Genomic DNA, 54,700 nt, shown 5'->3' with positions numbered 1-54,700 from the left:
ATCATCCGACCAATACCATCGGCAGCAGACAGAACTTCGATTTGAGGGCGGTTGATAAAGTCGGACATAAGGTCCGACTTACCATCGGAGCGAACCCAAGATCACACGGCCGCCACCGGAAGCTTACGATTCAATTCTGCCAATTGGGGATGATGCGACCAGGCAGGAGGCGTAACCAGCGATATTCTAAGAGTTTTCCCGTTAAGACGGTCAGACGTCGCGCGACCTATAACTGCTGCGCTCAATTAACCTTCTATGATGCTGGTTGGCCAAGTGATGGCCGTGTTACCTGTGCTGTTCTGCCTTAACGTCGAAAGCTTCAGCGTAGCCTCCAGAATTGTCTCCCACAGCATAGCCATTTACATTGGATTTCTGTGGGAATGGATCAGGCCAAGTATCACAAAAAAACCATTTCGTGAGAATTTAAAATTCGCCGGCAGAAATACCGTGCGAGTTCGAGTCTCGCCTTGGCCGCCATCCAAATTTTTAACGTCAGCGACAGGGCGGCTGTATCCACAGCTCCGATCAGGCGACGAAGTCAAACGTATCTGCGCGGGCGCGCTCCCAATACTTGGTAAACGCCGGATGCGCGACCGTGCCGGACAACAGCTCTCCCGGCTCAAGCCAGAGATACTGGCTGGCTGCAGAGCGCACTTCGCGGCTGTTCACCCGGATCATCAGGTGGTGTGGTGTGAAATCCTGGGGCGCTTTTAGCCCGGACGACTCTACCGCCTCCTTGAGGGCGATCATGGTATTTCGATGAAAATTGGCGACACGCTGATATTTATCCGCGACGACGAGCGCGCGATATCGGCCGGGGTCCTGTGTCGTAACACCCGTCGGACATTTGCCGGAGTGGCAGACCTGCGCCTGAATACATCCCACGGCAAACATGAAGCCGCGTGCCATGTTGCATCCATCGGCGCCGAGCGCAAACATCCGGCAGAGATCAAAAGCGCTAATCAGCTTGCCCGAGACGATCAGCTTGATCCGGTCACGCAGGCCCATGCCGATGAGTGTATTATGAACAAGCATGAGCCCCTCGCGAATGGGGGCGCCCTTGTGATCGGCAAATTCGGCTGGGGCGGCGCCTGTGCCGCCTTCGGCCCCGTCGATCGTGATGAAATCGGGGGTGACGCCTGTTTCGTGAAACGCCTTGGCCATGGCGAAGAATTCCCATGGGTGGCCAACGCAGAGCTTGATGCCGATCGGCTTGCCGCCCGAGAGTGAGCGCAGCCGCGCAATGAAGGCGCAGAGCCCTTCGGGAGTCGAAAACTCGGAATGACCCGGCGGGCTGATGCAATCTTGACCCACCTTGACGCCCCGCGCCTCGGCGATGGCCTCGGTCACCTTGGCCCCCGGCAGGATGCCGCCATGGCCGGGCTTGGCGCCCTGGCTGAGCTTTATTTCGATCATTTTCACCTGATCGTCAGCAGCGGTTTCGGCGAATATCTCTGGGCTGAATGCGCCTTCGGGGGTGCGGCAGCCGAAATAACCGGACCCCACCTGCCAGATCAGATCGCCGCCATGTTTGCGGTGAAAGCGCGAAATCGAGCCCTCGCCCGTGGTATGGGCAAAGCGGCCCAGCTTGGCACCCCAATTGAGCGACTCGATCGCATTGGGTGACAGCGCACCATAGGACATGCCCGAGATATTGAGCGGCGAGCTGTCATAGGGCTTGGTGCAATCGGGACCGCCGACGCGCAGCCGAAAGTCATGGCTGTCGAGATGGGTAGGGGCCATGGAGTGATTGATCCATTCATGCCCGACTGCGTTCACGTTGCGCAGCGTGCCGAAAGGGCGCAGCCCCTCGATCCCCTTGGCGCGGCGGTAGACCAGCGCGCGCTGCTCGCGGGAATAGGGCGTCTCTTCGTGGTCGCTTTCGAGGAAATACTGGCGGATCTCAGGGCGGAAATGCTCGAACAGGAACCGCAGCCTTGCCGAGATCGGATAGTTCTTGAGCACCGCGCGTTTGGTTTGGAAGATGTCGTACAGGCCAATCAGGGCGATGATCCCGGCCAGCCCCGCAAGCAGCCCGCCCCAGAACGGAAGCCACAGCGCGAGAAAAATGCCCGCCGGTACAAGCAGCAGGCTGACGAACAACGGAATATAACGCAAGATATCCTCCATGATCCCTGGCAACAAAAATCACTGTGGCAGATAGCGGTATTGAGAAGCGAGTCTTTTTCTGCCTCTTTTTCGAGCAGGGTTGCGTCAATAGTCCTTTTCGAAGAACACCCCGACGCCGGTATCTCCATCGTTGGACGTGCTGCCTTTGACGGTAAAACTGTTGGTCAGGTCCAGATTGAGATTGATCTTTTGCTTGCCCTCGCTGTCGGCGCTGACCTCGGTGTATACGTTGTCAGAGATATACGCGCCCGCGCTCACTTCGGTTCCGCCGTCCTCTGTCTGGGACACGTCGAGGTCTGCAAGGCCAACAGCACTACGCAGCTTGCCTACGACGTCGCCATTGCTGTTGCCGGCCAGCGTCGAGACGGCAGACGCCATCTGCGCGGCCTGAAAGGCCGAGATACTGTCGAGGCCGCGTCCGAAAATGAGCCGTGATACGACTTCTTCCTGTGGCAGGTCGGGATCGGACGCGAATGTTACCTCGGGTGCGCTGGCCAGGCCGTCAACGATCACCTGAACAGACACATCTTCAGCGTCTGTCTCGGCCACAAAGCGGAGATATGGATCGAGCGAGCCTTGCATGGTCACGCGCCCTTCGGTGAGGGTGAGCCGTTTTCCAAGGATGTCGATGCGACCACGGATCAATTCGAAAAATCCGTCCGGCGCAACGGCGGCAGTGGTACCAGCGATGCGCAGTCGCCCGCCGAGTTCAGCATCGAGGCCACGCCCGCGCACAAAGATGCGATTTGGAGCGTTGATTGTAATATCGAGGCCGTAGGGCCGCGCGGGAGTGCCCTCTTCGGTCTTGATGAGGCCCGCGTGTTCCCGGGTCTGGCGCGATAAGGCGCTCTCGTTCACGTGTTTTAAATCCGGAAGTGAAACCGAAGCCGGTCCGAGGCCCGACGGGATACGGATGTTGGTTTCTTCCAGCGTGATCGCGCCGCCGATGCGGGCGCCGCCTGTTAACGGCCCGTTGAGAGACACGTCTCCATTCGCGGTTGTCGTGTAAATCAGCTGATCGCTGAGCACGAGCCCGGCGAGCTCGACCGCGAGATCGCCGTTGAACCCTTGGGTAAGCGAGACCGGCCCCGTAACCGTGACACGCCCACCGTCCCGCATGCGTGCTGAGAAATCAGTTTGTACGCGGCTCTGGCCGAGGGTCGCCGTTCCGCTCAGATCATCCACTGCGAGCCCGGTGGCGGGCAGGGCAACGCGGGTGCCTTGCGTGCTCACCGTGCCCGAGACCGAGCCAAGGGCCGGTGTGCCACGGACCCGGAGATCATATTGGGCGGTGCCGTTGATCGCATTGGGTTGAATGAAGCCGTTGATCAGCGCCAGAGGCAGAGTACCGGACGCGGACAGGTCAAGCTGCTGTGCATGGTCTAACACGTCACCTGAAAGCGCGGCAGTGGTGCCACCGGGGCCGCTGGCGTCGAGGTCTAGGCCAACGCGCCGCGCCTCGGGCCCTTGCAATGTTACCGTGCCTTTGGCCGAGACGGGTCCGGAAAACTCGGGTGCGAAGAGGCCGAGATTGGCAAGCCGTGCATCAATCGCCACTGGTCCGCCCGCGCCGTCACCGTTTGCCGTCAGGCTCAGTTGTGGTGTTTCAAGGTTGATGGTGCTGATCTCGATCCGTTCGGGCGTGCGACCCGCCTCGGCCGCGAGCGAGAGGCGCCCGGCGATGAGTTGGTCGAGCTGGGCAATCCCGGTCGCCAGATTACGGCCTTCCAATGTGGTTGTCAGAGATAGGGCGTCGCCGCTTTCGCTGGCCTCGCCCTCCGCCGATAGATCAAGGCTACCGCGGAGGGGCTGCCCGGCCAGGGCGGCAAAGCGTGCGAGGTCGTCCACTTCGGCCGCAACCGTGCCTGTCGCCGCGAAGGTGTCAGGGTCCGGTTGCACGGTGCCGGTCGCGTTAAGTGTCGCGCCCATGAGACGTGCGGCAAGCCCCGTGGCGGTGATCGCACCATCTGAATCGCGCGCGATCATGCCGCGTGCCTCGGCAGGGCCGTTCAGGCGAGCGTCGATCAGCGCCAGATCGGACAATTCGGCGTCAAACACCAGCTCTCCGCTTTGTTCGGCGATGATGCCCGAGCCCGAGGCGTTGATTCGCGCGGCGTCATAGGCAAGGCGCAGGTCGCGCAGCGTGACTTCGCCGTTCTCCTGGCTGGCCTCGATCAGAAGACTGCCGTCGCTGGCCACCAAGCCGTCAAGTTGTGAGAGGCCTGTGGCGAGCCCGGATGTTGTCGCATTGAGCATGAGGTCAAAGCTCTGTGTCTCGATCATTCCCTTACCGTCAAGCGTGGCGTTGATCCGTCCCTCGAGGGGCTGGCCGGTGATGGCGGCAAAACGCGCGAGATCGGCGACCTCCGCCCTGATCTTGCCTGAGACGGGCAAACCAGGGGCCTCGGGAGAGAGCGTGGCGTCGCCGGTCACCCGTGCGCCCATCGCCTCAAGGCTCAGATCGCGCAGGACGACATCCCCTCCCGCGCTCCAGCCGACGCGGGCCTGCGTCTCTGCCGGACCAGAGAGCCGCCGGTCGGACAAACCGAGATCGTCGAGACGGGCGGAGACGGTCAGCACGCCGCTCTTGCTGTTGATCTGCCCTTGCGCCGTTCCGAGGAAATATTCGTTCTCGATGCGCAACTGCTCAAGAGCGGTGCCCGCCGTGTCGCGCGTGGCCTTGAGTGACATGGTGCCCGGTGGGCCAATCAGCGGGTCTAGCTGAGCGATGCCTAGCGCGAAATCGTTTGTGTCGGCCTCGAGCGTCAGGTCAAAATCGCCCCCGAGTAGACTGCCCGAGCCTGAGAGTGTGGCGTTGGCTGCGCCTGCGAGGTTCTGACCCGAGAGCGCGGCGAAACGGGCGAGATTGGGGGCCTCGATCCTGGCCGTACCTGAGACGGGGAAGCCATCTGCCAAGGCCTCTATGCGGCCGTTTGCGGCGAGCGTGGCAGATCCCGATGCGATGCGGAGGGCCCGCAAAAGGAGAGGGGCGCCATCGTTCCAGTCAAGGCTTGCATGTCCCGCGATCGCGTCACCGGCGGCCTCGGCAAGGGCTGGATCGGAAAGATCGAGACCGCTCAGGTCGAATTCAGCAAGTGCTGTCACCCCGCGCGGGGCCGTGCGCCGCAATGTGCCCCGTCCCGAAAGCGTTGCCTTGTCAAGCCTGACCTCTGGTTGCGTGAAGTCGGTCATCTCCAGCTGCGCGCGCCAGCGGTCGCCACGCGCAGCGTCGTAACGCGCGTCGAAGGCGGCCCGTTCAAGCGTCACGGGAGGGCCCGCCACAGGCAGTCGCACCGGTGTTGTCCCATCGCCAATATTGCCTTTGAGGTCAAAGCGCGTGGGCCAGCCCGCCGCATCGAGTGCCAGAGTGCCGTCAAGGGCAAGCTGCGCCGCCGACAGGCTGAGTTGGTCGATTTCAAGAGCACCATCGGGGGCACGAGTGCCATTGAGCGCGAGGGCGCTCTGCCCACCAAAGAAGGCACGGAAATCTTGTGCCATCAGCGGCGTCAGATCACCGTCGAGCGTTGCGTTGAAATTGGTGTTGCCCGAGTCGTCGCTTTTCAGCGTCAAGCGTCCGGTGAGGCGCTCGCTGTCGTCGGTTGCAAGCCGCAGATCGGCGGCGTAATCGCTGAGAGGGGCCTCGCCTTTGAGCGTGAGGGCGATGGCCGGGCTGTCTGGCAATTGCAACAAGCTGGCGGCAATGCCGCCCGGTGCCTCGTCCAGTGTCAGGTCAAGCGCCAAGACCCGGCTCTCGTTGTCAAACCCTGCATTAAGAGCAATCTCTCCACGACCGTCGAGCCGCGTGACGTTGATCTCGGCACGGCCCTCGCCGCCGCCCAATGACAGGCTGCCGAACAGTTCGAGCCTGATTTCCTCACCCAGAACAGGCCCGCCGAGTGTCAGGGTTTCTGCGGAAATCTCACCGATATTGACCGACACGGGCAGATCCGGGAGCGCGAAGGGCGTGGCCTCGGCATCTTCCGGGGTCACCGGCGCTTCGCCCTCCGGCAGACGTGACAGGGTGATTTCGGCGGCGGTCAGACGGTTGACTTCGACCCGACCGGCAAGCAGCGCAGAACGTGTCCAGTCGAGCGTGACATCGCCCAGCCGGAGCCAGACGCCCTCATTGTCGGCGATGGTGAGAGTCTCCAGACTGGCCTGCGATGACAATGCGCCAGCGAATCCGGTGATCCTCACCTTGCGCCCTGCGCCGGATAGATTGTCCTCGATCAGCGATTGGAGAAAGCCCCTGTCGTCTTCTCCGGATTGCGCCAGAAGCGGGCCCGCAAGACAGCTCAGGACAAACGAACATAAAATCAACAGACGTGTCATCAAAAGGCCTGCCCAATACCGATATAGATTTCAAAATCTTCCCCGGCGCGATCCCCGAGCGGCATACCGATATCGACTCGAATCGGCCCCACCGGAGTGAAATAACGCGCACCAATGCCAGCCCCGCTGTGCCATTCGCCCTCGCCGGACCCCAACGCATCCTGACCGATAAAGCCGGTATCCGCAAAGGCGACCGCTTGTATCTTGTCGTTTATATCGCCGCGCAGTTCCCCGGAAAAGCCGACAAAGCTTCGCCCGCCAACCGTGACCGTGGGAGAGAGATCAACACCGAGCGATTGGTATTCTTGCCCGCGCACGGTGCCAGCGCCCCCGGAGTAGAAAAGCATATCAGCGGGCACCTCATCGACAGCCGCGCCGGCGACCGATCCGATCTGCGCGCGACCGGCAAGCGTGATCCGGTCTCCGTCCCCAAAGCTCAGATATTTGCGGGCATCCGCAAACAGCCGGACACCGTCGCCGCTGTTCTCGTCAAGCCCGACAAAAGGTGTGAGGCTCAGATCGATGAAGAAGCCGGACTTGGCATTGAGCTGATCATCGCGCCGGTCCCACGTTGCGCGCGCCGGTAACAGCAGGTGTTGCAACTCGCGTTTGCCAAGATCGTCGTTGATCTCGGAGTAGCGATAGCTGATCCCGGCCTCTGCGGTTAACTCGTCCGAAAAGATGCGGGTAAAGCCGCCGCCGATCTGAATATTGCGTTCGCTGTAATCGGGCTCGTTGTTCTCTTCGATGCGCGCCTCAAGGAAAAGACCTGTGTCGGGGTGAAAGGTCGCCGGACGGTCAAGGCGCGCACCGAGTTGAAAATCCTCGCCCCCTGAATTTCCACCGATCCCGCCGATCATCCCCTCAATGCGGAGCCGCTCCGCGCCGCCCAGCAGATTGCGGTGCAGCCAAAACCCCGATAGCGTCACCCCTTCGAGCGAGGAAAGCTCGGCCCCCGCGCCGACGCGGCGGCGCTTGGCGTCTACAACGCGCGTTGTAATGTCGAGCGAGCCATCGGCGTTCGGCTGCTCGGCCTCGGTCATCACCACCGAACGGAATGCACCAGCGCGGCGCAGGCGATTGGCCGCCATCTCAAGCTCGTCGGGCGAAAAGACCCTGCCCGTAGGGAGCCCGGCAATCTCGCGGATGCGTGCCGCGCGTACCCGGCTCGGGCGTCCGTTCTCGGCGATCTTGAGATCACCAAACCGCAGGCGCGGACCAGGGTCGAGCGTGATGTCTGCCTTGAGCGTGCTCCGCGCGTGATCTGCAACCACGTCCTGTTCCGCGACAAGCGCCTTGGCGTGGCCCGACGCTCGCCATGCGGCGATACCTGCGCGCGTGGATTCGCCAATCAACTGTCCCTTTGCCAACTGGCCCGCCTCGAATTTTGGCGGCAGTTGCGTGCCCGGTGGGATCGGTGCCACGCGAGCGGTGGAAAAGGTAAAACCGTCGCGACGTTCGACGCTGATATCTATGCGCTCGATTGCGCTTGGTGCACGAAGTGGCGGAATGCTTGCCGCCTCCTGACCGTTGACACGAATCCGGATGACGCCGCCGTAATAGCCCTCGGCATAAAGGACCCCGATGAGCCGACCGTAATCGGCCTGTGCTGCTGCAACAAGATCCTGCGCCGTGGTCTCTTCCTGCTTGATCGTGCTGACCACGAGCGAGGCTTCGCGCAACCGATCCGCGAATTTCTCCGGCGATCCAGGTGTGTCAAAGCTCAGTTCGGTGGCGTGTGCAAAGGTGCTTGACAGCCACATGAAGACCAAGGCGACACAGGGCCGTATGGTTCGACTTAGATGTGATGGTCTCACTTGGCAAACACTCCCGTCACGCCCTCCGTTTATCGCATTGCAGAGCTCGGATTGCCAGACTCGAGCCGCTGCAATCAAACCGCGGGCGCATAGAACGGCGGATCGTCACTCAGCCGGTTGCTGTCCGTCTGCAAGCGCAGTTTCAAGCGCCTTTTCGACCGCACCGCGCGGCCGCGTGAACCGCGCCATGAGGTCATATAGTACGGGCGTGACGAAAAGCATCAGAATAGTTGCCATGCCGAGACCTGCAATGATCACGGTGCCAACGGCGATGCGGCTTTCGGCACCTGCGCCGCTGGCCAACACGAGTGGAACCGCGCCAAGAACGGTTGATATGGCTGTCATCATGATCGGACGCAAACGCAGCACGGAGGCGTCGATCACGGCGTCGCGCACGCTATAGCCTTCGTCGCGCAACTGGTTTGCGAACTCGACGATCAGGATGCCGTTTTTGGAAATGAGACCAATAAGCAGGATGATGCCGATTTGGCTGTAGACATTCAGCGAAAGCCCGCCAGCCGCCATCGCATAGATCGCTCCCGCAACGCCTATGGGCACGGTCAGCATGATTACCAAAGGGTGCACGAAACTCTCAAATTGCGCGGCGAGGACCAGATAGACGATCAATAGTGCCAACAGGAACACCACGCCGACGCCGCCGGATGTGTCCTGATAGGTGCGCGATTGGCCGTCATAACCGAGCTTGGCCTCGGGTGGCAGGATGTCCCGCGCGATCTCTTCCAACTCCGTCAGAACATCGCCAAGCTGCGCCGTCGGTGCCAAGGCACCAGACAGCTGGATCGAGGGCAGCCGGTCGAAGCGCCGCAGCGACGGCGCTGCTGCATTCTCCTTGAGCGTCACGAGCGCACCCAGAGGCACCAGTGTTTCGCCATCTGCGGCCCGGACAAAGATGTTCTCGATATCGGTGGGAGAGCGGCGGTCTTCATCCTCGGCCTGCACCAGCACGGGATATTCCCGGCCTCGGCTGACAAAGGTCGTGACCTCGCGCGAGGCCAGCATGGTTTGCAGGGTGGCGGCTATGACGTCCGCCGAGATGCCGAGATCATCGGCGCGCGCGCGGTCGATCTCGATGTCGAGCTGCGGCAGATTCTGCTCGAAATTTATCTCGGGATTGACCAGCCCCTCGACAGCCTCGGCGCGCGCGAGAAAGGCCGTCGACCAGTCCTTGACACTGTCAAAATCCGGGCCGCCAATGACGACCCGGACCGGCGTCGAACTGCCGCGCAGCCCAAGCCCTGATGGGGTGACGGGAAATCCGCGCGCGATTGTCACCTCATCCATGCGCGGCGCGATTTCTGCCACCAGAGCAGAAACAGGGCGATCCCGGTCCTCCCATGGGGCAAGACGGAACACCACGAAAGAGCGCCAGGCCCGTCCGCCCCAACCCGTGAAGGTAAACACGGTCTCGATTTCGCCGGATTGAACCATTGGTTCGAGAATGGCCTCGACCTGGGTCGCGGCCATGTCCGAGTGCGCTACCGTTGATCCCTGCGGCGCGGTCAGCGGAACGAACCCTACGCCGCGATCCTCGCGCGGGGCCAACTCGCGCGGCAGGCTGTCATAAAAGAGAGCCGCCCCGCCCGTCACGGCCAGGGCAAGGGGCAGGACCACGAGCGGCATGCCGATGGCACGCACCAGCATGGCGCGATAGGCGCGCTGTATCCATGGGGCAGGGCGCGGACCCGGGTCAGCAGAGGCACGACGCTTGCGCGCGCTCAGCACTTTGGAGGCCAGAGCCGGACAGGCGGTGAGAGCGACGAAGGTCGAGATGGCAACGGTTCCGGCCATCACCCAGCCGAATTCCACGAACAGACGGCCGACCTGTCCCGGCATGAACGACAGCGGTACAAAAACCGCGATCAATGTCAGCGATGTGGCAATAACTGCAAAAGTCACCTGCCGCGCGCCCAGCAGGCTGGCGACGAGCGGAGATTCGCCGCTCTCGATGCGGCGTTGGATGTTCTCCAGCACGACAATGGCGTCGTCCACGACCAACCCGATCGCCAGCAACAGCGCCAGCAAGGTAAGGGTGTTGAGCGAAAACCCCCAAAGCCCGATCAGCAGAAAGCACCCGATAAGCGAAACCGGGATGGTGATGAACGGCACCATCGTGGCACGAATGCTGCGCAGAAAGAGCAGGATCACAATGATCACAAGCGCAAGCGATATGAAAAGCGCCGTGACTACCTCGCGGATCGAGGCCCCGACAAAGAGCGCGTCGTCCGAGCCGACGATGATCTCCATGCCCTCGGGCAATGTGGGGTCAAGCGCCGCGATCTCCTCACGTACGGCTCTTGATATCTCAAGTGTATTCGACTGGCTCTGGCGCAGCACCCAGACACCCACGGCATCGGTGCCATTGGTGCGCACAACGGTCGAGTCGTCCGCCTCGCCGGGCACGATGCGCGCCACGTCGCCAAGGCGCACCGAATAACCTGCCACCCGGTCAATCACGACCTGACGAAAATCCTCGATTGTACGCAACCGGCTATTCAACCGTACGGAAAGCTGCCGATTGTAGGATTCCACTTCGCCCGCCGGCAATTCGAGATTGCTGCGGCGCAGGGCGGCCTCGACATCGGCCACCGTCAGGTTGCGCGCGGCGAGCGCGCGTCGGTCGAGCCATATGCGCACCGCAAAGGGCCGGTCGCCCACGATATCGACATTCGCCACCCCGTCGAGCGTGGCGATCCTGTCCACGACAAAACGGTCGATATAGTCGGTGATTTCGGCCGTGGTCATCCGGTCCGAGGTGATCGCAAGGCGCATCACAGGATCGGCATCGGCATCGCTCTTTACGACCTGCGGCTCGTCGGCCTCTTCCGGCAGGTCACCGCGCACACGCCCCACCGCGTCACGCACATCGTTGGCCGCCACGTCGATATCGACGCTGGTCTCGAATTCGATCGTCACGCGCGAGCGTCCCTGACGGCTCTCCGAACTGATCGTGCGAATGCCCGAAATCGAGGCGATGGCGCCCTCGACCGTTTCGGTGATGTCGGTGTCTATGACCTCGGGCGCAGCACCGCGATAGGTGGTTGTGACGGTAACGACTGCATTATCGACATCGGGTAATTCGCGCACCGGCACCGAGCGCAGCGCCGCAACCCCAAAGATGACGATCAGCAGGCTCGCGACCGCCGCCAGAACCGGGCGGCGGATCGAGATGTCCGAAAGCGTCATGTCGCGCTTTCCGGCTTGGCATCATCCGTGGCGGCGGTGGCATCGCGGTCGCTTCCGATGATGTTGAGCGGCGTGCCATCGCGCACCCTTTGCAGGCCACGAATGAGGACTTCCTCGCCGCTCTCGAGACCCGAAATGATCGAGACCTGTCCGTCCTTTCGCTGACCCGCGATCACGACACGCCGGCTGGCCTTGCCGTCTTCCGGGACAAAGACATAGGTTTCCGCAGCCTGAAAGATCAGTGCCTCCTCGGGCACCGTGATCTGCTCGCTTTCCTCCAGCACGAGAGTCAGCGACAGGAACATGCCTGCGGGCAGGGCGCTATCGGGGTTTGGGATGAGCGCGCGCGCGCGGAAAGACCGGCTCAACGGATCTATGCGGCTATCGACCACATCGACCGTGCCGGTAAAACTGCGGTCAGCGAAGGCGGCACTGTGCGCTATGATGGCCTGGCCTTGCCGCACACGCGCGAATACCGTTTCGGGCAACGAGAATTCCACCTCGACCTGATTGAGATCATCGAGCCGTGTCAGGACCTGGCCTTCTGTGACGCGCGCACCAATGGTATAGTTCGTCAGCCCCACGACGCCCGAGAAGGGCGCGGTTATCACGCGGTCCGAAAGCCTGCGACGAGCGCGTTCAACCTCGGCTTCGGCCTCTGCCAAACGGGCAACGGCCTCTTCTTCTGAGGCTTGCGAAACCGCATTGGTCTGGCGCAGCAGCCGGGTGCGGTCGAGGGTCTGTCGTTGTTCCACAAGCACCGCCTCGGCCTCGGCCAGATCAGCGCGCTGGATGGTGTCGTCGAGTTGGGCGAGGATGTCGCCCTTTGTCACCTCGGTTCCCGGCCTGATGGCCAGATCTACCAGGCGACCGTCTGTCTCGGGCACGATGTCTATGGACTGCATCGCGCGGGTGGTCCCGACCGCCTCGATCGTTTTCTGCATCAGGCGGCGCTCTGCTCGCGCAACCTCGACCGAGACCGGACGCGCACCACGTTGGGGTTTGTCAACCTCGGCTTGCGGCGCCAGATAGACCTGATAGGCCTCATAACCGCCATACGCGGCTCCAGCCAACATGCAAAGGACCAGCAGTTGTTTCCAGATCGGCATGGTCTGAGGGATCCTGTTCGCTCGTCTCGACCGCGTTCAAGCCCGCGGTGGCACCAGTGTAGACCGTTGCATAGTTATAGTAAGCCTAAAGAAAGGCAACTTTTAGTGAACCGCGTCATGCGATCGGGGTGCTTTGCGCCAGTTGGCTCAGCGTCCGTTGCCAGAGATCCGGCAGTTCCGCGAGGGTAACCCTCGCGCGTGACGTCAGCCCTGACCGGATATGGGTCTCAGCGCGCACCAGAAGCCCCTGCAGCGCCAACGCCCCTATGGTCGCGGCTGTTCCGGCGAGCTGGTGCATGCGATCAGCCAGGCCATCCGGCTCCTGCAAACTGTTCCCCGCGATATCGGCCAGAAGAGCATCGCCCTCCGCCTTGAAGCGGCTCAGCAGATGATCGATCCTTGCCGGTGGCAGGGTTTTGCGCAGCTCATCCAGATATCGCCTGTCAACCTGGGGCGGTGTCTGCGCCCGGAGTGTTCGCGAGGCCATTGTCCCCGAGAGGATCGTTCGCAAAGTGTCACGGCCCAATGGTTTGGACTTCAATCTGTCGAGACCGGCGGCGCGCAATTCATCCACGTCAGGTGCCGTCGCGTAGGCAGTGAGAACGACAATCGGCGTCTGCGCGTTCGGTCCTTTCCCCGCCCTTATGCTGTGGCTCGTCTTGATGCCGTCGATACCGGGCATGTTGATGTCCATGAGAATAAGGTCAAAGCGTTGGATTTGCGCCTGCGCCAGTGCCTCGACGCCGTCACAGGCAAGGGTCACGATATGACCGTCAGCCCTCAGCATGGCCTCGATCACGACCCGGTTGTTCGTGTTGTCCTCGACCACGAGGACTTGTAATCCGGCCGTTTGCGCCACGGTCTCTTCGCGTTGCGCCTTCTGGGTGCCGTCCTCCGCGACGCCGGTCCCGGTGCCACATGGCAACGGTAGGCGCACCCAAAATAGGCTGCCCTCTCCGATCTCGCTTTCTACTCCGATGCGGCCCTGCATGAGTTTGACCAGCTGGCGCGCGATGCCAAGTCCCAAGCCGGTGCCTTCGGCTTGCTCGCCGGTGATATCGGTTGCGCGCACAAAGTCCTCGAACACGTGCTCCAGATCGGCCTCGCGGATACCAATGCCCGTATCAGCGATTTGAAACTCGATCAGGTCCGCGTCATCTTCACCGTCTCCAGTCCGGATCGCTTCCAATGTGATCTCGCCATCGCTTGTGAACTTGATCGCATTCGACACGAGATTGAGAAGGACCTGATATATGCGCGCACGGTCGCCGTAGACCGTGCCAAGCCCCCCCCGAGGGCCCAGAAGCCGGAGCCGATTGCCCCGCGCCCATGCCGGCGCTTGCTGAGTCTCGACCAGCTCCACGAGCAACTGATCGAGATCGAAAACCGACGGTCGCAACACGATCTGTTTTGCGGCGGCCTGCGTCAGGTCGAGCGCATCCGTGATCTGGGTCAACAGCAATTGTCCCGACGACTGCATGATGCGGGTATATTTCAGTTGATCCCGGGTCAGATCGGTATCGTTCAGCAATTCGAGGGCACCAAGGATGCCGTTCAGCGGCGTCCGCATCTCGTGGCTGATCATCGCCAGAAAACGCGCCTTGGCGCGTTCTCCGGCCAGGGCCCGGTCTCTGGCGCTGGCAATCTGGCGTTCCGCTTCGACACGCTCGGAGATGTCGCGAATGAAACAAATGCAGATCGTGTCATTGCCCCGTGCTGCAAGATCGGCCGACAGCTCGGCGGGAGAGACGCTCCCGTTGATCTGCCGCACGACGAGATCGTCACGCTGATGCGGACCGTCGCGGCAGGCGTCCGGCATCTTGCGGCCGCAGACCGGCTCAAGGCTTCCATCCTCCTGTTTGCAAAACAGAAAATCGCCCGGTTCCATCGAAACCGCGGCATCGCGGGGCACTCCGAGCATTTCGCTTGCGCGCGCGTTGGTATCGATGATCCGGCCATCGGGTCCAAGGACCAGAACCGCATCGCGGGATGTGTTCAGGATTGTCTCCAGCCGGTTCGAATCGCTCTTGCTCTGCTCGGCTTGTGCCCTGTGGCTCAGGTAGAGGCGCCAGACCAGAACAAGCACGACAAAGAGCGCCGTAAGCTTCATCAGAATGAAAATCGTGAGAGTGATGATCTTTGACGTGAGAGCTGCGCGTTCTGCATCTGACCGCTTGGCGTCCGCGGTCAGACCCAGTGTCGCGATCTTGCGGATTGGCTCGGCCATCTGGTTGCCCAGTTCAGTTAGCCGCCGACGCGCCGCAAACAGGTTGGCCGGATCACTGTCGATGTCCGACACCATCCCTTCCATCAGCCCTGAAAGCCGATCAATGCCGCCACGACCCTCCTCGGTGCCGAGGATCTCGCGGTAGACAGGTGCGCTGCGAAGGGTCTCGACCCGACTGTAAAGCACGTCGTATCGTCTGCGCACACGTTCTACCTCGCCGCTGTCTGGTCCGCTCATGGCGCTGAGGGCGGCGAGAAACTTCAGTTGATCGACTTCCAGCCGCGAGGTCGTCCATTGCACGTTGTCCTGATTGGCGCTGGCGAACTCATCGAGGCGGACGAATACCTCGACGGTGAGCACAATGGCAGCCACCATGCAGCCGGCCGCAAGTACGCTCAACGCCACAAGCAGCTTGCGCCCCTGCGAATTGATCCAATGTGTTCTGGAAAGTGACATGGCGGGCCTTGACCGGACTAGTGTTCAAGAGACTGTCATTGAACACCGATCCAGTCCGATTGCCAGATGCTGTGTGTTTAGACAATGCATGCCCTAAAGGCCAACTTTGCATATACATTAATACCAGCCAAACTGGCCCTTTGTCACGCACCCTCATGGGGCCGTGACCGTGATCCGGAGCGATGAGCGGCTTTCGGAGCCGAATGAGACATGCCAAACGCCTGGATAAATGTGTGAATTTCCCCGACGCGGAATAATGTGATCAAGGTTTTGATCATCCCCCGCTGCCCGCTCACAGCCGATCACGGGATTGTCATTGGTCGGATGGCAGCATATTTCGCGTTGGAGAAGAACTATTTTATAGCCGCGTGAAAGGTGCGCCGATGACGAGACTGCTGTTGGCCGACGATCACGATCTGGTGCGCGAGACGATCGCGGCCTACCTGCGCACACAGGCAGAGTTCGAGGTTTATGTTGCAGATAGCCTTGATGCGGCGCTTGCGGTGGAGAAGGACAAGGCGCCATTCGATCTGGTGCTGCTTGATTTCAAGATGCCGGGAATGGATTCGCTCGCGGGCCTTGCCATTATGAGAGCGCGTGCGAATTGCCCGGTCGCCATACTGTCCGGCACCGCGACGCCGGAGGTGGCGCGCCGCGCATTGCGCTCTGGTGCGGCGGGTTTTGTGCCCAAGACACTCGATCCGCAGTCTCTTATCTCGGCTGTGCGCCAGATGGCGCGGGGTGAAATCTACAAACCGCTTGAGTTTCTTGCCCCAGATGTCGATGAAAACCCTCTCAAGTCGCTGAAGCTGACCCCGCGAGAAAGGGATGTTCTGGTCGGCGTTTCACAAGGCAAGTCTAACAAGGAAATTGCCCGTGATCTCGATATTCAGGAAGTCACGGTTAAGCTGCATCTCAAGACTCTCTCACGCAAACTGGGCGCAAAAAACCGCACGCACGCGGCGATGTTGGCCCGCGACATGGGCTTTAACTGAGCTGCGCACATATTGAAGAACATCCCTGCGCGTGTCGTTGTCTGCCTGGGGCAACACGCGTGGCGCGACGCAGAGTGACATCGGGTTGTCGGCGCTTGGCCTATTTCCTGGGCTCCAGATCCGCCCAGACCGGCAAGTGATCCGAGGCCACCCGCGCTGGGCGTGCAACATGAACCCCCGCTCTACAGGCCACCAGTTCGTCGCTGATGGCCAGTCGGTCGAGCCGCGCGACTGGGCGGAGTGCGGGAAAACTGGGGCGCGTGGAAATGAACGCGACACCTTGCGCCACGGCGTCCAGGGCAGCCCCGCCGCGCCAGTCGTTGAAATCACCCGCCAGCACCGTGGGGCAGGGCGCCAGCCGCGCCAGCGCTCGCATGATCGCGGCGACCTGCAACAGCCGGTAGCGCCGCACCAGCCCCAGATGTAGCCCGACCACGCGCAACCGGCCCAGATTGGTTTCCAGATCGGCGCGCACCGCGCCGCGCGGCTCCAGCCCCGGGAGCTCGATATGCTGGGTCTCGATCACCCGCAGGCCGGGCCGCAGCAGCATCGCGTTGCCATGCCAGCCGAGCGAGCCGCCGGGCTGGCCGAATTCCACCACCTGCCAGCCCTCGGCCTCGGCCATCTCGTGGGGCAGGGCGGCCATGCGCGGGCTGAGGCGCTTGTCGGCCTCCTGCAGGACCACCACCTGCGCGGCGAGGTCGGCGATCACATTCAGGATGCGATCCGGCCTGCGGCGCAGGTCGAGCCCCACACATTTCTGAAGGTTATAACTTGCAATCCGGATCATCGACGCCCTCATTATCCCCTGATAGCATCGAAAAATGACAGGAGGCAGCATGTTTTCCGGCCAGACCCTGATCACTCGCCTGATCTGGATGGCGCTCGGGCTGATCGCACTCGATGCGCTGGTCACGCGGGAATGGTCGCTGGCCTTTATCGCGCTTGCCACGCTAGCGCTGTCGATGGCCCCCGTGGTGGTGGCGCGATGGGCCGAGATCGACGTGCCGCCCAGTTTCCTCACGGCCATCGTGGTCTTTGTCGGCGCCACGCTTTTCGCCGGCGAGGTGCTGGATTTTTACGAGCGGTTCTGGTGGTGGGATATCGTGATGCATGCAGGCTCGGCCATCGGGTTCGGGCTGATCGGCTTTGTTCTTGTTTTCATGATGTTTCAGGGCGACCGCTATGCCGCGCCGCCCGCGGCGGTGGCGTTCTTTGCCTTCTGCTTCGGGCTGTCCATCGGCACGCTGTGGGAGATCTTCGAATTTGCCATGGATCAGAGTTTCGGCATGAATATGCAGAGATCCGGGCTGATGGACACGATGGGCGACCTGATCATCGACATGATCGGGGCAGGTCTCGGCGCGGCGTCGGGCTTCGCCTATCTCAAGGGGCAGGCCTATGGCGGGTTCACCGGTGTGATCGACGAATTCATCCGCCGCAATCCGCGCCTCTTCCGGCGGCTGCGCGACAAGTGATCAGGTGCCGCAGAACGTGGCCCGCACGATCTCCGACGCCTCGGGCGGGCGTCTGAGGTCTGCGGCCTCGGGCTGATCCTCGTAAGGTCGCGCCAACACCGACACAAGCCGATCGAAGGGCGCGTAATCGCCCGAGACGGCCGCGTCGATCATCTGCTCGACCCTGTGGTTGCGCGGGATGACGGCTGGGTTGGCGGCGCGCATCACCGCCTCGGGGTCACGTTCCTGAGCAATCCGCGCACGCCAGTCTTCGGCCCATTTGTCAAAGGCGTCGAGCTCAATGAATTGATCGCGCGCGGTACCGTCGAGAAGGCCCCGGAACGTATTGGTGAAATCGGCACGCCCCTCGGCCATGCGCTCGAGCAGGTCGGTGACGAGAGCGGCATCCTCGGCGCTGGCGTTTTCAATTCCGATCTTGCGGCCAAAGACGCGGCGCCACTCGGTCTCGATTTGCTCTGGCATTGCATGCACCAGCGCCGTGAATTCCTCGATCGCGGCATCCTGATCGGGCATCAGGGGCACGAGGGCGGTGGCAAACTGCGCCATGTTCCACACGATCACATGCGCTTGATTATCATAGGCATAACGGCCATGCGCGTCGATCGAGCTGAACACCTGTTGCGGGTGATAGACATCCATGAAGGCGCAGGGGCCGTAATCGATCGTCTCGCCGGAAATCGCGGTATTATCGGTGTTCATCACGCCGTGGATGAAGCCCACCGACAGCCAGCCCGCCACCAGCCGAGCCTGCCGCCGGATCACCTCGGCCAGCAGATGGGCGGGGCCCTCGATCTGCGGGTAATGGCGGGTGACGGTATAGTCGTAGAGCGCGCGCAGCCCTTCGATGTCGCGGCGCGCGGCGAAATACTGGAACGTGCCGACGCGCAGGTGGCTGGCGGCCACACGAGTCAGCACCGCGCCGGGCATGCCGCCGGTTTCGCGGTAGACCGGCTCGCCGGTCTCGACGGCGGCAAGCGCGCGTGTGGTGGGCAGGCCGAGGGCGTGCATCGCCTCTGACACGACGTATTCGCGCAGTACCGGCCCGAGCCAGGCGCGCCCGTCGCCCATCCGGCTATAGGGCGTGGGGCCTGACCCCTTGAGCTGAATGTCGCGGCGTTGGCCGTGCGTATCGACAACCTCACCCAGTAGAAGTGCGCGGCCATCGCCAAGCTGGGGAGAAAATCCGCCAAATTGATGCCCGGCATAAACCTGTGCGAGAGGGTCGGCACCCGGCGGAACATCATTGCCGGCAAAGACATTCGCCACGGCGGCTTCATCCTTCGCCGACACTCCCAATTCCGCGCCCAGATCTGTATTGAACCGGATCAATCTAGGGGCGCGCACCGGCACTGCCGTTTGCCGCGTGAAGAAACGCGGCGGCAATTGACCATAACTGTTCTGAAAGGGAATTGTCAGCATCATACCCCGCAATCTATGTTCTGTCGCGTGAATGTCTACATCTGACGTGTCATCAAAGTGTATTCATCACGCGGCGCGAACCGCAGTTTTTCGTACAGCCGCCGCGCTTTTTCATTGCTGCGCCGCACCTCGAGATGCAGTGCTTTCAATCCCGCGCCAGCTAGCGCCTTAGGCAGGCTGATCATCACCTCGGTCCCAATCCCGCGCCCGCGCACGCCAGGCCGGATGAAGAGCTCATCAACAAAGCCATCAAGACCCGCGTATTCGACAGACCAGCCAAAACTGATGACGATATAACCAATTGGTGCGCGTACCGGGCCGATGAGATAGGCCACGCCGTGCGGGCTGCCTTCGAGTATCGGCACTAGTGCGGCGCGACGGGTGATGTCGTCCTGATCGATGCCTGCCTCACCATGAAAGGCGGCGACAAGTGGCACAAGCCGCTCAAGGTCGTCGGGCCGCGCAAGGGTCAGAGCGGTCATAGTCGGGCCAGCCTTTCGGTCACGAGGTCAAACAAACCCTGCGCGTCGACATCGTGGATGAAATGTGCATTCAGGGGTCTTTGTGTCACCCGCCACCAATCCACCACCGTCATGCCCATCGTCAACTCGGATTCCACCTCGATGGCGACATTCACATCACGCCCGGTGAAAAGATCGGGCCTGAGGAGCCATGCGATCGTGCAGGGATCGTGCAGCGGTGCGCCATCCCCGCCGTATCGCGCGGGATTGTAGCGCTCGAGAAAGCCTGTCAGTTCTGCGACGGCGCAGCCCACGGGGGTGGCAATGGCACGAAAGGCGGCGTTGCGGGCGCGGGTGACGAGCGCCTTGTGGGTCACGTCGAGAGGCAGCATCGTGAGGGGCACCCCGGAGGACACGACACAGGCTGCCGCGCGTGGATCAACATGAATGTTGAATTCCGCAACAGGCGTGACGTTGCCAAGGGCGGAACGCGCGCCGCCCATCAGAACGATTTCCTTCACTTTTTTAATTATGTCCGGAGCGGAGTTGAACGCGCGGGCAATATTCGTGAGCGGGCCTATCGGAACCAGTGTAACGCGGCCCGGGGGCTGGGCGCGCACCGTCTCCACGATAAAATCTACCGCGTGCTGATCTTGTAGTGGCATTTCGGGTTCGGGCAGGCTTGGTCCATCCAGCCCTGAATGGCCGTGCACATGCTCTGCCGTCACCAAATCTCGGTCAATCGGCCGATCACACCCCGCAAACACACGAATATCAGGTCTGCCCGCCAACTCGCATATAATGCGTGCGTTCCTCGTTGTCAGGTCGAGCGGCACATTGCCTGCGACACAGGTCAGGCCCAGGACATCGAACGCCTCCGGGCAGGCCAATGCCAGCAAAATCGCAACCGCGTCGTCTTGCCCGGGGTCGGTGTCGATGATAATTCGCCGTCGCGTCATGCTGGTCTCCGATGTCTCGGGCAGAGCATGCGGCGAACGGTTTTGAATGTCCATTGGAGGCGTGGGGGCTGCACGGCTTCTCGCCCATGCGAATCATATCCTCGCGTGGTGATTGCTGCATTGCGGCAATGCCCCAACGGCCTGAATGTGTCGGCAATGACTTGCCACCGTCAGCGCCAAATCCGCAGGTTGGAGCAAAAATCACATTGATATCCGCCCCTTGCGTCTGCTTTCTGTTTGGGTTTGCCGTCATTCTGGCTATAGTCGCGGCAACTGCCACATATGCATAAGAAATAAGGCCGGGGGAGTGACTACCGATGATCCGATCGGAACTGATCCAGAAAATCGCCGACGAAAACCCGCATCTCTATCAGCGCGATGTCGAGCGAATTGTAAACACCATCTTCAACGAGATCACTGATGCGCTCGCCAAGGGCAACCGCGTCGAGCTGCGTGGATTTGGCGCCTTCTCGGTGAAGAAACGCGATGCGCGCATGGGTCGCAATCCCCGAACGGGCGAAAGCGTGCATGTTGAGGAGAAAAGCGTGCCGTTCTTCAAGACCGGCAAGCTTTTGCGTGACCGGCTCAACGGAAAGTAAAACATGCGATATATTCGATACGCCTCAATCGCCATCTTTGGCCTTGCTCTTGTGCTCATCGCGCTGGCCAATCGTGGTATCGTTACCCTGAGGGTTCTGCCCGATGAACTCGCAGGCTTTGCCGCGCTCAATCCGACCTATGATATGCCGCTTTTCGTGGTGATCTTCGGCGGCATTCTTGCGGGGCTGATCGTGGGGTTCATCTGGGAATGGATTCGCGAGGCGGGCGAGCGCGCAGCCGCCGCGCGGCAGGCGCGTGAACTGGCGAGCTTGCGCGCCGAAGTCAAGCGGCTGAAGGGCGAGAAGCACAAGGGCAAGGACGAGGTTCTGGCGCTTCTCGACGAGGCAAGCTAAACCCCGGCCCATGAGCAACGACATTCGCGTCAAGATCTGCGGGCTGACCGCCGCCGCCGACGTGGCTGCCGCCGTGGCGGCGGGCGCGGCCTATGTGGGCTTCGTGTTCTTTGAGAGATCGCCGCGTCATGTGACAGTCGATGCGGCGCGCGCCTTGGCGCTCGACGTGCCACCGGGCGTGGCCAAGGTGGCGCTGACGGTCAATGCCGAGAACGCGGCGCTCGATGCGCTGACCGATCGGGTGCCGCTGGATTTCCTGCAATTGCATGGCGAGGAGAGCCCCGCCCGGGTGGCCGAGATCAAGGCGCGCTACGGCCTGCCGGTGATGAAGGCCATTGGCGTGGCCGAGGCGGCGGACCTGGCGCTGATCGACGTTTATACCGAGGTGGCTGATCAGCTGCTGATCGACGCCAAGCCGCCACCGGGGGCGACGCGCCCGGGTGGCAACGCACTGGCCTTCGACTGGCGGCTGATCGAGGGGTGCGACTGGCCGCTGCCGTGGCTGCTGGCGGGCGGGCTGACGCCCGAGAACGTGACGCAGGCGGTGGCGCGCACCGGGGCAAAGCAGCTTGACGTGTCGTCGGGGGTGGAGCGTGCGCCCGGCGTCAAGGACGCCAAGCTGATCCGTGCCTTCATTGGGAACGCGCGCGGTTTAACCGACGCTTAACCAAGATCGGGTCTGATGGCGGTCATGACATGGCCGCCCGATCACCTGAGCCCCGAGACATGGCTCGCGCAATTTCTCGACTCGCGCGAGGCGCGGCGCGGCGGCGTGGTCAAGCGCCAGATCCGCGACGTGGAGCGTATCGCAGGCCGCGACATGTTCCTGCGCGAGGTGGAGCGGCGCGGCTTTCAGGCGATCGAGAACGGGCGCCACTTTGTCGTGTTCTGCAATTCCACGCCTTTGCGCCGGTTGCAGGGGCCAAGGGATTTGCAAATCCCTTGGCCAAGCCGCTTGCAAGCGGCTTGGAACGCGGTTTCGAAACCGCGTTGAAAGGCGTTTGCAAACGCCTTTCCCTTGCCCTCGCCGTGTCCTCGCACTAGGACATGCGGAAGCAAACAAGGGGCGTATCTCATGGCCAACGATCTATTCAACTCCTTCATGACCGGCCCCGACGAGAAGGGCCGGTTCGGCGATTTCGGCGGGCGGTTCGTGTCGGAGACCCTCATGCCGCTCATTCTGGAGCTGGAAGAGCAATACGAGCATGCCAAGACCGACCAGAGCTTTTGGGGCGAGATGCATGATCTGTGGACCCATTACGTGGGCCGACCCTCGCCGCTCTATTATGCCGACCGGCTGACGCAGCATCTGGGCGGGGCCAAGATCTATCTCAAACGCGACGAACTCAACCACACCGGCGCGCACAAGATCAACAACGTGCTCGGCCAGATCATCCTTGCGCGCCGCATGGGCAAGAGCCGGATCATCGCCGAGACGGGGGCCGGTCAGCACGGCGTCGCCACCGCCACGGTCTGCGCCAAGTTCGGGCTGCAATGCGTGGTCTATATGGGCGCGCATGATGTCGAGCGGCAGGCGCCCAACGTGTTCCGCATGCGCCTGCTCGGGGCCGAGGTGATCCCCGTCACCTCCGGGCGCGGCACGCTCAAGGATGCGATGAACGACGCGCTGCGCGACTGGGTGACCAACGTGCGCGACACGTTCTATTGCATCGGCACGGTGGCGGGGCCGCACCCCTATCCGGCGATGGTGCGCGATTTCCAGTCGATCATCGGTAAGGAGACGCGCGAGCAGATGCAGGCCGCCGAGGGCCGTCTGCCCGACACGCTGGTCGCGGCCATCGGCGGCGGCTCGAACGCCATGGGGCTGTTTTATCCCTTCCTCGACGACAAGGAGGTAAACATCATCGGGGTTGAGGCCGGGGGCCACGGTGTCGATGACCGGATGGAGCATTGCGCCTCATTGACCGGCGGGCGGCCCGGCGTGCTGCATGGCAACCGGACCTATCTCCTGCAGGATGATGACGGTCAGATCCTCGAAGGGCATTCGATCTCGGCGGGTCTCGATTATCCCGGTATCGGCCCCGAACATAGCTGGCTGCACGAGACCAAGCGCGCGCAATATGTCTCGATCACCGACAAGGAGGCGCTCGAGGCGTTTCAGCTAAGCTGTGCAATGGAGGGGATCATCCCGGCGTTGGAGCCGAGCCATGCGCTTGCCCATGTGATGAAGATCGCGCCCGATCTGCCGAAAGATCACCTGCTGGTGATGAATATGTGCGGGCGTGGTGACAAGGATATCTTCACCGTCGCCAAGCATCTGGGCTTTGATATCGAGACCGGCGGCTGAAGAGACGTCGATCAGGTCAGGCTTTTACGCTCTGGACGAGAAAACCAGCTTCGCCATCCAGCTGAAAACAAAAAAACCCGGGCGCGCGTGCCCGGGTTTTTCGATCTTGAATCATGTTCGCTTCAGAGCAAGGATTTCACTTTTTCCGCGATCGCGTCTGCGGTGATGCCGAATTGCTCGTAGAGCACCTCTGCGGGGGCGGACGCACCGAAATCGTGCATGCCGACAAAACCACCCTTTTCGCGCTTGCCACGCTCGCCATAAAGCCAGCGATCCCAGCCAAAGCGGATAGCCGCCTCAACCGCAACTCGCACCGGGCCTGCGGGCAGGACGCGACGGCGATAGCTCTCGTCTTGTTCTTCGAACAATTCCCAGCATGGCATGGACACAACCCGCGTGCCGATCCCTTGGGAGTGGAGCATCTCACGTGCGGCCATGGCGATTTCAACCTCAGAGCCGGTGGCCAGCAGGATCGCCTGTCGTTTACCGTCCGCATCCGCCAGCACATAGGCGCCTTGTGCGGTGAGGTTGCGGGTTTTGTGCTCGCGGCGCAGTGTGGGCAGGCCCTGACGGGTGAGCGACAACACCGACGGCGTTTCTTTCGATTGCAAGGCGAGTTCCCACGCCTCGGCCGTCTCGACTGTGTCGCAAGGACGGAAAACCCACGTGTTCGGCGTCGCCCGGCTGATGGCCAGATGTTCGATCGGCTGGTGGGTCGGGCCGTCCTCGCCCAGACCGATACTGTCATGGGTCATCACGAACACCGTGGGGATTTTCATCAGTGCTGCCAAACGCATGGCCGGACGGGCATAATCGGTGAAGCACATGAAGGTGCCGCCATAGGGGCGAATGCCGCCATGCAGGGTCATGCCGTTCATAGCCGCCGCCATACCATGCTCTCGAATGCCCCAGTGGATGTAGCGGCCCTTGCGGTTATCGGTGTCGAACACGGTCATGTCGCCCGAACGCGTGTTGTTCGATCCCGACAGGTCGGCCGATCCGCCGACTGTTTCCGGCAAGACCGGATTCACGACTTCAAGCACCATTTCGCTGGACTTGCGGGTCGCCACCTTGGGCGCTTCTGCGCTGATCTGCTTCTTCAGCGCCCGGATCCGGGACGAGAGCTTGGCAGGCACGTCGCGCGCGAAGATCCGTGCGATTTCGGCCTGCCGTTGCGTCGACGCCTCGGCCAGACGTGCTTGCCACTCGGCATGGGCCTGTGCGCCTCGGCGACCAATGGCTTCCCATTGATCCTTGATCTCGGCGGGTACTTCGAACGGGCCGTAGGGCCAACCGTAAGCATCCTTCGCCGCGATGAGTTGATCGGCGTCAGTGAGCGCACCGTGACCCTTGGAAGTGTCTTGTGCGGCATGGCCAAGGGCGATGTGGGTCTTGCAGGCGATCATCGAGGGTCTATTGGTGCGCTTGGCCTCGGTCAGCGCCGCGTCGATCGCCTCGGGGTCGTGACCGTCGATTTCCAACACGTGCCAACCCGACGCGCGGAAGCGCTTGACCTGATCGGTCCGGTCGGCGAGATCGACAGTGCCGTCAATCGTGATGTTGTTGTTGTCCCAGAGCACAATGAGACGTCCCAACTGATGCCGTCCGGCAAGGCCAATGGCTTCCTGGCTCACACCCTCCATCAGACAGCCGTCACCTGCGATCACATAGGTGTGGTGGCTCATCAACTTGGCACCATAGCGCGCGCGCAGGATTTCTTCGGCCATCGCAAATCCGACAGCGTTCGAGAGACCTTGCCCCAGTGGGCCTGTCGTGGTTTCGATCCCCTTGGCGTGGCCGTATTCGGGATGACCCGCGGTCCTCGCGCCCCATTGCCGGAAATTGCGAATCTGCTCCAGTGTCATGTCCTCGTAGCCGGTAAGGTGGAGCAGCGAGTAGAGCAGCATGGATCCGTGACCTGCCGACAGGATAAACCGGTCGCGATCGGGCCAGTCGGGACTGGCCGCGTCAAACTTGAGATGGTTCTGAAACAGGACGGTTGCAACATCTGCCATGCCGATGGGCATGCCGGAATGGCCGGAATTGGCAGCGGCGACAGCGTCGAGGGTCAGCGCGCGGATGGCGGTGGCCTTCATCCAGTGATCGGGGTTGGCAGAGCGCAGGGCGGCGATATCCACGGGGCGTGCATCCTTTGAATGGGCAGTGTATGCGCGCTGCATACCAGCCCGGTTCAGAAGTTCAAGCGCGTGGCGGCGCAGCGTGCGCCATTCAGCGGGATAAGGGGCGCATTTCGCTGCGGTATTCATTAGACTTGATCAAAACCCGCCCAGTATGCGATTCGTGGGGCATGCGGGCAAGACAAGCGAGGACCCCCGGAGATGAGTCAGTTAGACGAGTTGCAGGCAAGGATCACGGCGGCGCTGGACCGCATCGCGAAAGGGCTGGAACGGCCTCCGGAAGAGCCACAGGTTGAGGTGTCGCAGACCGGGCTTGCGCAACAGTTGGAGGACGAACGTCTTGCGAATGCCCAACTTCAGGAGCGCGTCAAGGCGTTGCACGCGAAGCTGGACACACAGGACGCCGCAATGCGGGCGGCCCGGGAGGCCCAGAATGAGGCGCTGCGCAAGCTCGATTCTGATTTGCAATCGTTGCGCAAGGCCAACCAGCAATTGCGCGACAATAATCAGGCCCTGCGCGAGGCGAATGCCGGAGGTGTGGCCGAGCCGCACCTGATCAACAAATCCATGCTTGCCGAGCTCGAGGGACTGCGCGCCGCGCGCAATGCCGACCGTGATGAGGTGGACACGGTGATCAGCGCGCTCGGTCAGGCAATCGCGGAGGCCGGCGGCGACGCTGGCGCAGACGAACGGAACACGGACAAGACGGAGACATCGGATGCCTGAAGTGCAGGTCGAGATCGGGGGCCGCAGTTTTGAGGTGGCTTGCCAGGCGGGTGAAGAACATTATCTCAAGAGTGCCGCCAAGATGCTGGACGAAGAGGCCGCCGTGCTTGCGGCACAGATCGGGCGCATACCCGAGTCGCGCATGTTGTTGATGGCGGGCCTGATGCTGGCGGACAAGACTGCAGGTTTGCAGGACAAACTGCGCGAGGCCGAGGACCGCATGGCGGAGAAGGAGGCGGAGTTGAACCAGCTCCGCAACGCACCGGCACCTGCACCAGAGCGGATCGAGGTGCCGGTCATCCCCGACGCTGTGACCGAGACTCTGGCCGAAATTGCGGCGCGCGCCGAGGCGTTGGCCGAAACAGTCGACGATGCGCGTGCGGGGTAATCGGCGCGCCCTCGCAGGGCTCATCTGGTGGCGCGCATGATCAAGTGGGGTGCGGGGCTCGTTCTGGTGCTGCTGGTGGCGGTGCTGGCCTTCATTCGCCTTGCGCCGTCTGATCCTGCACGCTGGCACCAGATGCCCGAGAGTGTGACCGATCGCGATCTGGAGGGCGGTGCCATGCGTCGCGCCAAGGGAGATCTGGCGGCGCTCGACCTGATCATTCGCGAGACACCGCGCACAAGGGTTTTGGCCGGGGATGTCGGGCAGGGGATGGTAACCTATGTCACCCGCTCTAAACTGTTTGGCTTTCCAGATTACACGACGGTTCGACAGGACGGAGATATGCTTGAGATTTTCGGGCGTTTGCGCTTTGGCAAGTCAGATCTGGGCGTGAACGCCGCCCGTATCGACGGCTGGCTCGACCGGTTCGCTCAGGCTGGATGACAGGCAGCCATCGCTGACCTTACGCCAGATCGGCACGTTGAGCGACATGCCGCAGCGCGCCATGAACATCTTGCCATCGACCCGCAGGCAGATCATCTCGCCCATCTCGACCCGCGCGCCCTGGCTGTCGGTGCAGTAGCATTCCACCGTCTTGCCGCCGATGGTGGCATCCGAAAGCGCGGGCGTGGCCGCGAACAGGAGGGGCAATAGCAGTCGCATATCTCAAAGATACCACAGCTTTGCGCACTTGACCACGTCACAAGGATGGGACAGAGGATCAGCCCCATGGTGCCTTTGGACAGACTGGAACAGATCACGCAGCGTTTCGAGTATATCGAGGCGCAGATGATGCAGGGCGGCGGCGATATTGCGCAGCTTGGGCGCGAATATGCCGAGTTGCGCCCCGTCGTCGAGGAAATCCGCGCCTACCGGCAGGCCCTGGCGGATATCGAGGGCGCGCGCGCCATGCTCGATGATCCCGAAATGCGCGATCTGGCCCGTGCCGAGATCGAGGATCTGGAGGCGCGTTTGCCGGACATGGAGGCGGCGCTGCAACTGGCGCTCTTGCCGCGCGACAAGGCCGACAGCCGCGCCGCGATCCTCGAAATCCGCCCCGGTACGGGGGGCGAGGAGGCGGCGCTGTTCGCCGCAGATCTCATGCGCATGTATCACCGCTACACCGAGGCACAGGGCTGGTCCTTCGAGGTGATCGAGGATCAATGGAGCGAGCTTGGCGGCCTGCGCGAACTGGTGGCACGGGTGGGCGGCGAGGGCGTCTTTGCCCGGCTCAAGTTCGAATCCGGCGTCCACCGCGTGCAGCGCGTCCCCGAGACCGAGAGCGGCGGGCGCATTCATACCTCTGCCGCCACGGTCGCGGTCCTGCCCGAGGCCGAGGATGTCGATATCCAGATCGACCCGAACGATCTGCGCATCGATACGATGCGGTCCTCCGGTGCGGGCGGTCAGCACGTGAACACCACCGATTCGGCGGTGCGGATCACCCATATTCCCACCGGGCTGGTGGTCACCAGCAGCCAGAAATCGCAGCACCGCAACCGCGAGATTGCGATGGACGTGCTGAAATCGCGGCTCTTTGACATGGAACGCAGCCGGGTGGACGGCGAACGCTCGGCCAGCCGCGCCGCACAGGTGGGCAGCGGCGACCGCTCCGAGCGCATCCGCACCTATAATTTCCCGCAAGGTCGAATGACCGATCATCGCATCAACCTCACGCTCTACAAGCTCGACCAGGTGATGCAGGGCGATCTCGACGAGGTGATCGACGCGCTGACGGCGGATGCGCAGGCCACGCTACTGGCCGAGATGTCGTGAGCGCGCAAGCCGCTCTTGTCGCGGCCACGCGCAGGCTTGGGGCGGCGGGGATCGACGGGGCTGCAGGTGACGCACGGGCGCTGTTGGCGGCGGCCATGCAGGTGCCACGCGACCGGCTGACCTTGCATCTGGGCGATGATCTCGAGGCGGCAGCGGCGGCGCGGTTCGACGCGATGGTCGCGCGACGCATGGCACGCGAGCCGGTGGCGAAGATCATCGGGCGGCGCGACTTTTGGGGGCGCAGCTTTGAGGTGACGGCAGATGTGCTCGATCCGCGCCCCGAAACCGAATGCCTGATCGCCGAGGCGCTGCGCGGCCCGGTGCCGGCGCGGCTGCTCGATCTGGGCACCGGCAGCGGGATCATCGCGGTAACGCTCCTGGCCGAATGGCCCGGGGCGCGGGGCGTGGCCACCGATATCAGCGCGGCGGCGCTTGAGGTGACGGGGCGCAACGCGGCGCGGCACGGGGTGGACGCGCGGCTCGATCTTTGCCGCTCGGACTGGTTTTCGCAGGTCATGGGCGGCTTTGACCTGATCGTCTCGAACCCGCCCTATATCGCCGCCAACGAGATGACCGGGCTGGCCCCGGAGGTATGCGAATACGATCCGCGCGTCGCTTTGACCGATGATGGTGACGGGCTGATGGCCTATCGCGCTATCGCTGGCGGTGCGCACGCCCAGCTAAAGCCCGGGGGGCGACTGATGTTTGAAATCGGCTGGCGCCAAGGTGCGGCTGTCGCGGATATTCTGCATGCGACGGGATTCGAGGACGTCAGAGCCCTGCCCGATCTGGAGCGTCGTGACCGGGTTGTTTGTGGCATATACACCGGCTGAAACCAGCCTGACTCAGCCATATTCCGCATGAATCGCGGAAAATTTCCGCTTTGCTCTTGTATACGTCCGCCGTGCGTGCTTAGTGGAGGTCAGTCACGACGGAGGATGCCTCTCGGCGGTCCCGCGTGACACCAAGCCAGAACATGTCAGATCCGGTTCATTTTCGGCGCAGGGGGCGCCAGTCGGGTCAAGCGAACATTTGAGCACAGGGCTGGACAGCACCATATGAGATCATCGAAGTCACGTCAGCGGAACAAGCCGAACCGCAACCGTTCGGTCGGGAATGTCGTCAACCGGGTTTTCGACAGCTCCGGGCCCGAGGGCAAGGTGCGGGGAACACCGCAGCAAATCATCGAGAAATACAATCAGCTGGCACGGGATGCGCAGCTGGCTGGTGATCGGGTTGCGACCGAAAACTTTCAGCAACACGCCGAGCACTATCTGCGCTTGCTGGGAGAGGCCCAGAAAGAGCAGGACGCTCGTCGCGAAGAGCAGGAGCGCCAGAACCGCGAACGCCAGGCGGAGCGAGATCGGGATCGGGATCGCAACGATCGGCAGGGCGGTGGCGACGCCGAGGGATCGGGGGGTGCGCAGCCGGCCGGAACCACGGAACAGCCCGACGTGATCGGCGCTGATGACTCGCGCGATAGTGGTCTGGTCGAAACCCCTGAAACCCAATCCCAAGCCGCGCCCGCGTCAGAGCCGCAAGCCGCGCCCAAACGCCCTCGCAAACCGCGCGCCAAGCGGCCGCCCAAGTCGGACGCCGCCAAGCAGGACGGTGCGGACGGCGCGTCGACAGGCGGGGAGCCCTCGGATAACTCGACCAAAGCTGCGGAATAATCTGCCAGCCGGACGTGCTGGCGTTGTTTTTTGTGGTCTGATCCCGAATTGAGTATTTGAAGAACGGTGAAGATGGGGGCGATGCCGGAGGCAATGCCTCTCCTCTTAACTGAATATCCAAACGAGAGACCCGATGCCCACTGATCGCCCGCAGCCTGTCTTTGTGCTCGTGCGCCCGCAGATGGGCGAGAATATCGGTGCCGCAGCGCGCGCGATGTGGAATTTTGGCCTCGACCGGATGCGTATTACTGCGCCCCGTGATGGCTGGCCCAATCCCAAGGCTGTCGCCATGGCGAGCGGTGCGGGCCGTCTTCTGGATGAGGCGCGGTTGGTCGATGATACCGCGAGTGCGGTTTCGGATTGTACATTTGTCCTTGCCACGACCGCGCGGGCACGCGGCCTGACAAAGCCGGTCTTCAGTCCCGAGCGCGCTATGGAGCTTGCTGCGGAAAAGATCGCGGCGGGCGAGAAGGTGGCTGTGCTTTTCGGGCCGGAGCGCGCGGGGCTCGAGAATGACGATATCGCCCGCGCCAATGCCATCATAAATGTACCGGTCAACCCCGAGTTCGCCAGTCTTAATCTCGCTCAATGTGTTCTATTGACCGCATATGAATGGCAACTGGCTGCGTCGGAAATCGCGCCCGAGCGTGTCGACATGGCCAAGGCCGACTGGGCCGAACAGATTGAAATCGAGAAGCTCGCGTCGCATTACGAGGCGCAGTTGGGCGAGGCCGGTTTTTTCTTTCCCGAGCACAAGGCCGAGACGATGAAGCTCAATCTTCGCAACATGTGGAGCCGTATGCCTCTCACGCGGGCAGACGTACAGATGTTGCACGGGGTGATGCGGCAGATGGTCCGCTGGAAAGCGCGCGGTTGAAGCGGTGCGGGCCGCGACCTAATCTTGGCGGGCGCAAGGGGACGAGAGGCTGAGGCATGAGTGGAAAACGCAGCATTTTCGAAGAGGTTGGGCAGGCGGAGAGCAAACAAAAGCCGCAGGGCGGTATGATTGACGCCGGCCGCCGGGGCGCGAGAGGCGCTATTCGGCTTTGGCTGATGGTGCTGTTCGGCCTCGTTGTCGTGATGATCGCCGTAGGTGGGCTGACCCGGTTGACGGATAGTGGTCTCAGCATCACTGAATGGCGTCCTGTCACGGGAGCGCTGCCTCCCATGTCCGAGGCACATTGGGCAGAAGAGTTCGACAAATACCGTGCGATTCCCCAATATGAGTTGCTCAACAAGGGAATGAGCCTTGATGATTTCAAGTTCATTTATTGGTGGGAATGGGGTCATCGGCAGCTTGGCCGGGTGATCGGACTGGTCTGGGCGCTTGGGTTTTTCGGATTTCTGCTGGCGCGCCAGGTGCCCAAGGGCTGGACTGGGCGCTTGCTGTTCTTGGGTGTTCTGGGCGGTACGCAGGGTGCGATTGGCTGGTGGATGGTGGCCTCCGGCCTGACGGGTGACATGGTGGCGGTCGCCTCCTACAGGCTCGCAACGCATCTCGGGCTTGCCTTCATCATTCTGGGTTTCATTGCATGGTTCGTGTTGCTGTTGGGGCGTGAAGAGCGGGCCCTGATGCAGGCGCGCCGTGCGCGCGAGGGCAAGCTCTTCAGCCTCTCCACAGGGCTGATGCATTTTGCATTTCTGCAAATCTTGCTTGGAGCGCTGGTTGCTGGGATTGATGCCGGGCGCAGCTATACGGACTGGCCCTTGATGGCTGGCGGCCTTTTGCCTCCGGATATGATGGATCTGGTGCCTTGGTGGCGGAATTTCTTTGAAAACCCCGGAACCGTGCAATTCATCCATCGAGTGAGCGGCTATCTTTTGCTGGCTTTCGCGATCGTGGTCTGGCTCAGGGGGCGGCGCAGTGCCCATGCCGTGACGCGAGGTGCATTCAATGCGGTCTTTGCGGTTTTGTCTTTGCAGATCCTTCTGGGGATCATGACCGTTCTTTACATTGCCCCTTGGCAACTCGCGATCGCGCATCAGGTCCTGGCGGTTGTTCTTTGGGTGCTCATCCTGCGGGCGCGTTTTCTTAGTCAGTATCCGCGGGCCACGTCCATCAGGGGGGCATGAAATGACGGCCTACGAAGATCTCATGGCTCTTGAGCGGACCAGTCAGGCGCTGGCGCAGGTCGCCGGGCGCCTTGGCTGGGATCAGGAAACGATGATGCCGCGTGGCGCAGTCGAGCAGCGGGCGGAGGAAGCCGGCTCGATGCAAGCGATATTGCATGCCCGACGCACCGAGGCGCGACGCGGCGAGCTTCTGGCCGCGGCAGACGCCGAGGCCACCGACGAGGTGGAGCGCGCGCAATTGCGCCATATGCGTCGCGATTATGAAAGAGCGACCTGCGTCCCGCAAGACCTTGCGATTGCGCTCGCGCGCCTCACAAGCAAGGCACAGGGGCAGTGGGCTGCGGCACGAGCGGATGACGATTTTGCAGCCTTCTCGCCAGTCTTGGCCGAGGTGGTCCGGTTGAAACGCGAGGAGGCATCGGCCTTGGCAGAAGGGGGAGATCTTTACGACGCTCTCCTGGAGGATTTTGAACCGGGCATGAAGGCCGACCGGTTGGATGCGATCTTTGCCGCAATGCGGCCTCGGCTGGTAGAATTACGCGGTCGAGCGCTGGATGCAGCCTGGCCGAACATCGCGGGTCACTTTGATCAGCAGGCTCAGCTGCAACTGTCACGCAAATTGGCAGAAACATTTGGGTATGACCTCAGCCGCGGGCGGCTCGACCTCGCTGTGCATCCGTTCAGTTCCGGCAGTGGTGATGATGTACGCATCACCACGCGGGTCAGCGAGGCGGATCCGTTCAATTGCCTTTATTCGACGATTCACGAGGTGGGGCATGCCTGTTATGAGCAGGGCATTGATGCGGGCTATCGCCTCACGCCACTGGGGCAGGGCGTCTCTATGGGCGTCCATGAAAGCCAGAGCCGGATTTATGAGAACCAGCTGGGTCGTAGCCGGGCGTTTTGCGGCTGGCTCTATGGCCGGATGCGCGATGCCTTTGGCGATCTGGGCGTTGGCGATGAAGACAGCTTTTACCGCGCTGTGAATCGCGTGCATCGCGGTCATATTCGTACTGAGGCCGATGAGATCCAGTACAACCTGCATATCATGCTCCGCTACGATCTGGAGCGCGCGCTGATTGCCGGAGACCTGATGGTGGCTGATCTTGAGGCCGCCTGGAATGACCGGTTTAACGCGGATTTTGGCTATGAGGTTGATCGCGCCTCGAATGGTGTCTTGCAGGACGTGCACTGGTCGGTGGGCCTGTTTGGATATTTCCCGACATATAGCCTGGGCAATGTCTATGCTGGATGTCTTCACGCGAAGATGCGAGCTGACATCCCCGGACTGGACAGTCAATTGGCGAAAGGTGACCTTGCTGCGGCAACAGCTTGGCTGCGGAGCGGTGTGCAGTGTCATGGTGGTCTCTACGAACCGAACGAGACCATAACCAGAGCTTGCGGTTTTGCCCCGGGACCGGAACCATTGCTGGACTATCTGGAAACCAAGTTCGGCGCGCTTACTCGTTAATGATCACGCCCGGAATGTGGTCGTTCATCTGTTCGATACATTGCACAAGAAGGCCACGCAAAAGAGCAACGTCACGAGTATGGATTGCTTCGTTAAGTGTTTTCAGGGCCTTGGCTAGTTCGATCTCTGACAAATGCCCCTCTTGGGCGCGCAGGATCTTGGGGTGTGGCGTGGTCAGCATGTCCGAGCCGATCAGCAACTCTTCATAGAGCTTTTCTCCGGGGCGCAGACCGGTGATCTTTATCTCGACATCGCCGAGCGGGTTATCCTCATCGCGAACGGTCAGATCCGAGCCCTCGATCATCTTGCGCGCGACATCGCGCACGGCGACAGGCTTGCCCATATCCAGCACGAACACATCACCGCCCCGCGCGAACGATCCGGCAACCAGAACCAACCGTGCGGCTTCAGGTATGGTCATGAAATAGCGTGTGACATCATTATGGGTAAGAGTGACTGGACCACCAGCAGCGATTTGTTCGGCAAACAGGGGTATGACAGAGCCCGACGAGCCGATGACATTTCCAAAGCGGACCATCGAGAACCGAGTGGTTGTGCTGCGCGTCGCGAGGTCTTGCACGATCATTTCAGCCAGCCGCTTTGATGCCCCCATGACACTTGTGGGTCTCACGGCCTTGTCCGTGGATACGAGAATGAAACGCTCGACCCCGGCGTCGCGCGCGGCATTTGCCACGATGCGCGTGCCAAGGACGTTGTTGCGCATCCCCTCGATCGCGTTTTCCTCTACCAGCGGCACATGCTTGTAGGCTGCGGCATGCAGGACGATTTCGACACTTCGAGCGCGCATCAGAACATCGACGACGGATTTCTCGCAGACTGACCCAAGGATCGAGGTGATTTGCAAATCAGGTGCGAGACTGCGTAATTCTCTGTCGATCTCGAAAAGCGCGTGTTCGCTGTGATCGAACAGGATGAGCTGTCCAGGCTCGTATGAGATCAGCTGGCGGCACAGTTCGGAGCCGATAGAGCCGCCTGCGCCGGTGACCAATACGCAACGCCCCTTGTAGGTGGTCTTCACGCCGGGCAATTCGTCTTGCAGACCATCACGGCCCAACAGCGCATTGAGGTTCACGGGACGACTCTTGTAGATCCTGCTTTCGTTGTTGGTGATGATCTCGGAAAAAGACGGCAGCGCATGGACTTCGCAGCCTTGCTGCGCGATCTGGCGTGACAGAATAGTCCGCTTGGCCGGGGCCGCGCTCGGCATGGCGAGGATCACCCGCTGGATATTGTAGCGGTCTATGAGGTCAGGCAACTCAGCGGGTCTGTGGACCTTGAGGCCGGCGATCGTCAGAGATTGCAGGCGAGGCTCGTCATCCACAAAAGCCATCGGCAGCACTTCGTCATCTGTTGCCAGCGCGGTAGCGAGTTGCTGGCCGGTTTGACCCGCACCGTAGATCAACACCCGCAGGCGACGGTTCCCGCTGCGGTAGACCCGCAGCAACAGCAATCGAAGCATCAGCCGGGACGTCACCGACATGATGATGAACGTCATGCCGGTAATTGCATAGATCAGCGCCGGAGTCGTGCCATCCGACAGGAACACAGACCCCAAGAGCCCGGACCCGACGATCGACAACGCCACCCAGCCTGAGTTGAGCATTCCGTTCATTTCGTAGGACTTGAGTTTGACCTTGTGGAGTCCGAAGAACGTTGCCACCCCGGCCGCCACGCACATCATCAAGATCAGTTCGTTGAACAATACGCTGCTGTCTTGTTGAAACGCATCTGCTCCGAAAACAAGCAACAGCGACAAGCTGTGCGAGAAAACAAGGATCACCATGTCCAGCGACAGGAAGAACGCCTGCTTTTGACCTTGGGTCAATGCGGTGACGATGCGGTATAGCAATGCCCTGACCTCTAACAATGAATTTTCATAACGCTACAGATTTGCCTTACAGGCAACCACGAGGGTTCCGCTTCGAAATATGGCCGCTTGCGAAAAATGCGCGGATTTCAGCCGACGTGCACATGAATTGATCATATGCGATGGCTCAGAATATGCACGCCATCGTCCTCAGGGGCGGGCACTGCGGGTTGAAAATACACGAATCACGGTTAGCCATATCAGGCGGATATCGTAGCACAAGCTCTGGTGTCGCGCCCAAATCAAATCCAGTCGCGCTTTTCTTGGAATACAACGATTGAAATATGTGTTTTCCGTGCTTTCCGCAGTATTGCATGCGCTGAGCAACTGCTCCTCGGTGCGATGATAGACCAGTGTGGCGAGGCCCGTTATTCCGGGGCGCTTGCTCAGAACTTCGCCGTAGATATCGGGGCAGGCGTCAACATAGCAGCGCAGCGGAGGTCGCGGGCCGACAAAGCTCATGTCGCCTCGTAAAACATTGAGAAGTTGAGGTAATTCATCCAACCGAGAAGCGCGCAAACGCTTGCCGAGTTTCGTGACGCGGTGTTTTTTATACCCCGATGAAACGCCGGTGTCATTCGCAACCACGCGCATTGTGCGGAACTTCCAAAGGCAGAACGGTGTCTCGGGCGTCTTCATACGTTCGGAGAGATAAAAAATCGGACGTCCGTCAATCAATGCGATGAGCAGAGCAATGCCAAGGATGAATGGCCAGAGTACAAGGAGCAGAACGAGGGCAAGCCCGATGTCGAAGGCCCTCTTGGCTGGGGTCATTGTCTGGTCTCCAGGCTGTGCCAATCGTGGATCATCTGATCTGCCGTCGTGCTCAGATACAGAAATGGAAGCAAACGGGCAAGTCGCGAGCCATCCAGCGTAACCGACTGCACGGCGTGATCCGGGGCTGTCTGCCAGTGTATCGGCCGTTCAGCCGCGCGCATGATGCTCTCCATGCTCAATGGCTGCGGTGCAGTGACGTTCAGGCACTCGGGCAGGTCGCCGGGCGGCAAGTCACACAGCGCGCGCAGGATGTCGGCAAGGTCCTTTGGCGATATGTAGCTGCGCACGGGCCCCTCACCATTCGCAAAACGGTGGAGATGGACCGGGCCGGCCGATTTCACCAGTTTCGGACCCTGATTTTCGGCCCCGATCACGTTGGCCACCCGTAAGCAGCAGTGTCGTCGGGGGCTTGCGGAAAGCGCTTGCACAGCCTGCTCCATCGCCAGCTTGGCGGCGCCATAGGTATTCACCGGCCGGGCGTGATCGCTCTCACTCAATCTCGTTCCGGGGCCATAGACTGCGGAAGAGGAAAAATGCAGCACGCGCCGCGCGCCACAGACCTCGGCCAGTGCCTCGGTATGCGCCACCAGCCTTGCATTGGTCGCGAGGTTCTCTTCGGAGCCAGTAACTTGCCCCCAGAGCGCGATAACCGTGTCGCAGGGCGGGATGGCTGGCATCGGTGTGCCTGGTGTCCAGGTTACATCGGCCGGGCCGGTGCGTGCGAGCCAGACAACCTCTTCTGGCGGACGGTCGTGCCATGCTTGTCGTAGCAGGGCGGCAATGCGGCCCGAGGCTCCGGTGACAAGTATACGCTCAAAAAGATGTGTTTGGGTCACGTCGCAACGCTACCTGTTGTTCGATTTCAGATTCCGATTGTCTAGCACGTGGTGCACGGGGTAGGAACCAGAGCAATGCAGGACGAACGGGGGAATCGCAACGTGATGCGGGGAAGCAAGGGTATCCTTGGGCTGGCGATGTTTATGAGTCTGACTGCTTGCAGTTTGCCCAGAGGTGCGGCCCTGCAAAGTGAAGTCATCGCCGAACGCGACGCAGAAAATCCGACCTTTCAGGTTGTCGAGGTGACGCGCCGCACGACACCAGCGCTTGCGTTATGGCCAGCGACGGGCTGGAAAGGCTTTTATCACTGGCCCAGTGCAGGCCGGGGCCCCGATTCAACGCTTATCCAGACAGGCGATACGCTGGAAGTGGTGATATGGGATAGCCAGGAGAACTCTTTGCTGGCCGATGAAGCTTCAAAATCGACCGTGGTTCCACCTGTCACGGTGTCGCCGTCGGGCGAGATATTCATGCCCTATCTGGGTGACATCCAAGTGCGCGGCATGACCGCCTTTTCAGCGCGCGAGAAGCTTCAGACCCGAATGCTTGACATTGCGCCGTCTGCCCAGGTGCAATTGAATGTCGCGCCGGGACGGAACAACGCGGTGGACGTGGTCGGCGGTGTTGGTGCCCCGGGCAGCTTCCCGATGGAATCTCGCAATACGCGTGTTCTGAGCGTGCTGGCGCAGGCGGGGGGGATTACTCCCAACATGGTGCATCCGCTCATCGTCTTGCAGCGTGGATCACAGGTCTATGAGACCCGTGCCGAAGATCTGTATGAAGAACCTGCGCGCAACATACTGGTGCGGGGCGGTGATCAGATCGTGGTGACAGAGGATGACCGCACCTTCAATGTGCTCGGTGCCGCAGGTAAACAAAGCGTGATTTCCTTTGAAAAGGAAAGCATGAGTGCGATGGAGGCTGTCTCGGCAATGGGGGGGCTAAGCGCGTCCCGCGCCGACCCCAAGGGCCTTCTGGTTCTGCGCGAATATGACGGGCGGGCCATCACGCCCGACAAACCCGGACCGGATATGCGGCAGGTCATCTTCTCTTTGGATTTTACGGATGCGGACGGTCTCTTTGCGGCGCGGCAGTTTGATATAAACCCGGGTGATACGTTGCTCGCGACTGAATCGCCTGTCACACGGGTGCAGACCATCCTCGGTCTCTTTGGTACCGTCGTAGGCTTTGGCTCTACAGCCGCCAACCTATCGAATTGATAAGGCGGCGGGCGCATCACTAGGCAGCACACCCATAAATTCCTGTTCAATCGCATATGTTTTTGATTCAATTGTCGCGAAATCTGGGGCGGGCGAAGGCAAATGGCGCGCTCAGATATGAGCGATCTGGAATGGGACTTCATCAAAGCGGTCTTGCCCAACAAGACGCGGGGCAAGACGCGCGTTGACGACCGGCGTGTGATCAACGGGATTTTCTATGTTCTGCGCACAGGCATCCCCTGGGCTGATCTGCCCGGCGAGTACGGCCCGCCAACGACGGTCACAATCGCTTCAATCGCTGGAGCTATGCAGGCCAGTGGGACCGGATCATGGACGCCCACAACGTGGACATGGTCATGGTGGACGGCACGAGCATCCGGGCGCGCCATGCCGCGACGACGCTCAAAAAAGACCCGCGCCGCTGTTCAGGTCGCTCTCGGGGCGGATTTGGGACGAAAATTCATGCGCTTTTAAATCAGGACGGTTTGCCGTTCCGGTATGAATTGACACCCGGACAAGTCCACGACGCGCCGCCCTGCAAGCAACTCCTGGACAAGCTACAACCCGGCCAGCATGTGCTGGCGGACAAGGCATATGACGCCGACTGAATCAGAGCCATGATCTGGGAGCAGGTGCAATCGACGTGATCCGCCCAAAGCCGAACCGAAAACTGCCCGCCGAGTTCGACGCTGGCCTTTACAAGGAACGCAACAAGATCGAGCGCTTCTTTGGCAGGCTCAAAGCCTCCTTCCGACGCATCGCAACCCGATACGAGAAAACGTCACGCAACTTCTTGTCGATGATCAAATTGGCGTCGGTCAGGCTGTGGATCGAGTTTTATGAGTCCGTTGCCTAATCTCGAATCGCTTTAAAACGCTTTCTCTGGACGCGGTTACGGCATGCATGACAGGCCCCTGAGGGCGTCGGAGGCAATCAAGTTTCCAACTGGTGTCAGAGGTTCGTATCCGTTGGGTCCGTGTCCAGGCACCTCAATCGTCTATGGTGCCGGTGCTGGTCCGGGATTTAGCCATGCATTTGCAAGGCAAGTGAAACCTTGTCGGCGAACTGGCGAAGATCCCTGCCAATCTCCGCGCGCCGTTTGGTGGTAAACCTGCGGATAGGTCCCGTTGCGCCGATGCTGAATGTGGCACCGATATTGCCGATGCGGATCGGTGCGGCAACCGAGGATACCCCGACCTCGATCTCTTCGACGCATTCCGCGTAGCCGGACAGGCGGATCTGGGCGAACTCCTTGCGCAGGGCCTCGGGGTCGCGCTTGGTCTGAGGCGTGTAGCTGCGCATCGGGCCGTTAAGGATTTCCTCGCGAAACCCGTCCTCGGCAAAGGCCGCGATGACCTTCGAGCAAGAACAGGCATGCATCGGGCGGAACCCGAGGCCCGGATGAATGAATGAGCGTGCGAGGTCATGCGGTGTTTCCACGTGAATGATCTCGACGCCCCTGTTGCGAAAACGCGAAAGGAACACCGCCTCGCCGAACGCGTCCGCCGCCTCGCGCAGCGTCGGTGCGGCGGCCTGACTGGCGTCGACGTCAGTCTGTCCCAGGAGCGCAAGGCGCACCAGCCGTTCGCCGATCAGGAAGCGCCCGGGCTCCGGCTCGTCAAGCAGGCGATGCTCCGCCAGCGATTGCAGCAGGCGGTAGCAGGTCGGGCGCGGCAGGCCCGTCGCTTGCTGGATTTCGGGTGTCGTGACAGCGCGTCCGGCGATGGCGACAGTTTCCAGAAGGCTGGTCAATCTTTCGAGATGCACGGCGGTCTCATAAAATGAACGTTTGTCTCATCATTTGAAATTTGCTACGAGAAGTCAAGGTGGAGAGGGAGGAGATTCTCATGGAGTGTTGCGGACCGGGCTATGCCAGCCCCGCCGAGGCCATCAAGGCCTCGCGCGAAAAATTGCTGTATACGATCGCGATCTACACGGGCACCGGCATTCAAAAGCCGGATTACCTTGCTACCGTGGATGTCGATCCCGAGAGCCCGACCTATTCCGAGGTGATTCACCGGCTGGAGATGCCCGGCATCGGCGACGAGCTGCACCATATGGGCTGGAACGCCTGCTCAAGCTGCCATGACGATGCCGGTATGTCGCGCAAATACCTGTTGCTGCCCGGTGTGCGCTCCAACAATATCCATGTCGTCGACACCGCCACCGACCCGCGCGCACCGCGTCTGCACAAGGTGATCGACGGCGCCGAGATCAAGGCCAAGGCCGATCTGTCGGGGCCGCATACGGTGCATTGCCTCGGCTCTGAAATTATCATCTCGTTCCTGGGCGATGCCAAGGGCGAGGCGCCGGGCGGCTACCTGCATCTCAACAAGGAGTTCGAGATCGTGGGCCGTTGGGAAAACTCGATGGGCGATATCAAGTTCGGCTATGATTTCTGGTACCAGCCGCGTCACAACATCATGGTGTCCTCGGAATGGGCCGCGCCCAACACCTTCATGCCGGGCTTTGACCTCGAAGAGGTGGGGCACCTGAAATACGGGCGCGAGCTGCATTTCTGGGATTTTGAAAAGCGCGAGCCGATTCAGTCCATGTATCTGGGCGAGGATGGGCTCATCCCGCTGGAGGTCAAGTTTCACCACGACCCCGACAGCACGCATGGGTTTTGCTGCGCCGCGCTCTCGACGAACGTCATCCATTGGTGGCGCGACGACGCGGGCGAGTGGCAGTGGGAAAAGATCATCGACGTGGCCAACGAGCCGCATCCCGAATGGCCGATCCCGGTGCCGGGGGTGATGTCGGCGCTCCTGGTGTCGATGGACGACAAGTATATCTACATCAACAACTGGCTGCATGGCGACATGCGCCAATATGACATTTCCGACCCGCACAATCCCAAGCTGACCGGGCAGGTCTGGATGGGGGGCCTTCTGGGCCGTGCACCTGTCGTGAACGGCGTCGAGATGGCGGGCGGGCCGCAAATGTTCCAGCTTTCTCTGGACGGGCGGCGGCTCTACGTCACCACCTCGCTCTTCTCGACATGGGACAACCAGTTCTACCCGGCGATCCGCGAGAAGGGCGGGGTGATGGTGATGATCGACTGCGATCCCGAAAACGGCGGCATGACCCTCAACCCCGATTTCATCGTCGATTTCGGGCAAGAGCCCAACGGGCCCTCGCGCTGCCACGAGGCGCGCTATCCCGGCGGCGACTGCACCAGCGATATCTGGCTATGACCACGCGGACCGTCACCATCGCCAATCGCGGCAATGCCACCTACGAGGTCGAGGCGCGCCGCCCGCTGCTCGATGCCTTGCGCGAGCAGGGGGTCGATCTGCCCTATGGCTGTAAATATGGCGGCTGCATCACCTGCGCGGCCAAGCTGACGGCGGGTGAAGTCGATCAGCGGCGTCAGGTCGCGCTCAACAACCGTCAGATCGCCAATGGCTATGTCATCCTCTGCGTTGCACGCCCCCTCACCGACATCACGCTGGAAATCGGCGTCGAGAGCCACGACCGGCTCTACCGCAACCCGTTTCTCGACCCGCTTCAATCGCATGAATTGAAGGCCGGCATCGCCACCCCCAAGGAGCCCTGAGATGGACCACACCCAACCCTATTCCGAAGCGTATCTGCAAGGCATCCTCAAGTCGGTCAAGACCATCGCGATGGTGGGCGCGAGCCCGGACAAGACCAAATTCAGCTATGGTGTTTTGCGCGTGCTCGATGAGACAGGGTACGACATGATCCCGGTCAACCCGCGCCCGGGGCTGGAAGAGATCCGAGGGATCAAGGTTTATCCTTCGCTGGCCAGCATAGATCGCCCGGTCGATATGGTCGAAGTGTTCCGTCGGCCGGAGGATCTTATGGGTATCACCGAAGAGGCCATCGAAATCGGGGCCAAGGTTCTTTGGGGTCAAATCGGCGTGGTCGATCACGAGGCGGCCCGCCGCGCCGAGGCGGCGGGGATGCAAGTAGTGATGGATCGCTGCCCCAAGATCGAGCTGTTTCGCCCCTTCTGGAAGCCGAAACTGCACCTTGGGATATGACCGAACGGCAGATGCACGCCTGTTGCTGTCCGGGTGCCATGGCGCTCGACTGGCCGTTTGGCGCGCTGATGCGCAGATTCGGGTGGACCGACACGGAAAAGGAGCCAGACATGGGCCAGACAATCACGAAAAGCGCCAAGGACATCGTCAGGGCGGCACGCGAGGCGGTGCCCGAGATGAGCGTCGAGGAGGCACTGCCGCTGGCGGACAGCGACAGCCATGTCTTCGTCGATCTGCGCGACGGCACTGAGCAGGCGAAGACCGGGATCATCCCCGGTGCCGTCGCCTCGTCGCGGGGGATGATGGAGTTTCACATCGACCCCGAGAGCCCGGCGCACAAGCCTGCATTCAACCAGGACAAAACCTATGTCTTCTATTGCGCCAGCGGCGGGCGCTCTGCGTTGGCCGCGCAGGCGGCGATGGATATGGGGCTCAGGCCGGTGGTCAACCTGCGCGGTGGCGTCGGCGCGTGGACAAAGGCGGGCGGTGCGCTCGAATGAAATGACCCGAAGGGAGGCGATCATGACGGATTATCCGGTGAACATGGAGATGAAACCGCAGGTCGAGGGCTTCTTTGACGAGGCCAGCAACACCGTCTCCTATCTGGTGACTGACCCCGAAAGCCGCGCCTGCGCGATCATCGACAGTGTGCTCGATCTCGATTACGCGGCAGGGCGCATCGCCACCGACAGCGCCGACCGCCTGATCGCGGCGGTCGAGGGCAGGGGGCTCACCCTCGAATGGATCATCGAGACGCATGTCCACGCCGACCACCTGAGCGCGGCCCCCTATATTCAGGAGAAACTCGGCGGCAAGGTTGGCGTCGGCGCGGGCATCATCGCGGTGCAGGACACGTTCGGCAAGATCTTCAACGAGGGCACCGAGTTTCAGCGCGACGGCAGCCAGTTCGACGCGCTCTTTGAGGATGGCGATACCTACATGATCGGCACCATGCAGGGCTTTGCCATCGCCACGCCCGGCCATACGCCCGCCTGCATGGTCCATGTCATCGGCAACGCGGCCTTTGCCGGCGACACGCTTTTCATGCCCGATGGCGGCTCGGCGCGCGCCGATTTTCCCGGTGGCGACGCGGGCGCGCTCTATGACAGCATCCAGAAGGTACTGAGCCTGCCCGCCGACATGCGGCTCTTCATCTGCCACGATTACGGACCCGGCGGGCGCGAGATCGCGTGGGAGACGACGGTGGGCGAGGAGCGTGAGACCAACATCCACGTGGGCGGCGGCAAGACCAAGGAAGAATTCGTCCGCTTCCGCACCGAGCGCGACGCGCAACTGGCGATGCCCAAGCTGATCATCCCGTCGATTCAGGTCAACATGCGCGCGGGCGAGATGCCGAGCGACGGGCAGGGCAACATGACCCTCAAGGTGCCGATCAACGCCTTCAAGTGAGGTGCGGCGGAGGTCCGGGTGGACGCTCCGCCGATCTGATCACGCGACGGGCAGGGCGGCCAGATCCCGTGCCTGCTCGCGCAGCACGAATTTCTGGATCTTGCCGGTCGAGGTGCGCGGGATATCCGTGAACACCACCTTTCCCGGCACCTTGTAGGGGGCTAGGTGATCGCGGCACCAGGCGCGCAGCGCCTCGGCCTCCACAGCCTGCCCCTCGGCCAGTTCGACAAAGGCACAAGGCGTCTCGCCCCATTTCTCGTGCGGCATGGCAACCACGGCAACCACCGCCACGGCGGGATGCCGGTAAAGCGCCTCCTCCACCTCGATCGACGAGATATTCTCGCCGCCCGAGATGATCACGTCCTTGGACCGGTCCTTGAGCTGGATATAGCCATCCGCATGCACCACCCCCAGATCGCCGGAGTGGAACCAGCCCCCGGCAAAGGCGTCCCGCGTGGCCTGCGGATTGCGGAAATAGCCCTTCATCACGACGTTGCCGCGAAACATCACCTCGCCCATGGTCTCGCCATCGCGCGGCACCGGGGCCATGGTCTCGGGGTCCATCACCTGCAACCCTTCCAGCGGCAGGTAACGCACCCCCTGCCGGGATTTCAGCCGCGCCTGCTCAGGCGCGGGCAGATCGGACCACGCGCCGTGCCATTCATTGACCACCGCCGGGCCATAGGTCTCGGTCAGCCCGTAGAGATGCGTCACGCCAAAGCCCGCCGCCTGCATGTCCGCCAGCAGCTTTTCGGGCGGCGGTGCTGCGGCGGTAAAGAACTGCACCTCTCGCGAAAACGCCCGCTTTTCGGCCTCGGGGGCCGAAATCAGCAGCGACATCACGATGGGCGCGCCGCACAGATGCGTGACGCCTTCCTCGGCCAGCGCCGCCCAGATCGGCTCGGCGCGTACCTGCCGCAGGCAGACATGCGTGCCGATGATCGCCGACAGCGTCCACGGGAAACACCAGCCGTTGCAGTGAAACATCGGCAGGGTCCACAGATAGACGCTGTGCTTCGCCATCGAGGTGGTCAGCGCATTGCCCTGCGCCAAGAGATAGGCGCCGCGATGATGCGACACCACGCCCTTGGGATCGCCGGTCGTGCCCGAGGTGTAGTTGATCGAAATCGCGTCCCACTCGTCCTCCGGCATGAGCCAAGCAAAATCGGGATCGCCTTCCGAGACGAACCACTCGTAATCCAGAACATCGTCACAGCCACCCACCCCGGTGAACTCCGCATCGTCATACTGAATGACCAGCGGGTCGACCTGCGCCAGCGCCAGTGCTTCCTGCATCAGCCCCATGAGCTCGCGGTCCACGATCACCACCCGGGCCATCGCGTGATCGAGCTGAAAGGCGATGATGGCGGCATCGAGCCGGGTGTTGATCGAATGCAGCACCGCGCCACACATCGGCACGCCGTAATGGCATTCCAGCATCGCGGGCGTATTGGCCAGCAGCGCCGAGACGGTATCACCCCGCCCGATCCCCGTCCGCGACAGGGCCGAGGCCAGCTGCCGCGAGCGCGCGTAAAACTCCGCATAGCTGCGCCGCAGGCCCCCGTGCACAATCGCCGTGTGCTCCGGATAGACGCTCGCCGCCCGCTCCAGAAAGCTCAGCGGGGTGAGCGGCTGATAATTTGCCGGGTTGCGATCAAGGCCAGTGTTATAGGGGTTCTCCATCCTGTCGATCACTTGTCCTGCCACGCGGGCGCGCGTTTCTCGATAAAGGCGCCGATGCCCTCTTCGGCATCATGCGCCAGCATGTTGTCGACCATCACGGTCGAGGCATAATCATAGGCCGCCGCCAGCGGCATCTCGCGCTGCGCGTAATAGGCGCGCTTGCCGGTGGCCAGCGTCATGCTCGATTTCGAGGCGACCTTGCGCGCCATTTCCATCACAGTCGCTGTCAGCGCCTCGTCGGCCACCGCCCGGTTGACCAGCCCGATCTCGGCGGCGCGCGCGGCTGGGGTCATGTCGCCGGTCAGCAGCATCTCCATGGCGTGCTTGTCCGCCACGTTGCGCGACAGCGCCACCATCGGGGTCGAGCAGAAAAGCCCGATATGCACCCCCGGCGTGCTGAAGCGCGCGCTCTCGGCCGCCACTGCCAGATCGCAGCTTGCCACCAGCTGACAGCCCGCCGCCGTGGCCACGCCCGTCACCTCGGCGATGACCGGCTTGGGGCAGTTCACCACGGCCTGCATCACGGCAGAGCATTGCGCCATGACCTGCGTAAAATAGGTGCGGCCCCGGTCCGGGGCGTCGCGCCCGGCGGTCATTTCCTTGAGATCGTGGCCCGCGCAGAAGGCCGGGCCGTTGGCGGCGAGTACGATCACCCGCACCTCTGGATCATTACCCGCATTGGTCAAGGCGCGACCCAGTTCGGCCAGCATCGCCTCGGACAGTGCATTGCGCCGTGCTACGTCATTCAGCGTTAGGCGCAGGATGCCATCTTCGTCGAGGTCACGTTCAAGTATCGCATTGATCGGTTGAGTGTCGTTCATGCATCGTTTCCTGATAAATGGGGTGGTCTTGGCCATCGACCAGCCGCAGGGTCGTGGGCCATGCTCAATTCAGTGGCTCATCGCGGCAAACCCGAAGGGCACCGCGCAGTGTTTGCCGCGCGATGCGATGATCGGATAAATGGTCCGTCGGGCTCAGGCGACGGCCAGTTTCTTTCTAGGGTCGAAGAATGGCCGCTCAACGATAGTGGCATGGGCAGGCCCGGATTTGGTGTAGACCTCCAGCTCGGTCCCGAGATCGGCATATTCGACCGAAACCATGGCCAGTGCGATATTCTGTCCAAGCCGTGGCGAGTAGACCGCCGATGTGACCTTGCCGACGGCCTCGCCTTGATGGTTGACCTGCCAGAACCGGGTGTTTGGCCCCGAGAGCGGCGCACCGTCAAGTCTCAGCCCCACCTGCTTGCGCGAAACGCCGTTGTCGCGGATGCGGCGCAGGGCGAACTTGCCGATGAAATCGGCCTCCATGTCCACATTCACCAGCCGATCAAGGCCAAGCTCGTAGGGGTTTGTATAGATGTCGGCATCGGCGTGGTAGCTGAGCATGCCCGCCTCGATCCGGCGGATGGTTGAGGTGTGGCCGGGCTTGAGGCCGAAGGGCAGGCCGGCGGTCATGATCCGCTCCCACAGCGCATCGCCCCAATTGCCGTCGCGCAGGTAGATCTCGTAGCCCAGCTCGCTCGACCAGCCGGTGCGCGACACGATCAGCGGAATGCCGTCAAGCTCGACCTCGCGCAGCCAGTAATACCGCAGATCCATGATCTCGTCGCCAAAGAGCGCGCGCATGATCTCGCCCGACTGGGGCCCCTGCAATTGCAGGGGCGAGACGTCCGGCTCGGTGATCGTCACGTCGAGGCCGGAATGCACCGCCACGCCTTGTGCCCAGAGCAGGATGTCACTGTCGGCGAGCGACAGCCAGAAATGGTTTTCGCCCAGCCGCAGGCAGATCGGATCGTTGAGTATGCCGCCCTCGGCATTGGTGATCAGAACGTATTTGCACTGCCCCATCGCCATGTTCGACAGGTCGCGCGGCGTCAGCATCTGGGTGAATTTCGCGGCATCCGGTCCGGTGATCTCGACCTGCCGCTCGACGCCCACGTCGCACAGGATCGCATCGTTCACGAGGTTCCAGAAATTCTGCTCCGGATCGCCAAAGTCGCGCGGTATGTACATGTGGTTGTAGACTGAAAAGCCTTGTGCCCCCCAACGTACGGTCGCGTCGAAATATGGTGATTTGCGTATTTGTGTGCCGAACCCGAAATCAGTTGATTGAGCCATGTCATCGCCTCCCTTGTCGATAAGCGGCCATCGGGCCGCACTAGGTGTCATCACGGAGACGTTTTAACTTTACATACCGGTTCGGTGTGGTCTGAAAAATCTCCGGGCAGAGATATTGCAGACTGTTTTTTGACCGCAATAAGCCCATACGGTCGCGCGCGCTGAATATACGTTCGGCGCACAGTGAATCATGATTCTTCGATAGAGGGTTTTGTTGGCGGCGCGGCGTGCAGTTTCGCCAAATCCGGGTAGCCAGCCTTGACCGTGCGGATGGTGAAATACGTCACGTACCTGTCGATCCCCAGCTCGGCATCCAGCATACCGGCCATCAGCGTTTCGAACGCGGCCACGTTGCGCACAAAGACAGTCATGATGTAGTCCATGCCCCCGCCTGTGGCGACACAATGTGTGATCTCGTCGACTTTGGCGATATGTGCCTCGAAACGTTCGAAGTCGGCCTTGCGGTGGTGGGTCAAAGACACGGTCACGATAACCCGTGTGAAATCGACGATGCGATCCAGAGCGATCTCGGCGTGATACCCACGAATGAACCCTGCTGCCTTCAACCGGTCGAGACGTGCCCAGCAGGGGGTGGGCGAAAGGCTCACGATTTCCGCGAGCCGCGTCTTGCTCAATTGGCCATGCGTCTGGAGCGCGCTGAGAATACGAACGTCAATTGCGTCGAGGCCAGATTTCTTCATTCATGCACCTGCTCTGCGTAATCCTAAGTCCCTAACCGACCTTGTTCGCGACGTGTCACGGATAAACATAACGTAGCATTTAGAATGTGAGTGATTTTCTACGACCGCTTTTTGTCTGATCGCGGCGATGCGGCCTCTTTTGGGTCCGACTTTGAGCGGAGTTCGCTACGTGTGATGCACGGATCGGTCCGGTCGCGGGTTCTGCTCTGGAACGGACAGGCAAACCGCCATTGCAGATTATTTGCCTGTCCTTCGGGTCGCCGCGCGTGGCTCAGTCGGTGCCGTCGGCGCCGCGCTCGGCCTCAGCTTGTTCCGCAGCCCATGCGCCGGCAGCCTCTACCGCCAAAGGAGAGGCCGTGGGAAGCACGCCCAGATAGCTCTCGGTTTCCTCGACAGGGACCGTTGAGCGCTGCGTCATTCGATAGAGCGCATAGAGTGCGATGATCGAGAAGGTCGCACCAAGTACCAGCCAGAACGCGAATGGTCCAAGCCATTGCATCGCCCAACCGGTCACGAGCGGACCAGCGATCGCTCCCAACCCAAAGGTGAACACCAGCCCCCCTGATGCCGCCGGCATATCCTCGGCCGAAAGTGCATCGTTGGTGTAGGCCAGAAAGAGCGCATAAAGCGGCGTGGTCACGCCTCCCGCGAAAAAGGCAGAGGCCATCAGAGGCCAGAGGCCACCGCCGGAGGCCCACCCGATCGAGCAAGAGGCCGCACCGAGCGCCGCCGCGCCAAAAATCAGCTTGCGCCGATCCATCCGGTCCGACAGCCAGCCGATCGGGTATTGCATCACCAGCGCACCGGCAAAGAGCATCGCAACGAACAAGGCGACTTGCGCCGCCGTCAGCCCGATCTGCGTGCCAAAAACGGCCCCCATGCCGGATTGCGTTGCATAGACATTGCCCAACAGAAAAATCCCCACGGTGCCGAGCGGCGAGCCGGTGAACAGGTGGCGCAACGGCATCGGACGCGCGACTTCGGCCGCGGGAACGGGGGTGATGGAGAGCAGGATGGGCGTAAGAGAGATCGAGACAAGCATCGAGGCACCGATGAACAGGATGGCCGTGCCCGCATCCCCCAGCGTCAGCAGCCCTTGTGCGCCGATAATGCCCAGGGTCTGTGCGATCATATAGGCGGAAAGTACCTTGCCTCGGGTCTCGTTGTTGGCGGCATCGTTGAGCCAGCTTTCGGCAGTGACGTAGATGCCTGACATGCAGAACCCCACCAGAATCCGCAGCACTGTCCAGGCCCAGGGCTCGGCGAGGAGCGGAAAGGCGATCAGACCCGCCGACATCAAGCTGCCAAGAGCCGCGAAGACCCGGACATGACCCACGCGGCGGATCAGGACAGGCGTGAGGCGGGCGCCAGACAGAAACCCCACGAAATAGCCCGAGGTCACGATGGCCAGCTCGGCTGCGGAAAATCCCTCGATTCCGCCTCGCAGGCCGATCAGGGTAAAATGCATGCCGTTGCCCAGCATGATGAAAACGATACCGAGAAGAAGGGCCCAAACCCCGGATAATACCTGAACCATGAAGCGTCCTTTCGATCCGGCGGTTCGTCCTCCCGTGTCCTGCATTGCATAGTCAGGCAAGCGCTGTCCTCGCCGCACCGCCGCATGCGCAGCCATTTACGACACAGCGCGTATTCTGCTGTGGGTGCGCCGCGGTTAGCCGGAGGCATCAACGTTTGAAGACAGTGAGGAAAAGCGGCGTGTTCTAAATGGCCGACGTCTCTCAAATTCCCTCACCGGCTGCTTGCTCAAAAGGGCAGGGCAGTCAGGCGCCGAGCCGACTCTTTCTCATTGGTTCTGACCGGTGTCTGCGATGTCTTTGGGGGTGGCAGCGCGGTCATAGTATGCTGCGCCACGGTGGTACAAATGGGTGTGTCCGGGCATGTTTTCGAGACGCCTCACTGTAACACCTCAGCGTAACAGTTCCAGAAAATTGCCACGAAAAAACACCAACTTACTGACCTCAAAGGGTTTTGGTGGTGAAAACGGCCACATAGATCTTCCATTTTGGCCGGAAAACCCAACAAAATCAGTGCCGGTTGTTCCCGTTGGAGCGTTTACCTTTCCATTTTGGACACATAGTTTTTCCATCTAAGGCCAAAGAAAGACCGGCCAAACGGCCGGTGCAGTTTATTTGGATGTGAAGGACGTCTTCCCGTCGGTTGATTGGCTCCGTCTCCGCGCTGACGTCCAACTGGTAGGCTTCGAGTTCTAGCCCACGCACGTGACGCCCTGCTGGTGAGAGGCGTTTGTCTTTGCTGTGGTTCCATAGGGAAATGTACAATTCGGCGAACAGCTCGACCGATACTGGGCATGCGTAATCGAAGTCTTTTCCGATTATTGAATCCCGAACGTCTGAGCTCCCCCCGAAATTCGGACACTGACATAAGCTACGATTTGCAGATCTGCTGATCTTCGACGAGAAGGAGATCAGAGATGTCGAAACGCAAGCAGCACGCGCCCGAGTTCAAGGCGAAGGTCGCGCTGGAGGCCCTGAAGGGCGAGGAGACCGCCGCCGAGTTGGCGAGCCGGTTCGGGGTTCATCCGACGATGATCCACCAATGGAAACGTGCCCTGCTCGAGGGCGCATCCGGCGTGTTCGAGCGCGGCGGTCGAAAGAAGCCCGAGATTGACGAGGAGCAGGTGAAGGAACTGCACGCCAAGATCGGGGAGCTGGCGGTGGCCAACTCTTTTTGGAGCGAAAGCTCAAACCCTGGGGGCGGGAAGTGAGGCGCGGCATGATTGAGCCCGATCATCCCCAGCTGTCGATCGCGCGATCGTCCTTTTACTATACGCCGAAGGGCGAAATCGAGCAGAACCTCGGCCTGATGCGGCGGATCGACGAACAGGTCCTGGAAACGCCGTTCTTCGATGTCCGACAGATGACCTGGCACCTGCGCAACAACGGCCATCTGGTGAACGAGAAGCGCATCCGCCGGTTGATGCGCCTGATGGGGCTTATGCCGATCTACCAGAAGCCCAACACCAGCAGGCCAGCGAAAGGACACAAGACCTATCCCTACCGGCTGTGATACTCCAACCTCGACCGCCGCGCCCTCGCTCGAGCGTCCTGCCGCAATCAATTCCCAAAACTGCCGCCGTTTTTCCCGACGCGCAACGCCAGGACGCCCGGGTGAGTGCAGCGCCGCTCTCGTGCAGCGCTCGGATCTTCGCTTGCCTCTTGCCATCGCAACCTCCTTCAAAAGGGTGTTGCGACGAACGGTTGAGACCGCCCAGTTCACCTCCTTTGCCTGGACGGACCGGTTACGCCGGTCCGGCGTGCGTATCTCCATGGATGGGAAAGGCCGGTTTCTCGACAACATCTTCATAGAGCGGCTGTGGCGGAGCCTGAAATACGAGTGCGTCTACCTGCATGCTTGGGAAACCGGCTCGGAGGCAAAGGCAGGCATCCGAAAATGGATGACCTTCTACAATCATCAACGCCCACACTCAGCCCTTGGCGGCAGGCCTCCCGCCGTGGTCTATAGGCTGAGAAAAGACGAAACCCAACCCGATCAGCAGATGCAAAGAGTAGCTTGATTTACGCCAGATCCTGTCCAAGGATCGGGGAGTAGCTCAAAATTATCTGCGCGGCACGGGCCCAAATCAAAGACGCTTTCAGGGTGGCTGCAGCGGTATGGCATTCAAATTCGTGCCGAAAACGAGAAACCTGGGATTGACAATGAAGAACTCAACAGCACGCTGCGTGAAACGTGTTCGATCAGCAAAGTGGCGCAGAAGGTAGGAATACACTGGAATACACTGGAATACAGCTGCTCGGCGTTTAGGGAATAATATCCCCAAGGGAAACTCAGGGGGGTAACCAATCTTGAAATGCACCCCCAATACTTGCCACCCGGACCTGGCCGAGGCACTCATTGGGGCAACTGTTTCCAACTGAGACCTGCCCATGGCCCGCAAACCTGCCCTCTCCACTGACAAGTTGAAAGATCTCGGCACCGACAAGCTCGCGCAGCTGGTGCTGGACGAGGCCGAGCGCAACGCGGGGTTCCGGCGGCAGGTCAAGGCGGCGCTGGCCGGGAAATCCGGCCCCGAAGCCATTGCCAAGCTGATCGACCGGCGGCTGTCCGGGCTGGCGCGGGCAAAGAGCTTCATCGAATGGGACAAGGTCCGCGCCTTTGCCGACGATCTGCGCAGCCTGACTGATACGATCACCTCCGAGCTTGGCCCCGCCGCCCCGGCGCTGGCCATAGACCGGTTGCTGCGCCTCATCGCCACCCATGAACAGGTATTCGAACGTGTCGACGATTCTTCCGGCCGCGTTCAGGACGTCTATTATCAGGCGATCCATGCGATTGGCGATATCGCCCCCAGCCTGCCCGTGCCTGAGGCCGACGCGCTCCCCGATAAGATCATGACCGCCCTTGGCGAAAGCACGCATGGTTATCTTGCTGACGTGACCGAGGCTGTGGCACCGCATCTGCCGCAAGACACTCTGGCGCGTTGGGACGGCGATCTGAAAGACGCCATCGCCGAGCGGCAGACCGAAGAAGCGGCGCGCAAATCGGATGGCTGGTTTTACTCCATGACCTCACAATGGGCCGGGATGCGCCAAATCCTCGCCTCGGCGCGGGGGGATCTCGATCTGCTCATCGCGCTGGAGCTCCAGAAAAAGCCGCATATGCAGGATACACTGGTGATCGCGGCGCAGCTTCTGGAGGTCGGTCGCACCGCCGAGGCGATGGAGTGGGTGCGCAAGCCCGGGCGGCGCACTTTTGGCGAAGCCGATGATGGCCTGGCACCAGAACGGGTCAGCCTGGAGGCGCGCATCCTGGACGCCACGGACGACAGGTCGGCGGCCCAGGCCCTGCGTTGGCGCTGTTTCGAGGCGCGCCTGTCCGCCGACATCCTGCGGGAGTACCTCAAACAGCTGCCGGATTTTGAGGATATCGAGGCCGAAGACCGCGCCCATGCCTTTGCGCTGGAAAAGTCAGACCCTGATGTGGCACTGCAATTCTTCCTTGATTGGCCACGACTTGATTTGGCAGCAAAACTGATTGCCACGCACCCGCACCGCTGGGACGGGGGTGATTGGCACATCTTGCCAAAAATCGCGGGCCTACTGGAACACGATCATCCGCTGGCGGCTACGATCCTTTACCGTTCCCTTCTGGACAGCATTCTCGACCGTGCACGCTCCAAGGCCTATGGGCACGGCGCGAAATATCTTGGGAAATTGGCGGTGCTGGCCCGAGAGACGGACGCCATGCGCCCCGGCACAATGACCGACCACGCAACCTATCTTGCCAAGCTTAAGAAAACCCACCCCCGCAAATCAGGTTTCTGGGCGCACGTCGGTGACGGTGAGCCGAAGACGCCACAAGCAAGTGCAGCCCGTCGCCCCGAGTGGGTCAAGGATGATGAGTGAGACGGCCCTCTACGGTCATCCATGGCCGCCGCCGGTTCCGCATTGCAGCTTCACCGAAGCGGCCATTAGTTGGGATGGCCGAAGAGTGGTGTCACCTTTTCAAGGCGATATCTCTTCCTGAATTCGTAAAGTACCATTTCGAGCGTCGCCTCAAAAGTGTCCTGGTCAAACATCATCGACTTCTTTGCTTTGTGAAGATACCGCCAGTCGATAAATGCATCCCTGTGCTGTGTGAGAATGTCACGAATACCGTAGCCGACGAAAACGAAGCTGGGGTGATGTGGGATCACTGACTGCTTGAACTCCTCATCAAGCCTCTGCTGGCTTTCGGGGAACAAGGCATCAAACAGCTTTGTTAGGTCATGCGACTTGAGTACATTTGGATCGTCATGATCGAAAACAAACCATGCCTTGAGCGTAAGCATCCGGCGTAGATCACAGCGAGGTCAACGCGCGTGCTCACGGTCCATTTCGATGATCTCTTGCAGGTTTTCAATCCCGAACGGAGTGAAGTCGATGACGCTGTCGTCGCCAGGGCCGTAGACCCAGATCACGCCAACTT

Annotated in this window: 47 protein-coding genes, 1 tRNA gene and 2 pseudogenes; 28 read left to right on the top strand and 22 right to left on the bottom strand. The window is 61.3% G+C overall.

Going from position 1 to position 54,700, the window contains the following annotated elements:
- The first annotated feature begins 388 nt into the window (after positions 1–388).
- A tRNA-Leu gene (locus tag Q0X85_RS16150) sits at positions 389–477 on the top strand.
- Between the two features lie 48 nt (positions 478–525).
- Here Q0X85_RS16150 and Q0X85_RS16145 read toward each other — a convergent pair.
- The 6 genes from Q0X85_RS16145 to Q0X85_RS16120 all read right to left on the bottom strand — a co-directional run bounded on the left by Q0X85_RS16145 (position 526) and on the right by Q0X85_RS16120 (position 15,275).
- Positions 526–2,130, bottom strand: a complete 1,605-nt coding sequence (locus tag Q0X85_RS16145; RefSeq protein WP_297773614.1) for an FMN-binding glutamate synthase family protein — start codon at positions 2,128–2,130, stop codon at positions 526–528.
- 84 nt (positions 2,131–2,214) lie between these two features.
- Complete coding sequence (locus Q0X85_RS16140) at positions 2,215–6,462, bottom strand: translocation/assembly module TamB domain-containing protein (protein ID WP_297773612.1); 4,248 nt, start codon at positions 6,460–6,462, stop codon at positions 2,215–2,217.
- A complete protein-coding gene (locus Q0X85_RS16135; RefSeq protein ID WP_297773610.1) occupies positions 6,462–8,225 on the bottom strand; it encodes a BamA/TamA family outer membrane protein in 1,764 nt (587 codons plus the stop codon). Before Q0X85_RS16135 ends, Q0X85_RS16140 begins: the two co-directional genes overlap by 1 nt.
- A 159-nt stretch (positions 8,226–8,384) precedes the next feature.
- The gene (locus Q0X85_RS16130; RefSeq protein ID WP_297773608.1) at positions 8,385–11,483 is read right to left on the bottom strand and encodes an efflux RND transporter permease subunit; all 3,099 of its coding nucleotides are present in this window, start codon (positions 11,481–11,483) and stop codon (positions 8,385–8,387) included.
- Positions 11,480–12,592, bottom strand: coding sequence for an efflux RND transporter periplasmic adaptor subunit (locus Q0X85_RS16125; protein ID WP_297773607.1), 1,113 nt, complete (start codon positions 12,590–12,592; stop codon positions 11,480–11,482). Before Q0X85_RS16125 ends, Q0X85_RS16130 begins: the two co-directional genes overlap by 4 nt.
- Positions 12,593–12,707: 115 nt before the next feature.
- Positions 12,708–15,275: an ATP-binding protein gene (locus tag Q0X85_RS16120; RefSeq protein WP_297773605.1), complete on the bottom strand. Its 2,568-nt coding sequence runs from the start codon at positions 15,273–15,275 to the stop codon at positions 12,708–12,710.
- Positions 15,276–15,658: 383 nt separating this feature from the next.
- Here Q0X85_RS16120 and Q0X85_RS16115 point away from each other — a divergent pair, with 383 nt between their 5' ends.
- Complete coding sequence (locus Q0X85_RS16115) at positions 15,659–16,270, top strand: response regulator transcription factor (RefSeq protein ID WP_297773603.1); 612 nt, start codon at positions 15,659–15,661, stop codon at positions 16,268–16,270.
- Positions 16,271–16,370: 100 nt separating this feature from the next.
- On the opposite strand, the gene Q0X85_RS16110 is transcribed toward Q0X85_RS16115, so the two are convergent.
- Complete coding sequence (locus Q0X85_RS16110) at positions 16,371–17,060, bottom strand: endonuclease/exonuclease/phosphatase family protein (RefSeq protein WP_297773602.1); 690 nt, start codon at positions 17,058–17,060, stop codon at positions 16,371–16,373.
- A gap of 49 nt (positions 17,061–17,109) precedes the next feature.
- Here Q0X85_RS16110 and Q0X85_RS16105 point away from each other — a divergent pair, with 49 nt between their 5' ends.
- A complete protein-coding gene (locus Q0X85_RS16105; protein WP_297773600.1) occupies positions 17,110–17,748 on the top strand; it encodes a hypothetical protein in 639 nt (212 codons plus the stop codon).
- Here Q0X85_RS16105 and Q0X85_RS16100 read toward each other — a convergent pair whose 3' ends face one another.
- From Q0X85_RS16100 to Q0X85_RS16090, 3 genes are read right to left on the bottom strand one after another with little or no spacing between them, the layout of a single operon-like run.
- Complete coding sequence (locus Q0X85_RS16100; RefSeq protein WP_297773597.1) at positions 17,749–19,170, bottom strand: protein adenylyltransferase SelO; 1,422 nt, start codon at positions 19,168–19,170, stop codon at positions 17,749–17,751.
- A 32-nt stretch (positions 19,171–19,202) separates the two neighbouring features.
- Positions 19,203–19,649 carry a GNAT family N-acetyltransferase gene (locus Q0X85_RS16095; RefSeq protein WP_297773595.1) on the bottom strand — a complete coding sequence of 149 codons (447 nt, stop codon included), beginning with the start codon at positions 19,647–19,649 and terminating at the stop codon, positions 19,203–19,205.
- Complete coding sequence (locus Q0X85_RS16090) at positions 19,646–20,587, bottom strand: nucleoside hydrolase (RefSeq protein WP_297773592.1); 942 nt, start codon at positions 20,585–20,587, stop codon at positions 19,646–19,648. The genes Q0X85_RS16095 and Q0X85_RS16090 overlap by 4 nt, the downstream gene beginning before the upstream one ends.
- A gap of 317 nt (positions 20,588–20,904) precedes the next feature.
- Here Q0X85_RS16090 and ihfB point away from each other — a divergent pair, with 317 nt between their 5' ends.
- The 5 genes from ihfB to trpB all read left to right on the top strand — a co-directional run bounded on the left by ihfB (position 20,905) and on the right by trpB (position 23,848).
- Positions 20,905–21,186, top strand: a complete 282-nt coding sequence (ihfB, locus tag Q0X85_RS16085) for an integration host factor subunit beta (RefSeq protein ID WP_297773589.1) — start codon at positions 20,905–20,907, stop codon at positions 21,184–21,186.
- A gap of 3 nt (positions 21,187–21,189) precedes the next feature.
- Positions 21,190–21,540 carry a DUF1049 domain-containing protein gene (locus Q0X85_RS16080; RefSeq protein ID WP_297773586.1) on the top strand — a complete coding sequence of 117 codons (351 nt, stop codon included), beginning with the start codon at positions 21,190–21,192 and terminating at the stop codon, positions 21,538–21,540.
- 10 nt (positions 21,541–21,550) lie between these two features.
- Positions 21,551–22,207 carry a phosphoribosylanthranilate isomerase gene (locus Q0X85_RS16075; protein WP_297773584.1) on the top strand — a complete coding sequence of 219 codons (657 nt, stop codon included), beginning with the start codon at positions 21,551–21,553 and terminating at the stop codon, positions 22,205–22,207.
- A gap of 24 nt (positions 22,208–22,231) precedes the next feature.
- Positions 22,232–22,534, top strand: coding sequence for an N-(5'-phosphoribosyl)anthranilate isomerase (locus tag Q0X85_RS16070; RefSeq protein ID WP_297773581.1), 303 nt, complete (start codon positions 22,232–22,234; stop codon positions 22,532–22,534).
- A gap of 81 nt (positions 22,535–22,615) precedes the next feature.
- Positions 22,616–23,848 (top strand): tryptophan synthase subunit beta, encoded by a 1,233-nt coding sequence (trpB, locus tag Q0X85_RS16065; RefSeq protein WP_297773580.1) that lies wholly within the window; start codon positions 22,616–22,618, stop codon positions 23,846–23,848.
- 122 nt (positions 23,849–23,970) lie between these two features.
- On the opposite strand, the gene tkt is transcribed toward trpB, so the two are convergent.
- A complete protein-coding gene (gene tkt, locus Q0X85_RS16060; RefSeq protein ID WP_297773578.1) occupies positions 23,971–25,986 on the bottom strand; it encodes a transketolase in 2,016 nt (671 codons plus the stop codon).
- 201 nt (positions 25,987–26,187) lie between these two features.
- On the opposite strand from tkt, the gene Q0X85_RS16055 reads away from it, so the two are divergent.
- Genes Q0X85_RS16055 through Q0X85_RS16045 form a run of 3 tightly spaced genes read left to right on the top strand, consistent with a single transcriptional unit; the run spans position 26,188 to position 27,541 of the window.
- Positions 26,188–26,712 (top strand): hypothetical protein, encoded by a 525-nt coding sequence (locus Q0X85_RS16055; protein WP_297773576.1) that lies wholly within the window; start codon positions 26,188–26,190, stop codon positions 26,710–26,712.
- Entirely contained in the window at positions 26,705–27,100 is a 396-nt protein-coding gene (locus Q0X85_RS16050) for a cell division protein ZapA (RefSeq protein WP_297773575.1), read from the top strand. The genes Q0X85_RS16055 and Q0X85_RS16050 overlap by 8 nt, the downstream gene beginning before the upstream one ends.
- Before the next feature lie 36 nt (positions 27,101–27,136).
- Positions 27,137–27,541, top strand: coding sequence for a DUF1499 domain-containing protein (locus tag Q0X85_RS16045; protein WP_297773574.1), 405 nt, complete (start codon positions 27,137–27,139; stop codon positions 27,539–27,541).
- Here the strand turns inward: Q0X85_RS16045 and Q0X85_RS16040 are convergent.
- Positions 27,476–27,760, bottom strand: coding sequence for a hypothetical protein (locus Q0X85_RS16040; RefSeq protein WP_297773571.1), 285 nt, complete (start codon positions 27,758–27,760; stop codon positions 27,476–27,478). The two genes, Q0X85_RS16045 and Q0X85_RS16040, sit on opposite strands and share 66 nt — an antisense overlap.
- Before the next feature lie 66 nt (positions 27,761–27,826).
- On the opposite strand from Q0X85_RS16040, the gene prfA reads away from it, so the two are divergent.
- The 6 genes from prfA (at position 27,827) to Q0X85_RS16010 (ending at position 34,090) form a co-directional block, all read left to right on the top strand.
- Positions 27,827–28,873 carry a peptide chain release factor 1 gene (prfA, locus tag Q0X85_RS16035; protein ID WP_297773618.1) on the top strand — a complete coding sequence of 349 codons (1,047 nt, stop codon included), beginning with the start codon at positions 27,827–27,829 and terminating at the stop codon, positions 28,871–28,873.
- Positions 28,870–29,706: a peptide chain release factor N(5)-glutamine methyltransferase gene (gene prmC, locus Q0X85_RS16030; RefSeq protein ID WP_297773569.1), complete on the top strand. Its 837-nt coding sequence runs from the start codon at positions 28,870–28,872 to the stop codon at positions 29,704–29,706. The genes prfA and prmC overlap by 4 nt, the downstream gene beginning before the upstream one ends.
- A gap of 225 nt (positions 29,707–29,931) precedes the next feature.
- On the top strand, positions 29,932–30,546 hold the full coding sequence (locus Q0X85_RS16025) for a DUF4167 domain-containing protein (protein ID WP_297773567.1): 615 nt from the start codon (positions 29,932–29,934) through the stop codon (positions 30,544–30,546).
- Between the two features lie 133 nt (positions 30,547–30,679).
- Positions 30,680–31,423 (top strand): RNA methyltransferase, encoded by a 744-nt coding sequence (locus Q0X85_RS16020; protein ID WP_297773564.1) that lies wholly within the window; start codon positions 30,680–30,682, stop codon positions 31,421–31,423.
- A gap of 56 nt (positions 31,424–31,479) precedes the next feature.
- Positions 31,480–32,619, top strand: coding sequence for a heme A synthase (gene ctaA / locus Q0X85_RS16015; protein WP_297773562.1), 1,140 nt, complete (start codon positions 31,480–31,482; stop codon positions 32,617–32,619).
- 1 nt (position 32,620) lies between these two features.
- On the top strand, positions 32,621–34,090 hold the full coding sequence (locus tag Q0X85_RS16010) for a carboxypeptidase M32 (RefSeq protein ID WP_297773561.1): 1,470 nt from the start codon (positions 32,621–32,623) through the stop codon (positions 34,088–34,090).
- Here Q0X85_RS16010 and Q0X85_RS16005 read toward each other — a convergent pair.
- The 3 genes from Q0X85_RS16005 to Q0X85_RS15995 form a co-directional block, all read right to left on the bottom strand.
- The gene (locus tag Q0X85_RS16005; RefSeq protein WP_297773560.1) at positions 34,080–35,960 is read right to left on the bottom strand and encodes a nucleoside-diphosphate sugar epimerase/dehydratase; all 1,881 of its coding nucleotides are present in this window, start codon (positions 35,958–35,960) and stop codon (positions 34,080–34,082) included. The two genes, Q0X85_RS16010 and Q0X85_RS16005, sit on opposite strands and share 11 nt — an antisense overlap.
- A 168-nt stretch (positions 35,961–36,128) precedes the next feature.
- On the bottom strand, positions 36,129–36,752 hold the full coding sequence (locus Q0X85_RS16000) for a sugar transferase (protein ID WP_297773559.1): 624 nt from the start codon (positions 36,750–36,752) through the stop codon (positions 36,129–36,131).
- Entirely contained in the window at positions 36,749–37,591 is an 843-nt protein-coding gene (locus Q0X85_RS15995) for an SDR family oxidoreductase (protein ID WP_297773558.1), read from the bottom strand. The genes Q0X85_RS16000 and Q0X85_RS15995 overlap by 4 nt, the downstream gene beginning before the upstream one ends.
- 75 nt (positions 37,592–37,666) lie before the next feature.
- Here Q0X85_RS15995 and Q0X85_RS15990 point away from each other — a divergent pair, with 75 nt between their 5' ends.
- Together Q0X85_RS15990 and Q0X85_RS15985 are read left to right on the top strand one after the other, a co-directional pair.
- Positions 37,667–38,812, top strand: a complete 1,146-nt coding sequence (locus Q0X85_RS15990) for a polysaccharide biosynthesis/export family protein (RefSeq protein ID WP_366130205.1) — start codon at positions 37,667–37,669, stop codon at positions 38,810–38,812.
- Between the two features lie 102 nt (positions 38,813–38,914).
- Positions 38,915–39,668 (top strand): annotated as a pseudogene (locus Q0X85_RS15985) (IS5 family transposase).
- A 167-nt stretch (positions 39,669–39,835) separates the two neighbouring features.
- Here the strand turns inward: Q0X85_RS15985 and Q0X85_RS15980 are convergent.
- Positions 39,836–40,564, bottom strand: a complete 729-nt coding sequence (locus Q0X85_RS15980) for an IclR family transcriptional regulator (RefSeq protein WP_297773557.1) — start codon at positions 40,562–40,564, stop codon at positions 39,836–39,838.
- Positions 40,565–40,659: 95 nt separating this feature from the next.
- Between Q0X85_RS15980 and Q0X85_RS15975 the strand changes: the two genes are divergently transcribed.
- The 5 genes from Q0X85_RS15975 to Q0X85_RS15955 all read left to right on the top strand — a co-directional run bounded on the left by Q0X85_RS15975 (position 40,660) and on the right by Q0X85_RS15955 (position 44,232).
- A complete protein-coding gene (locus Q0X85_RS15975; protein ID WP_297773556.1) occupies positions 40,660–42,009 on the top strand; it encodes a selenium-binding family protein in 1,350 nt (449 codons plus the stop codon).
- The gene (locus Q0X85_RS15970) at positions 42,006–42,371 is read left to right on the top strand and encodes a 2Fe-2S iron-sulfur cluster-binding protein (RefSeq protein ID WP_297773555.1); all 366 of its coding nucleotides are present in this window, start codon (positions 42,006–42,008) and stop codon (positions 42,369–42,371) included. Before Q0X85_RS15975 ends, Q0X85_RS15970 begins: the two co-directional genes overlap by 4 nt.
- Before the next feature lies 1 nt (position 42,372).
- The gene (locus tag Q0X85_RS15965) at positions 42,373–42,822 is read left to right on the top strand and encodes a CoA-binding protein (RefSeq protein ID WP_297773554.1); all 450 of its coding nucleotides are present in this window, start codon (positions 42,373–42,375) and stop codon (positions 42,820–42,822) included.
- A gap of 110 nt (positions 42,823–42,932) precedes the next feature.
- On the top strand, positions 42,933–43,322 hold the full coding sequence (locus tag Q0X85_RS15960; protein WP_297773553.1) for a rhodanese-like domain-containing protein: 390 nt from the start codon (positions 42,933–42,935) through the stop codon (positions 43,320–43,322).
- A 22-nt stretch (positions 43,323–43,344) separates the two neighbouring features.
- Positions 43,345–44,232 carry an MBL fold metallo-hydrolase gene (locus Q0X85_RS15955; protein ID WP_297773552.1) on the top strand — a complete coding sequence of 296 codons (888 nt, stop codon included), beginning with the start codon at positions 43,345–43,347 and terminating at the stop codon, positions 44,230–44,232.
- A gap of 39 nt (positions 44,233–44,271) precedes the next feature.
- Here Q0X85_RS15955 and Q0X85_RS15950 read toward each other — a convergent pair whose 3' ends face one another.
- The 5 genes from Q0X85_RS15950 to Q0X85_RS15930 form a co-directional block, all read right to left on the bottom strand.
- Positions 44,272–45,915 (bottom strand): acyl-CoA synthetase, encoded by a 1,644-nt coding sequence (locus Q0X85_RS15950; RefSeq protein WP_297773615.1) that lies wholly within the window; start codon positions 45,913–45,915, stop codon positions 44,272–44,274.
- Positions 45,916–45,923: 8 nt separating this feature from the next.
- Positions 45,924–46,736 (bottom strand): enoyl-CoA hydratase, encoded by an 813-nt coding sequence (locus Q0X85_RS15945; RefSeq protein ID WP_297773551.1) that lies wholly within the window; start codon positions 46,734–46,736, stop codon positions 45,924–45,926.
- 153 nt (positions 46,737–46,889) lie between these two features.
- Complete coding sequence (locus Q0X85_RS15940; protein ID WP_297773550.1) at positions 46,890–48,032, bottom strand: glycine cleavage T C-terminal barrel domain-containing protein; 1,143 nt, start codon at positions 48,030–48,032, stop codon at positions 46,890–46,892.
- Between the two features lie 188 nt (positions 48,033–48,220).
- On the bottom strand, positions 48,221–48,733 hold the full coding sequence (locus Q0X85_RS15935) for an Lrp/AsnC family transcriptional regulator (protein WP_297773548.1): 513 nt from the start codon (positions 48,731–48,733) through the stop codon (positions 48,221–48,223).
- Positions 48,734–49,004: 271 nt separating this feature from the next.
- Positions 49,005–50,270, bottom strand: a complete 1,266-nt coding sequence (locus tag Q0X85_RS15930) for an MFS transporter (protein ID WP_297773547.1) — start codon at positions 50,268–50,270, stop codon at positions 49,005–49,007.
- Between the two features lie 915 nt (positions 50,271–51,185).
- On the opposite strand from Q0X85_RS15930, the gene Q0X85_RS15925 reads away from it, so the two are divergent.
- From Q0X85_RS15925 to Q0X85_RS15910, 4 genes and pseudogenes are all read left to right on the top strand, one after another.
- Complete coding sequence (locus tag Q0X85_RS15925) at positions 51,186–51,479, top strand: transposase (RefSeq protein WP_297773546.1); 294 nt, start codon at positions 51,186–51,188, stop codon at positions 51,477–51,479.
- An 8-nt stretch (positions 51,480–51,487) separates the two neighbouring features.
- On the top strand, positions 51,488–51,781 hold the full coding sequence (locus Q0X85_RS15920) for an IS3 family transposase (protein WP_297773545.1): 294 nt from the start codon (positions 51,488–51,490) through the stop codon (positions 51,779–51,781).
- 187 nt (positions 51,782–51,968) lie between these two features.
- Positions 51,969–52,289: pseudogene (locus tag Q0X85_RS15915) on the top strand (integrase core domain-containing protein); the annotation flags it as partial.
- Between the two features lie 370 nt (positions 52,290–52,659).
- A complete protein-coding gene (locus Q0X85_RS15910; protein WP_297773544.1) occupies positions 52,660–54,138 on the top strand; it encodes a DUF6880 family protein in 1,479 nt (492 codons plus the stop codon).
- Positions 54,139–54,203: 65 nt separating this feature from the next.
- Here the strand turns inward: Q0X85_RS15910 and Q0X85_RS15905 are convergent, their stop codons facing one another.
- The gene (locus tag Q0X85_RS15905) at positions 54,204–54,563 is read right to left on the bottom strand and encodes a hypothetical protein (protein WP_297773542.1); all 360 of its coding nucleotides are present in this window, start codon (positions 54,561–54,563) and stop codon (positions 54,204–54,206) included.
- Between the last annotated feature and the right edge of the window lie 137 nt (positions 54,564–54,700).

Origin of the sequence: uncultured Roseovarius sp. (assembly GCF_947259555.1) — a bacterium.
Taxonomy (GTDB): Bacteria; Pseudomonadota; Alphaproteobacteria; order Rhodobacterales; family Rhodobacteraceae; genus Roseovarius.
This window is presented reverse-complemented; position numbering and strand designations above follow the sequence as displayed.

What these genes read in the sequence shown, in the direction of transcription:
- Q0X85_RS16075 (WP_297773584.1), top strand. Translation starts at nt 21,551, where the DNA reads ATGAGCAACGACATTCGCGTCAAGATCTGCGGGCTGACCGCCGCCGCC.
- trpB (WP_297773580.1), top strand. Translation starts at nt 22,616, where the DNA reads ATGGCCAACGATCTATTCAACTCCTTCATGACCGGCCCCGACGAGAAG.
- Q0X85_RS16045 (WP_297773574.1), top strand. Translation starts at nt 27,137, where the DNA reads ATGATCAAGTGGGGTGCGGGGCTCGTTCTGGTGCTGCTGGTGGCGGTG.
- Q0X85_RS15950 (WP_297773615.1), bottom strand. Translation starts at nt 45,915, where the DNA reads ATGGAGAACCCCTATAACACTGGCCTTGATCGCAACCCGGCAAATTAT.
- Q0X85_RS16025 (WP_297773567.1), top strand. Translation starts at nt 29,932, where the DNA reads ATGAGATCATCGAAGTCACGTCAGCGGAACAAGCCGAACCGCAACCGT.
- Q0X85_RS15935 (WP_297773548.1), bottom strand. Translation starts at nt 48,733, where the DNA reads ATGAAGAAATCTGGCCTCGACGCAATTGACGTTCGTATTCTCAGCGCG.
- Q0X85_RS16070 (WP_297773581.1), top strand. Translation starts at nt 22,232, where the DNA reads ATGACATGGCCGCCCGATCACCTGAGCCCCGAGACATGGCTCGCGCAA.
- Q0X85_RS16100 (WP_297773597.1), bottom strand. Translation starts at nt 19,170, where the DNA reads ATGATGCTGACAATTCCCTTTCAGAACAGTTATGGTCAATTGCCGCCG.
- Q0X85_RS15960 (WP_297773553.1), top strand. Translation starts at nt 42,933, where the DNA reads ATGGGCCAGACAATCACGAAAAGCGCCAAGGACATCGTCAGGGCGGCA.
- Q0X85_RS15925 (WP_297773546.1), top strand. Translation starts at nt 51,186, where the DNA reads ATGTCGAAACGCAAGCAGCACGCGCCCGAGTTCAAGGCGAAGGTCGCG.
- prfA (WP_297773618.1), top strand. Translation starts at nt 27,827, where the DNA reads ATGGTGCCTTTGGACAGACTGGAACAGATCACGCAGCGTTTCGAGTAT.
- Q0X85_RS16020 (WP_297773564.1), top strand. Translation starts at nt 30,680, where the DNA reads ATGCCCACTGATCGCCCGCAGCCTGTCTTTGTGCTCGTGCGCCCGCAG.
- Q0X85_RS16135 (WP_297773610.1), bottom strand. Translation starts at nt 8,225, where the DNA reads ATGTGGCTGTCAAGCACCTTTGCACACGCCACCGAACTGAGCTTTGAC.
- Q0X85_RS15990 (WP_366130205.1), top strand. Translation starts at nt 37,667, where the DNA reads ATGCAGGACGAACGGGGGAATCGCAACGTGATGCGGGGAAGCAAGGGT.
- Q0X85_RS16140 (WP_297773612.1), bottom strand. Translation starts at nt 6,462, where the DNA reads ATGACACGTCTGTTGATTTTATGTTCGTTTGTCCTGAGCTGTCTTGCG.
- ctaA (WP_297773562.1), top strand. Translation starts at nt 31,480, where the DNA reads ATGAGTGGAAAACGCAGCATTTTCGAAGAGGTTGGGCAGGCGGAGAGC.
- Q0X85_RS16055 (WP_297773576.1), top strand. Translation starts at nt 26,188, where the DNA reads ATGAGTCAGTTAGACGAGTTGCAGGCAAGGATCACGGCGGCGCTGGAC.
- Q0X85_RS15945 (WP_297773551.1), bottom strand. Translation starts at nt 46,736, where the DNA reads ATGAACGACACTCAACCGATCAATGCGATACTTGAACGTGACCTCGAC.
- Q0X85_RS16000 (WP_297773559.1), bottom strand. Translation starts at nt 36,752, where the DNA reads ATGACCCCAGCCAAGAGGGCCTTCGACATCGGGCTTGCCCTCGTTCTG.
- Q0X85_RS16105 (WP_297773600.1), top strand. Translation starts at nt 17,110, where the DNA reads ATGTTTTCCGGCCAGACCCTGATCACTCGCCTGATCTGGATGGCGCTC.
- Q0X85_RS15920 (WP_297773545.1), top strand. Translation starts at nt 51,488, where the DNA reads ATGATTGAGCCCGATCATCCCCAGCTGTCGATCGCGCGATCGTCCTTT.
- ihfB (WP_297773589.1), top strand. Translation starts at nt 20,905, where the DNA reads ATGATCCGATCGGAACTGATCCAGAAAATCGCCGACGAAAACCCGCAT.
- Q0X85_RS16130 (WP_297773608.1), bottom strand. Translation starts at nt 11,483, where the DNA reads ATGACGCTTTCGGACATCTCGATCCGCCGCCCGGTTCTGGCGGCGGTC.
- Q0X85_RS16145 (WP_297773614.1), bottom strand. Translation starts at nt 2,130, where the DNA reads ATGGAGGATATCTTGCGTTATATTCCGTTGTTCGTCAGCCTGCTGCTT.
- Q0X85_RS15910 (WP_297773544.1), top strand. Translation starts at nt 52,660, where the DNA reads ATGGCCCGCAAACCTGCCCTCTCCACTGACAAGTTGAAAGATCTCGGC.
- Q0X85_RS15965 (WP_297773554.1), top strand. Translation starts at nt 42,373, where the DNA reads ATGGACCACACCCAACCCTATTCCGAAGCGTATCTGCAAGGCATCCTC.
- Q0X85_RS16010 (WP_297773561.1), top strand. Translation starts at nt 32,621, where the DNA reads ATGACGGCCTACGAAGATCTCATGGCTCTTGAGCGGACCAGTCAGGCG.
- Q0X85_RS15940 (WP_297773550.1), bottom strand. Translation starts at nt 48,032, where the DNA reads ATGGCTCAATCAACTGATTTCGGGTTCGGCACACAAATACGCAAATCA.
- Q0X85_RS15955 (WP_297773552.1), top strand. Translation starts at nt 43,345, where the DNA reads ATGACGGATTATCCGGTGAACATGGAGATGAAACCGCAGGTCGAGGGC.
- Q0X85_RS16090 (WP_297773592.1), bottom strand. Translation starts at nt 20,587, where the DNA reads ATGACGCGACGGCGAATTATCATCGACACCGACCCCGGGCAAGACGAC.
- Q0X85_RS16125 (WP_297773607.1), bottom strand. Translation starts at nt 12,592, where the DNA reads ATGCCGATCTGGAAACAACTGCTGGTCCTTTGCATGTTGGCTGGAGCC.
- Q0X85_RS16110 (WP_297773602.1), bottom strand. Translation starts at nt 17,060, where the DNA reads ATGATCCGGATTGCAAGTTATAACCTTCAGAAATGTGTGGGGCTCGAC.
- Q0X85_RS16050 (WP_297773575.1), top strand. Translation starts at nt 26,705, where the DNA reads ATGCCTGAAGTGCAGGTCGAGATCGGGGGCCGCAGTTTTGAGGTGGCT.
- Q0X85_RS16080 (WP_297773586.1), top strand. Translation starts at nt 21,190, where the DNA reads ATGCGATATATTCGATACGCCTCAATCGCCATCTTTGGCCTTGCTCTT.
- Q0X85_RS15970 (WP_297773555.1), top strand. Translation starts at nt 42,006, where the DNA reads ATGACCACGCGGACCGTCACCATCGCCAATCGCGGCAATGCCACCTAC.
- Q0X85_RS15975 (WP_297773556.1), top strand. Translation starts at nt 40,660, where the DNA reads ATGGAGTGTTGCGGACCGGGCTATGCCAGCCCCGCCGAGGCCATCAAG.
- Q0X85_RS16095 (WP_297773595.1), bottom strand. Translation starts at nt 19,649, where the DNA reads ATGACCGCTCTGACCCTTGCGCGGCCCGACGACCTTGAGCGGCTTGTG.
- Q0X85_RS16115 (WP_297773603.1), top strand. Translation starts at nt 15,659, where the DNA reads ATGACGAGACTGCTGTTGGCCGACGATCACGATCTGGTGCGCGAGACG.
- Q0X85_RS16120 (WP_297773605.1), bottom strand. Translation starts at nt 15,275, where the DNA reads ATGTCACTTTCCAGAACACATTGGATCAATTCGCAGGGGCGCAAGCTG.
- Q0X85_RS15905 (WP_297773542.1), bottom strand. Translation starts at nt 54,563, where the DNA reads ATGCTTACGCTCAAGGCATGGTTTGTTTTCGATCATGACGATCCAAAT.
- Q0X85_RS16040 (WP_297773571.1), bottom strand. Translation starts at nt 27,760, where the DNA reads ATGCGACTGCTATTGCCCCTCCTGTTCGCGGCCACGCCCGCGCTTTCG.
- Q0X85_RS15930 (WP_297773547.1), bottom strand. Translation starts at nt 50,270, where the DNA reads ATGGTTCAGGTATTATCCGGGGTTTGGGCCCTTCTTCTCGGTATCGTT.